The organism is Halopseudomonas sp. L-58, from assembly GCF_056859475.1.
This window is the reverse complement of sequence record NZ_JBSXON010000050.1, coordinates 1-55221: the sequence shown is the minus strand read 5'-3', so window position 1 is coordinate 55221 and position 55221 is coordinate 1. Positions and strand designations below refer to the sequence as shown.

General features: G+C 61.5%; 54 protein-coding genes and 3 tRNA genes (1 of these 57 only partly in view). 33 read left to right on the top strand and 24 right to left on the bottom strand.

Features of this window, described 5'->3' with window-relative positions; genetic code table 11:
- A protein-coding gene (gene mgtE, locus AC13EY_RS06390) for a magnesium transporter (RefSeq protein WP_228245436.1) crosses the window boundary here: on the top strand, positions 1-1540 show its 3' portion. It extends 83 nt beyond the left edge of the window; 1540 of the gene's 1623 nt are visible here — the last part of the coding sequence; its start codon lies off the left edge, out of view; the stop codon is at positions 1538-1540.
- Positions 1541-1554: 14 nt separating this feature from the next.
- On the opposite strand, the gene AC13EY_RS06385 is transcribed toward mgtE, so the two are convergent.
- Entirely contained in the window at positions 1555-1965 is a 411-nt protein-coding gene (locus AC13EY_RS06385) for a PH domain-containing protein (RefSeq protein WP_228245435.1), read from the bottom strand.
- 173 nt (positions 1966-2138) lie between these two features.
- Between AC13EY_RS06385 and AC13EY_RS06380 the strand changes: the two genes are divergently transcribed.
- The 5 genes from AC13EY_RS06380 to trkA all read left to right on the top strand — a co-directional run bounded on the left by AC13EY_RS06380 (position 2139) and on the right by trkA (position 7680).
- Positions 2139-2627, top strand: a complete 489-nt coding sequence (locus tag AC13EY_RS06380) for a MarR family winged helix-turn-helix transcriptional regulator (protein ID WP_228245434.1) — start codon at positions 2139-2141, stop codon at positions 2625-2627.
- Positions 2624-3688 carry an HlyD family secretion protein gene (locus AC13EY_RS06375; RefSeq protein WP_269688046.1) on the top strand — a complete coding sequence of 355 codons (1065 nt, stop codon included), beginning with the start codon at positions 2624-2626 and terminating at the stop codon, positions 3686-3688. The genes AC13EY_RS06380 and AC13EY_RS06375 overlap by 4 nt, the downstream gene beginning before the upstream one ends.
- Positions 3689-3696: 8 nt before the next feature.
- Positions 3697-4752: a DUF2955 domain-containing protein gene (locus tag AC13EY_RS06370; protein ID WP_285677440.1), complete on the top strand. Its 1056-nt coding sequence runs from the start codon at positions 3697-3699 to the stop codon at positions 4750-4752.
- Between the two features lie 63 nt (positions 4753-4815).
- The gene (locus AC13EY_RS06365; RefSeq protein WP_088274538.1) at positions 4816-6264 is read left to right on the top strand and encodes a TrkH family potassium uptake protein; all 1449 of its coding nucleotides are present in this window, start codon (positions 4816-4818) and stop codon (positions 6262-6264) included.
- Between the two features lie 27 nt (positions 6265-6291).
- Positions 6292-7680: a Trk system potassium transporter TrkA gene (trkA, locus tag AC13EY_RS06360; protein WP_088274886.1), complete on the top strand. Its 1389-nt coding sequence runs from the start codon at positions 6292-6294 to the stop codon at positions 7678-7680.
- A gap of 42 nt (positions 7681-7722) precedes the next feature.
- Here trkA and AC13EY_RS06355 read toward each other — a convergent pair whose 3' ends face one another.
- The gene (locus AC13EY_RS06355) at positions 7723-8238 is read right to left on the bottom strand and encodes a glycine cleavage system transcriptional repressor (RefSeq protein ID WP_482877669.1); all 516 of its coding nucleotides are present in this window, start codon (positions 8236-8238) and stop codon (positions 7723-7725) included.
- Between the two features lie 28 nt (positions 8239-8266).
- Positions 8267-9151, bottom strand: coding sequence for an HDOD domain-containing protein (locus tag AC13EY_RS06350; protein WP_088274542.1), 885 nt, complete (start codon positions 9149-9151; stop codon positions 8267-8269).
- A gap of 114 nt (positions 9152-9265) precedes the next feature.
- On the opposite strand from AC13EY_RS06350, the gene AC13EY_RS06345 reads away from it, so the two are divergent.
- Positions 9266-10459 carry a class I SAM-dependent rRNA methyltransferase gene (locus AC13EY_RS06345; protein WP_269688044.1) on the top strand — a complete coding sequence of 398 codons (1194 nt, stop codon included), beginning with the start codon at positions 9266-9268 and terminating at the stop codon, positions 10457-10459.
- A 193-nt stretch (positions 10460-10652) separates the two neighbouring features.
- Here the strand turns inward: AC13EY_RS06345 and AC13EY_RS06340 are convergent, their stop codons facing one another.
- Positions 10653-11306: a histidinol-phosphatase gene (locus tag AC13EY_RS06340; RefSeq protein WP_228245429.1), complete on the bottom strand. Its 654-nt coding sequence runs from the start codon at positions 11304-11306 to the stop codon at positions 10653-10655.
- 156 nt (positions 11307-11462) lie between these two features.
- Between AC13EY_RS06340 and rppH the strand changes: the two genes are divergently transcribed.
- Positions 11463-11951, top strand: coding sequence for an RNA pyrophosphohydrolase (gene rppH / locus AC13EY_RS06335; protein WP_088274547.1), 489 nt, complete (start codon positions 11463-11465; stop codon positions 11949-11951).
- 2 nt (positions 11952-11953) lie between these two features.
- On the top strand, positions 11954-14221 hold the full coding sequence (gene ptsP / locus AC13EY_RS06330) for a phosphoenolpyruvate--protein phosphotransferase (RefSeq protein ID WP_088274548.1): 2268 nt from the start codon (positions 11954-11956) through the stop codon (positions 14219-14221).
- Between the two features lie 3 nt (positions 14222-14224).
- On the opposite strand, the gene AC13EY_RS06325 is transcribed toward ptsP, so the two are convergent.
- Together AC13EY_RS06325 and AC13EY_RS06320 are read right to left on the bottom strand one after the other, a co-directional pair.
- A complete protein-coding gene (locus tag AC13EY_RS06325; protein ID WP_335600235.1) occupies positions 14225-14980 on the bottom strand; it encodes an NRDE family protein in 756 nt (251 codons plus the stop codon).
- 184 nt (positions 14981-15164) lie between these two features.
- A complete protein-coding gene (locus AC13EY_RS06320) occupies positions 15165-16469 on the bottom strand; it encodes a DUF4397 domain-containing protein (RefSeq protein ID WP_482877666.1) in 1305 nt (434 codons plus the stop codon).
- A gap of 225 nt (positions 16470-16694) precedes the next feature.
- On the opposite strand from AC13EY_RS06320, the gene AC13EY_RS06315 reads away from it, so the two are divergent.
- From AC13EY_RS06315 to AC13EY_RS06300, 4 genes are read left to right on the top strand one after another with little or no spacing between them, the layout of a single operon-like run.
- Positions 16695-17477 (top strand): sulfite exporter TauE/SafE family protein, encoded by a 783-nt coding sequence (locus AC13EY_RS06315; RefSeq protein WP_228245425.1) that lies wholly within the window; start codon positions 16695-16697, stop codon positions 17475-17477.
- A gap of 9 nt (positions 17478-17486) precedes the next feature.
- Positions 17487-18281, top strand: a complete 795-nt coding sequence (gene lgt / locus AC13EY_RS06310; RefSeq protein ID WP_088274555.1) for a prolipoprotein diacylglyceryl transferase — start codon at positions 17487-17489, stop codon at positions 18279-18281.
- Complete coding sequence (locus tag AC13EY_RS06305) at positions 18278-19072, top strand: thymidylate synthase (protein ID WP_233048993.1); 795 nt, start codon at positions 18278-18280, stop codon at positions 19070-19072. The genes lgt and AC13EY_RS06305 overlap by 4 nt, the downstream gene beginning before the upstream one ends.
- A complete protein-coding gene (locus AC13EY_RS06300; protein WP_269688040.1) occupies positions 19069-19581 on the top strand; it encodes a dihydrofolate reductase in 513 nt (170 codons plus the stop codon). The genes AC13EY_RS06305 and AC13EY_RS06300 overlap by 4 nt, the downstream gene beginning before the upstream one ends.
- Positions 19582-19584: 3 nt before the next feature.
- Here AC13EY_RS06300 and AC13EY_RS06295 read toward each other — a convergent pair whose 3' ends face one another.
- The 3 genes from AC13EY_RS06295 to AC13EY_RS06285 all read right to left on the bottom strand — a co-directional run bounded on the left by AC13EY_RS06295 (position 19585) and on the right by AC13EY_RS06285 (position 23750).
- Complete coding sequence (locus tag AC13EY_RS06295) at positions 19585-21264, bottom strand: putative bifunctional diguanylate cyclase/phosphodiesterase (RefSeq protein ID WP_482877664.1); 1680 nt, start codon at positions 21262-21264, stop codon at positions 19585-19587.
- Between the two features lie 237 nt (positions 21265-21501).
- Entirely contained in the window at positions 21502-23340 is a 1839-nt protein-coding gene (ilvD, locus tag AC13EY_RS06290) for a dihydroxy-acid dehydratase (RefSeq protein WP_482877662.1), read from the bottom strand.
- 44 nt (positions 23341-23384) lie between these two features.
- Positions 23385-23750: a hypothetical protein gene (locus AC13EY_RS06285; RefSeq protein ID WP_482877661.1), complete on the bottom strand. Its 366-nt coding sequence runs from the start codon at positions 23748-23750 to the stop codon at positions 23385-23387.
- On the opposite strand from AC13EY_RS06285, the gene AC13EY_RS06280 reads away from it, so the two are divergent.
- Positions 23711-24073 (top strand): carboxylesterase family protein, encoded by a 363-nt coding sequence (locus AC13EY_RS06280; RefSeq protein WP_482877659.1) that lies wholly within the window; start codon positions 23711-23713, stop codon positions 24071-24073. The two genes, AC13EY_RS06285 and AC13EY_RS06280, sit on opposite strands and share 40 nt — an antisense overlap.
- A 59-nt stretch (positions 24074-24132) precedes the next feature.
- On the opposite strand, the gene AC13EY_RS06275 is transcribed toward AC13EY_RS06280, so the two are convergent.
- From AC13EY_RS06275 to AC13EY_RS06255, 5 genes are all read right to left on the bottom strand, one after another.
- Positions 24133-25437: an OprD family porin gene (locus AC13EY_RS06275; RefSeq protein ID WP_482877657.1), complete on the bottom strand. Its 1305-nt coding sequence runs from the start codon at positions 25435-25437 to the stop codon at positions 24133-24135.
- Between the two features lie 168 nt (positions 25438-25605).
- Positions 25606-26889: an amino-acid N-acetyltransferase gene (gene argA, locus AC13EY_RS06270; protein WP_228245420.1), complete on the bottom strand. Its 1284-nt coding sequence runs from the start codon at positions 26887-26889 to the stop codon at positions 25606-25608.
- A 63-nt stretch (positions 26890-26952) separates the two neighbouring features.
- On the bottom strand, positions 26953-28101 hold the full coding sequence (gene argE / locus AC13EY_RS06265) for an acetylornithine deacetylase (RefSeq protein WP_482877655.1): 1149 nt from the start codon (positions 28099-28101) through the stop codon (positions 26953-26955).
- Positions 28102-28187: 86 nt separating this feature from the next.
- Entirely contained in the window at positions 28188-29447 is a 1260-nt protein-coding gene (locus AC13EY_RS06260) for an inorganic phosphate transporter (protein WP_228245418.1), read from the bottom strand.
- 91 nt (positions 29448-29538) lie between these two features.
- Positions 29539-30216, bottom strand: a complete 678-nt coding sequence (locus tag AC13EY_RS06255) for a TIGR00153 family protein (RefSeq protein ID WP_228245417.1) — start codon at positions 30214-30216, stop codon at positions 29539-29541.
- A 127-nt stretch (positions 30217-30343) separates the two neighbouring features.
- Between AC13EY_RS06255 and AC13EY_RS06250 the strand changes: the two genes are divergently transcribed.
- The 3 genes from AC13EY_RS06250 to AC13EY_RS06240 all read left to right on the top strand — a co-directional run bounded on the left by AC13EY_RS06250 (position 30344) and on the right by AC13EY_RS06240 (position 34548).
- Positions 30344-31747 carry a CYTH domain-containing protein gene (locus tag AC13EY_RS06250; RefSeq protein WP_464382735.1) on the top strand — a complete coding sequence of 468 codons (1404 nt, stop codon included), beginning with the start codon at positions 30344-30346 and terminating at the stop codon, positions 31745-31747.
- 70 nt (positions 31748-31817) lie between these two features.
- A complete protein-coding gene (gene tfpB, locus AC13EY_RS06245; RefSeq protein ID WP_482877652.1) occupies positions 31818-33617 on the top strand; it encodes a type IV pilus assembly ATPase TfpB in 1800 nt (599 codons plus the stop codon).
- A gap of 88 nt (positions 33618-33705) precedes the next feature.
- Positions 33706-34548, top strand: coding sequence for a 23S rRNA (adenine(2030)-N(6))-methyltransferase RlmJ (locus AC13EY_RS06240; protein ID WP_474121156.1), 843 nt, complete (start codon positions 33706-33708; stop codon positions 34546-34548).
- 69 nt (positions 34549-34617) lie between these two features.
- Here AC13EY_RS06240 and AC13EY_RS06235 read toward each other — a convergent pair whose 3' ends face one another.
- A complete protein-coding gene (locus AC13EY_RS06235) occupies positions 34618-35796 on the bottom strand; it encodes a saccharopine dehydrogenase family protein (RefSeq protein WP_482877651.1) in 1179 nt (392 codons plus the stop codon).
- 310 nt (positions 35797-36106) lie between these two features.
- Between AC13EY_RS06235 and AC13EY_RS06230 the strand changes: the two genes are divergently transcribed.
- Genes AC13EY_RS06230 through AC13EY_RS06215 form a run of 4 tightly spaced genes read left to right on the top strand, consistent with a single transcriptional unit; the run spans position 36107 to position 38298 of the window.
- On the top strand, positions 36107-36406 hold the full coding sequence (locus tag AC13EY_RS06230; RefSeq protein WP_140418569.1) for a glycine zipper domain-containing protein: 300 nt from the start codon (positions 36107-36109) through the stop codon (positions 36404-36406).
- Positions 36403-36882: a hypothetical protein gene (locus AC13EY_RS06225; protein WP_228245412.1), complete on the top strand. Its 480-nt coding sequence runs from the start codon at positions 36403-36405 to the stop codon at positions 36880-36882. Before AC13EY_RS06230 ends, AC13EY_RS06225 begins: the two co-directional genes overlap by 4 nt.
- A complete protein-coding gene (locus AC13EY_RS06220; RefSeq protein WP_228245411.1) occupies positions 36851-37123 on the top strand; it encodes a hypothetical protein in 273 nt (90 codons plus the stop codon). Before AC13EY_RS06225 ends, AC13EY_RS06220 begins: the two co-directional genes overlap by 32 nt.
- Positions 37120-38298, top strand: coding sequence for an AI-2E family transporter (locus AC13EY_RS06215; RefSeq protein ID WP_482877649.1), 1179 nt, complete (start codon positions 37120-37122; stop codon positions 38296-38298). Before AC13EY_RS06220 ends, AC13EY_RS06215 begins: the two co-directional genes overlap by 4 nt.
- 3 nt (positions 38299-38301) lie before the next feature.
- Here the strand turns inward: AC13EY_RS06215 and AC13EY_RS06210 are convergent, their stop codons facing one another.
- Positions 38302-39168: a DMT family transporter gene (locus AC13EY_RS06210; RefSeq protein WP_482877648.1), complete on the bottom strand. Its 867-nt coding sequence runs from the start codon at positions 39166-39168 to the stop codon at positions 38302-38304.
- A gap of 85 nt (positions 39169-39253) precedes the next feature.
- Positions 39254-39997 (bottom strand): helix-turn-helix domain-containing protein, encoded by a 744-nt coding sequence (locus AC13EY_RS06205; protein WP_228245409.1) that lies wholly within the window; start codon positions 39995-39997, stop codon positions 39254-39256.
- A gap of 125 nt (positions 39998-40122) precedes the next feature.
- Here AC13EY_RS06205 and AC13EY_RS06200 point away from each other — a divergent pair, with 125 nt between their 5' ends.
- The gene (locus AC13EY_RS06200; RefSeq protein ID WP_482877647.1) at positions 40123-41631 is read left to right on the top strand and encodes an HDOD domain-containing protein; all 1509 of its coding nucleotides are present in this window, start codon (positions 40123-40125) and stop codon (positions 41629-41631) included.
- A gap of 9 nt (positions 41632-41640) precedes the next feature.
- Here AC13EY_RS06200 and msrA read toward each other — a convergent pair whose 3' ends face one another.
- Together msrA and nudE are read right to left on the bottom strand one after the other, a co-directional pair.
- Positions 41641-42288, bottom strand: a complete 648-nt coding sequence (gene msrA, locus AC13EY_RS06195) for a peptide-methionine (S)-S-oxide reductase MsrA (RefSeq protein WP_228245407.1) — start codon at positions 42286-42288, stop codon at positions 41641-41643.
- Positions 42289-42300: 12 nt separating this feature from the next.
- Positions 42301-42867 carry an ADP compounds hydrolase NudE gene (nudE, locus tag AC13EY_RS06190; protein WP_088274592.1) on the bottom strand — a complete coding sequence of 189 codons (567 nt, stop codon included), beginning with the start codon at positions 42865-42867 and terminating at the stop codon, positions 42301-42303.
- Positions 42868-43005: 138 nt separating this feature from the next.
- On the opposite strand from nudE, the gene yrfG reads away from it, so the two are divergent.
- The gene (gene yrfG / locus AC13EY_RS06185; RefSeq protein WP_228245406.1) at positions 43006-43680 is read left to right on the top strand and encodes a GMP/IMP nucleotidase; all 675 of its coding nucleotides are present in this window, start codon (positions 43006-43008) and stop codon (positions 43678-43680) included.
- Positions 43681-43859: 179 nt separating this feature from the next.
- On the opposite strand, the gene rimK is transcribed toward yrfG, so the two are convergent.
- Together rimK and rimB are read right to left on the bottom strand one after the other, a co-directional pair.
- A complete protein-coding gene (gene rimK / locus AC13EY_RS06180) occupies positions 43860-44765 on the bottom strand; it encodes a 30S ribosomal protein S6--L-glutamate ligase (RefSeq protein ID WP_088274596.1) in 906 nt (301 codons plus the stop codon).
- 57 nt (positions 44766-44822) lie between these two features.
- Complete coding sequence (gene rimB, locus AC13EY_RS06175) at positions 44823-45284, bottom strand: retropepsin-like aspartic endopeptidase RimB (RefSeq protein WP_228245405.1); 462 nt, start codon at positions 45282-45284, stop codon at positions 44823-44825.
- 102 nt (positions 45285-45386) lie between these two features.
- On the opposite strand from rimB, the gene AC13EY_RS06170 reads away from it, so the two are divergent.
- The 6 genes from AC13EY_RS06170 to AC13EY_RS06145 all read left to right on the top strand — a co-directional run bounded on the left by AC13EY_RS06170 (position 45387) and on the right by AC13EY_RS06145 (position 49012).
- Complete coding sequence (locus tag AC13EY_RS06170) at positions 45387-45794, top strand: RNA-binding S4 domain-containing protein (protein ID WP_233049005.1); 408 nt, start codon at positions 45387-45389, stop codon at positions 45792-45794.
- Positions 45795-45826: 32 nt separating this feature from the next.
- Positions 45827-46708 carry an Hsp33 family molecular chaperone HslO gene (gene hslO, locus AC13EY_RS06165; protein WP_285677419.1) on the top strand — a complete coding sequence of 294 codons (882 nt, stop codon included), beginning with the start codon at positions 45827-45829 and terminating at the stop codon, positions 46706-46708.
- A 176-nt stretch (positions 46709-46884) separates the two neighbouring features.
- Positions 46885-48432 carry a phosphoenolpyruvate carboxykinase gene (locus AC13EY_RS06160; RefSeq protein ID WP_088274604.1) on the top strand — a complete coding sequence of 516 codons (1548 nt, stop codon included), beginning with the start codon at positions 46885-46887 and terminating at the stop codon, positions 48430-48432.
- A gap of 325 nt (positions 48433-48757) precedes the next feature.
- Positions 48758-48833: transfer RNA gene (locus AC13EY_RS06155), tRNA-Asn, on the top strand.
- Positions 48834-48845: 12 nt separating this feature from the next.
- Positions 48846-48922: transfer RNA gene (locus AC13EY_RS06150), tRNA-Pro, on the top strand.
- 14 nt (positions 48923-48936) lie between these two features.
- Positions 48937-49012 (top strand) — tRNA-Lys (locus AC13EY_RS06145).
- 572 nt (positions 49013-49584) lie between these two features.
- Here AC13EY_RS06145 and AC13EY_RS06140 read toward each other — a convergent pair.
- Both AC13EY_RS06140 and AC13EY_RS06135 read right to left on the bottom strand, forming a co-directional pair.
- Positions 49585-50910: an NAD(P)/FAD-dependent oxidoreductase gene (locus tag AC13EY_RS06140; protein ID WP_228245404.1), complete on the bottom strand. Its 1326-nt coding sequence runs from the start codon at positions 50908-50910 to the stop codon at positions 49585-49587.
- A gap of 105 nt (positions 50911-51015) precedes the next feature.
- Positions 51016-51192, bottom strand: a complete 177-nt coding sequence (locus AC13EY_RS06135; RefSeq protein ID WP_088274608.1) for a DUF3094 family protein — start codon at positions 51190-51192, stop codon at positions 51016-51018.
- Positions 51193-51339: 147 nt separating this feature from the next.
- On the opposite strand from AC13EY_RS06135, the gene AC13EY_RS06130 reads away from it, so the two are divergent.
- A complete protein-coding gene (locus AC13EY_RS06130) occupies positions 51340-52023 on the top strand; it encodes an energy-coupling factor ABC transporter permease (RefSeq protein WP_228245403.1) in 684 nt (227 codons plus the stop codon).
- 62 nt (positions 52024-52085) lie between these two features.
- Positions 52086-52301: a hypothetical protein gene (locus AC13EY_RS06125; RefSeq protein WP_088274611.1), complete on the top strand. Its 216-nt coding sequence runs from the start codon at positions 52086-52088 to the stop codon at positions 52299-52301.
- Between the two features lie 31 nt (positions 52302-52332).
- Here the strand turns inward: AC13EY_RS06125 and AC13EY_RS06120 are convergent, their stop codons facing one another.
- Positions 52333-53034, bottom strand: a complete 702-nt coding sequence (locus AC13EY_RS06120) for an SIMPL domain-containing protein (protein ID WP_228245402.1) — start codon at positions 53032-53034, stop codon at positions 52333-52335.
- A 152-nt stretch (positions 53035-53186) separates the two neighbouring features.
- Between AC13EY_RS06120 and AC13EY_RS06115 the strand changes: the two genes are divergently transcribed.
- Together AC13EY_RS06115 and AC13EY_RS06110 are read left to right on the top strand one after the other, a co-directional pair.
- Positions 53187-54455 (top strand): ATP-binding protein, encoded by a 1269-nt coding sequence (locus AC13EY_RS06115; RefSeq protein ID WP_228245563.1) that lies wholly within the window; start codon positions 53187-53189, stop codon positions 54453-54455.
- Positions 54455-55009, top strand: a complete 555-nt coding sequence (locus tag AC13EY_RS06110; RefSeq protein ID WP_088274616.1) for a response regulator transcription factor — start codon at positions 54455-54457, stop codon at positions 55007-55009. Before AC13EY_RS06115 ends, AC13EY_RS06110 begins: the two co-directional genes overlap by 1 nt.
- The last annotated feature ends 212 nt before the right edge of the window (positions 55010-55221 follow it).

The window sequence follows — 55221 nt, the reverse complement described above, 5'->3', positions numbered from 1 at the left end:
GCGCAAGCTGTTGCGTGGCATGCATCCCGGTAAGGTCGCCAGTCTGCTGGAGGCGCTTGATGGCGCCGAGCGCCTTGCCCTTTGGCAGCATATTGATGATGACCGCGAAGAGCAGGTGCTGAAGCATCTGACGCCACTGCTCGGCGCCCAGCTGCGCCGTGAGCCCGATACCTCCGACCTGACCGACGAAGATGAGGAAGGCGAGGGTGCTGCTACCCAGATCGCTCGGGTCCGTGACGCGCTGGAGGCCGGCAAGTTCAAACGGGTCGGCAAGGCGTTCCGGCAGATGCACCCGGCCAAGGCTGCCGGCCTGCTCGAAGCCTTGCCGCCGGCCGAGCGCAGCACCGTGTGGGAGATGCTCGATGCCGAGCGTGCTGGCAAGATCCTGGTCCACCTGCATGATGAGGTCCGCGCCCGGCTGGCGCTGGAAATGGACGAGGACGAGCTAGTCGCCGCCGCCCGCAAGCTCGACCTGGATGATCTGGTTGACCTGATTCAGGCGCTGCCCAGTGACAGCGGCCGGCAGCTGTTGCAGGCGATGGATGTGCGCAAGCGCCAGCAGTTGCTGTCGATGCTCTCCTACCCCGAGGACTCGGCCGGTGGCCTGATGAACACCGACCATATTTCGGTGCGCGCCGATGTGCGGGTGGGGTCGGTATTGCGTTATCTGCGTCTGCTTGAAGATCTGCCGGACCATACCGACAAAGTGATGGTGGTGGACCGCAAAAATCGTTACCAGGGCGTTCTGCGCCTGAGCCGACTGGTCACCAGCGCCCCCGAACTGGCTGTCAGCGAGGTGATGGACAGCGACTTTCAACCGCTGGATGTGATGTTGCCAAGCCACGATGTGGCTCGCCGGTTTGAGGACCTGGATATTCTCTCCGCCGCGGTGGTCGATGAAGACGGCCTGTTGCTCGGGCGCATCACCGTTGACGACGTAATGGACCTGATCCGCGAAGACTCCGAGCGCACCATGATGAACATGGCGGGTCTGGATGACGAAGCCGACATGTTTGCGCCGGTCCTGACCAGCAGCCGGCGCCGGGCGGTGTGGCTGGGGATCAATCTGGTTACCGCGTTTCTGGCGGCCTGGGTTATCGGCCTGTTCCAGGGCACGCTGGAGCAGCTGGTGGCGTTGGCGGTATTGATGCCGATTGTCGCCAGTATGGGTGGCATTGCCGGCAGTCAGACGCTGACGCTGGTGGTGCGCGGCATGGCGCTGGGTCAGGTTGAGGGTGGTAACGCGCGGCTGCTGCTGGGCAAGGAGATCGGCATTGCCTGCCTCAATGGGGTGCTCTGGGCGCTGGTGGTCGCCGCCTTGGCCGTGGCCTGGTTTGGCAGCTGGCAACTTGGAGCAGTGATTGCCGCCGCCATTTTGCTCAACCTGCTGTGCGCGGCGGTATCAGGACTGCTTATCCCGCTGCTGTTGCGCCGTGTTGGTGTCGACCCGGCGCTGGCCGGCAGTGTCATCCTGACCACGGTGACCGACGTGGTGGGCTTTCTGGCCTTCCTTGGCCTGGCAACGCTGTTTCTGCTCTGAGTCTGAGGTGGCGATCAGTCGATCGGGTTGCTGACGCTCTCGATCTCGCGTTTGACGTACATCGGATCATCAATGTTGCGAAACTTCACGTCGCTGATGCCGCGGCCGGTCAGCTTGACCGTGCCGTAGCCGAACATCCGCCCCCAGATGCTTTGCTCGATCTCGACGGTCTCGATCGAGCTGAGCTTCATCTCTTCGGTATGCCGGCTGATTATGCCGGTCTTGAGGATCACCCGCTTGTTGGTCACGCCCTGCTCGATGGAGCGCAAGCGAAAGTATTCATACAGCGCAAGCAGCCAGGTCAGGCCGAAGGTCACCAGACCGAGTACCAGCCAGCAGTACATCGGTACCTTGGCGAACCAGTGCAGTTGAAAAACCTTGTGAATGACCTCGCCGCTGGATAGCGACTCTTCGATGTATGACATCTGTGCATTTCCTTCAAATGTGTGCTGCCGGGCACTCTAGCGAATTAGCCGCTGCTGGGACAGTGCTGCGGGTTGGTGGTTTCGGTTAACGGTGTTGAATATATGTAGCTTGCTAAATAAGTTTATCGGAGTAAGCTTTATGGTTAGCAGGCTAACTATATTCGAGGTTATCCATGAGTCAGGATCAAGCGGCTTTGGCGTTGCACGAAACGTTGAAGCCTTCCATGGGCGCAGCGATGGGGCGAGTGCATCGGCTCTGGCGTGCCGCAATCAATCAGGCCGTTGGTGAACTGGGTATTACCGAGGCGCGCTGGAGTGTGATGCTGCATCTGGCCAAGGTGGGCGAGGGGTGTACCCAGCAGATGTTGGCAGATGAGCTGGCGATCGAGATGCCGTCATTGACGCGGACGCTTAATCAGTTGCAGGAGCAGGGTCTGATCGAGCGCCGGCGCGACCCCGGTGACCGCCGGGTTCACGCGCTCTGGTTTACCGAGGCAGGCCATCAGCGTATTGCCGACATGGGCGTGCATATCGAGAGGGTGCGCAAGCAGATTTATGCCGGTTTGAGTGACACCCAGCTGGATGCCTTTGCCGAAGTGCTGCTGGCGATGGAGGCGAATGTGCGCTCCCTGCTGGGCGGGGAGCGGGAGGCTGGCGAATGACGCCCGATCAGGTTTTTGCGCGCTGGGTGCGCGCGTCGCTATTGCTGTTTGCAGTGGTGTTTTGCTACTTCTTGGCGGCGGATCTGTGGATGCCGGTGACGCCGCAGTCGCGGGTCATCCACCCGGTTATTCGGGTTGCCCCGCAGGTGGCCGGCCAAGTGGTCGAGGTCGCGGTGGAAGATAACCAGCATGTCGTTGCCGGCGATCTTCTGCTGCGTATCGATCCACGGCCTTATGCGCTGGCTGTTCAGCAGGCCCAATTAGTACTGGAGGCCGCCGAGCGAGACAATTCGGGTATCGATGCCTCAATCGCGGCTGCGCAGGCGCGGGTGCGGTCGGCACAGGTGCGCAGCGCGGAGCTGGCCCGCGAGCGTGATCGGCTGCAGCGGCTGCTGGCCAGTCATAACGTGTCTCGGCAAAGCTACGAGCAGGTTGTTGCCAGCTCTCAGTCTGCTCAGGCGGAGCTGGCCAGCCTGCAGGCGCAGGTCCGGCAGTTGCAGGTGCAGCGTGGCGAAGGGGATCAGGGCAATCTGCGCCTGCGTCAGGCGCAAAATGCGCTGGAACAGGCCATGTTGAATCTGAGCTTTACCGAGGTGCGCGCCCAGAGCGACGGTGTGGTCTCCAACCTGCAGGTGCGCCCTGGTACCTATGCGGTCGCCGGGGCTGCGCTGATGGCTCTGGTTGCCGATGATGCCGATGTGGTAGCCGATTTTCGCGAGAAGTCGCTGTCGCACATGGACGTGGGCGAGTCCGCTGCGGTTGTATTTGATGCCATTCCCGGGCGGGTATTCGAGGCTCACGTAGCGGGTGTTGCAGCCGGTACTCGGGCCGGACAGTTGCTGCCTGACGGTTCGCTGGCTGCACCGGAAACATCCGATCGCTGGGTGCGTGACGCCCAGCGTCAGCGCGTCCATCTGGTGCTGGACGAAGAGCCCGGGCTGCTGTCGCAGTTGCCGACAGGCGCTCGCGCCACCGTGCAATTGTTTCCGGTCGGCGGCCCTGCCCGGTGGCTTGGCCGGGCACAGGTAGGTCTGCTCAGCCTGATGCACTACATCTACTGAGGTTACCGATGAAGCCCATCCTGCTTACCAGCAAACGGCATCTGGACGACAACGATGTGCGCCAGTGCCTGCGCATCGCCTTTGGCGGCATGCTCGGTTTTATCCTGTGCAAGCTGATGGGCTGGAACTATGGCGCCTTTTTCGTCGTGCAGCCGATTCTGTTGCTGGGCATTGTTCCGGTGATTAACGCCCATATGCTGCGCCAGTTTGTCGCCAACATGCTGGTGGTTTCGCTCGCCGTGCTGGTGGTGCAGGGGCTGTTTGGTGACAAACCGGTGCCAATGACATTGCTGGTCATGGGCATGTTCGCGCTGCTGTTCGGGCAGATGAGCGGTGGCGCCAACTTCCTGTTTGGTGCCATGTCAGTGGTCAACATGTCGATGCAGCTCCATTTTGCCAGCTATCCTCAGGCCGATATCGGCGACATTGTTGCCAGCAACATCGTCTCGGTTTTCAGCACCCTGTTCATCGCCCTGCTGATGCAGCAGCTATTCCCCGATGTTGCGCCACGCGCGCCGCGTCCATTGGTGCGCAAATCCGCCAGCACCCGACGTCACGAAGTGATACTGGCCACCACGGTCGCCACTGCCTCGTTCATTGTATTTCAGGTATTCAATTTACAGAGCGGGCTGTCGGCGCAGGTCGCCAGTATTCTGGTGCTGTTCCCGCTGAACTGGCGCGGGGCCGGGCCTGCGGGCTGGAACCGTGCGCTGGGAACGCTGGTGGGCTGCAATCTTGGGCTGGTTGTTCAATTGGTGCTGATGGACCACTTTGATGTGTTGCCGTTCGTGGCGGCCGGCCTGTGGATTTGCCTGATGCTGTTTGCCCGCATTCACATGCTGGAGGGTGGATCCGGCGCTGGCTTTGCTGCCTTGACCACCATGGCGATTCTGTTCGGTCAGTACCTCACGCCCCGTCAGGACCTGTTCTACAGTGATCTGTATCGATTCTGGTCACTGTCGCTGTCAGTGTTGTTGTCGCTGTCGGCGATTTATCTGTTGCATCTGCTGCTTGATCGATTTGCTGCCACGCGCTGGGCCGCGCCGAAGGCGGTTTCGGTCTGACCGTAGTGCCCGGCGCGGGCGACGAGTATGATGTGCCGATCTTCCTGTCTGGGGACCCTCTGCATGTTGCGGTTTTTGCGTCCGGTGCTGTTTGTTTGCGGCATTCTGGTACTGATCATGGCTGGTCTGATGCTCAGTGTCGCGGTGTTTGCCTGGTGGCGACAGGACCCGGAAATGCAGGTATTTCTGACATCGTTCGCGGTCACACTCGGCTGCGGCCTCGCGATGGTGCTGGGCTGCCGGGATAAGGGCTTTCATCTGGTTTCGCGTCAGCTCTATCTGCTCACCAGTCTGAGCTGGGTGCTGCTCTCGCTGTTTGGCGCATTGCCACTGTTCTTCAGTCATTTTCAGCTCAGCGCCGAAGATGCGGTGTTCGAGGCGGTGTCCGGGATCACCACCACAGGCTCGACCATTCTCAGCGGTATCGAGCACCTCGCGCCCAGTCTGCTGCTCTGGCGCTCGCTGCTGCAGTGGATTGGTGGTCTGGGGGTGATCGGTATGGCGGTATCGATTCTGCCGTTTCTGCGCGTCGGCGGCATGCGCCTGTTCCACACCGAGTCCTCCGACTGGTCGGACAAGTCCATCCCGCGGGTCCAGTCGCTTGCTCGCATGCTGGTGGCGACCTACCTGGGCCTGACCGTCAGCTGTGTGTTCAGTTACTGGTTGGCCGGCATGAACCTGTTTGATGCGATCAATCATGCCATGGCGACGGTATCGACCGGCGGGTTTGCGACCGATGATCGCTCCATGGGCCGCTTCCCGCTGGAGGTGCTGTGGGTGTCGATTCTGTTCATGACCCTCAGCGCGTTGCCGTTTACCTTGCTGATTGCCTTCTTTAGGCGACCCTCGCTGCATGTGCTCAACAACCAGCAGGTAATCGGCTTCCTCTGCATTATCGGCGCGGTATCGCTGTTACTGACGGCTGATCTGATCGATCTGCATCTGGCCGAGCCCTTCGTGGCCTTCACCCAGGCGACTTTCAACCTGGTCTCGGTTATTACGACCACCGGCTTCGCCTCGGCCGACTACACCCAGTGGGGCACTTTCAGCATCGCCCTGTTTTTTGTGGTGATGTTTATCGGTGGTTGCTCGGGGTCCACCAGCGGCGGCATGAAGGTGTTTCGCTTTCAGCTCAGTTATCTGTTTCTGCGTACCCAGGTTCGCAAGCTGATTCACCCCAACGGGGTATTTGTCACCCAGTACAACGGCAGGCCGGTGCAGGATGACATTATTCTCTCGGCCGTCGCGTTCTCCTTCCTGTTTTTCATGACGCTGGGCGTGGTGACGCTGCTGCTGGCGCTGATGGGCCTGGATTTGATCACCAGCCTGACCGCGGCGGCTACCGCGCTGACCAACGTCGGGCCCGGGCTGGGTGATGTCATTGGCCCGGCGGGTAATTTTGCTACCCTGCCAGTGGCGGCCAAATGGCTGTTGTCGTTCGCCATGTTGATGGGGCGGCTGGAGTTGCTGACCCTGATGGTGCTTTTTACGCCGGTGTTCTGGCGTGGCTAACGCGGAATTTAAAGGGGATAGGGCATGATGCGCATCATCGTGCTGGGGGCGGGCCAGGTTGGTCGCAGCCTGGTGGAGCAACTGGTCGGCGAGAAAAATCACATTACCGTGGTGGATCGTGATGCCGGGCGGCTGCAGCTGTTGCAGGAGCTGTATGGTGCGCAGGGCGTGCAGACGATCTGCGCCCATGGCGCCCATCCGGTGACCCTGTCCAAGGCGGGGGCGGAGGACGCCGACATGCTGGTGGCGGTTACCAACAGCGATGAAGTCAACATGATTGCCTGTCAGGTCGCTCAGTCACTGTTCAATGTGCCGAACAAGATCGCCCGGGTGCGCGAGCAGGGCTACCTGACCCAGAACCGCGCGCTGTTTGCCAAGAGTGCAGTACCGGTTGACGTGCTGATCAATCCCGAGGCGCTGGTCACCCAGCACCTTAAAAAGCTGATTCGCTATCCGGGCGCTTTGCAGGTCATCAATTTCGCCGATGGCCTGGCCCAGCTGGTTGCCGTGCGCGCCTCCAACGGTGGCGCGCTGGTCGGTCAGCGCATTGCCACATTGCGCGAGCGGCTGCCCGCGGTGGAGATTCGGGTGGCGGCCATTTTTCGCCGAAATCATTCCGTGATCCCCGACGGCGATACCCTGATCCAGGACGGAGACGAGGTTTTTTTCGTTGCGGCAAGACCGGATATCCGACTGGTGCTGAACGAACTGCGACGCCGGGCAAAGCCCTACAAGCGCATCGTCATTGCCGGCGGCGGCAATATCGGCGCGCGCCTGGCCAGCGTGCTGGAGAACGATTATCGGGTGAAGGTGATCGAGCAGGACATGGCGCGGTGCCAGTTTCTCTCCCAGTACCTGCGTCGAGCCACCGTACTCAATGGCAGCGCGTCGGACCGGGAGCTGCTGCTGGAGGAAAGTATCGAATCAGCAGATGTGTATCTGGCGCTGACCAATGATGACGAAGCCAACATCATGTCGTCGATGCTGGCCAAGCGCATGGGTGCCCGCACGGTTATCACGCTGATCAGTAATCCGGCCTATGCCGACCTGGTGCAGGGCGGCAGTATCGACATCGCCATCTCGCCGCAGCAGGCCACCATTGGCGCGTTGCTGACTCACGTGCGTCGCGGTGATGTGGTTGCCGTACACTCGCTGCGCCGGGGCACGGCCGAGGCCATGGAGGCGATTGCCCACGGCGATGCGCAGAGTTCGCAAGTGGTGGGCAAGCGGATTGACGAGCTGCCGTTGCCCCCCGGTGCGATGGTCGGCGCGCTGGTGCGTGGCGAGGATGTGATCATCGCGCATGACAGCACCCAGATCGAAGAGGGTGACCACGTCATTGTGATCGTGCCGGACAAGCGGGACATGCAGGCGGTAGAGCGGCTGTTCCAGGTCGGTCTTACCTTCCTGCTTTGAGGTGGACCGGGGCCGCGTGCAGCAACCCCGGGCACAGTCGGTTCAGTCTGCGTCCTGCAGCTCGACCATCAGGTCGTCGGTCAGATTTTCCAGAGCGTCACGCAGGGCATCGAGATCGGTCTGCGGGTACACACCCAGCAGCGCCCGCGCCTTGAACAGCAGGTCGGCACTCATCGGTGCCGGAGTGCATTCGGTTTCCAGCGATTCGACGTTGACGCCATGGCTGGCCAGTACGCGCGAGGCCTCGTGGACGATACCGGCGCGGTCGTTGGCCACCAGGGTCAGTTGCAGGGTGCGCTGCTGCGGCTCGTCTGCCTGGCCACTGATAGCCACCTGGACATTGATGCCCAGGGCGCTGAGCCCGTCCAGGTCAATACGCAGTGCTTCGAGCTGGCCGTTGGCGACATCTACCCGCAGAATGCCGGCAAATTGTCCGGCCATGCGGGCCATGCGGCTTTCCAGCCAATTGCCGCCGTGCCGGTTGATGACCTGAGCCAGGCTTTCCACCAGACCGGGCTTGTCGGCGGATATGACGGTAATTACGAGCGGGGTGGTCATGCGTGATCTCCTTGGGAGCTGGCCTTGGTCAGTCCTGATAGTAGCTGCCGCCGCCGGTCGCCGTCATCTCCTGGCAGTTGGCCTCCAGCGTCTCGAAGTCGTACTCGGACAGGCCCACATACTCCAGGATGGCGCTACCGACGGCGTTCCATTCGTGATCGACGTTGTGGTTGCCCAGCACCTTGTAGGCCCGGCAGATGTGTTCGGCCATCTTCAGAATGGCCAGCAGGTTCTTCTGCACCGGGTCATTGCCCAGCGGGGAAAGGAACACCTGCTCGGCATTATGGTGGCTGGCGATGGCGTCGCACAGGTGGCGCGGCAGCAGCCATGACTTGGCCGTGTAGTAGCCGATCACCGCGTGATTGGTGTTCATGCGCTGGTTTTCCACATCGACCAGTCGCATCTGGTCCTGCGCGTAGGACTCTTCCATGACTTCGATGTAGTAGGGGAAGCGACTGAGCATCAGCGGGATGCCGCAGTTGTGGAACAACCCCAGCGCATAGGCTTCATCCGGCTCGACGCAGCCAATGCGCTTGGCCAGCGTCATGCAGGTCATGGCGACGTCCTGCGCGCTGTCCCAGAAGCGGTTGAGATTGACGATGTTCTCGTCGGTCAGCTCGCCGCGAATCGATTGCGCATTGACGATGTTGACCACCCTGCTGACGCCCAGCAGGTTGACGGCTTGCTGGATGGAACTGATCCGGTTGGCCAGTCCAAAGAAGGGCGAATTGACGACCTTAAGCAGGCTGCCGGAGAGACCCGGGTCCTGGCTGATCAGCCGGGCAATGACCTTGGGATCCGGATCCGGCATCAACTGTTCCATCTGCAGGTCGACCATGATCTGCGGCTGCGGTGGTACGCTGATGCCTTGCAGGGCGCTGCTGATCTGTTGGTCGGTGAGCTCCGATGTCATGGCCTGGGTCCACTGATGACTTGAGCTGCCGAGTTTAGCCGGAGACCGGGGAGCTTGGCACCCTGTATAATGGCCAACTGCATACATTTTTCTTGCCTGCCTCAGGAGTTCCCCATGTCATTGCCCAGCCTGCGTCTCAACGCCAATGCCGACCGGCGTATTCGTGGAGGCCACCTGTGGGTCTTCAGTAACGAGGTGGATACCGCGCTGACGCCGCTGACGGCCTTTGAACCGGGTCAGCAGGCGCAGCTGGAAGCCGCTGGCGGCAAGCCTCTCGGGCTGGTCTGTGTCAGCCCCAATAACCTGATCTGTGCACGTTTGTTCAGCCGCGATACCCGTCATCCGCTGGACAAGTCACTGCTGGTGCATCGTTTCAAGGTGGCCCTGAGTTTGCGTGAGCGGCTGTTCGACAAACCCTTCTATCGTCTGGTCTACGGCGAGTCGGATTTTCTGCCGGGGCTGGTGATCGACCGTTTTGGCGACTACTTCGTGGTGCAGATCGCCAATCCCGGCATGGAGCAGGTGCGTGGCGACATCGTTGATGCGCTGGTGCAGGTGTTCAAGCCGCAGGCCGTGCTGTTCAAGAACGACAGTGGCGCGCGCAAGCTGGAAGGGCTGGAGTCCTACGTTGAGGATGCATTCGGCGAGATGCCTGACCTGGTGGCGCTGGAAGAGAACGGCGTGCGTTTTGAAGCCCCGGTGCGCGAGGGTCAGAAAACCGGCTGGTTCTACGACCACCGTGCCAACCGCGCCCGTCTGGCGCCTTACGTGGCCGGCAAGCGGGTGCTGGACCTGTACAGCTATGTCGGCGGCTGGGGTGTTCAGGCCGCCGCCTTTGGTGCCAGTGAAGTCATGTGTGTCGACAGTTCAGCGCCGGCGCTGGACCGGGTGGAAGCCAACGCAGAGCTCAATGGCGTCGCCGAAAAGATGCTGGTGGTCGAGGGCGATGTGATGGCGGCACTGAAGGAGCTGAAAAGCGCCGGCGAGCGCTTCGACGTGGTCATTGCCGATCCGCCGGCCTTTATCAAGAAGCGCAAGGATATTCGCAATGGTGAAGCCGCGTACCGACGCCTCAACGAGCAGGCCATGCGGCTGCTGAACAAGGACGGGATTCTGGTCTCGGCGTCCTGCTCCATGCATCTGGAAGAGGATCGTCTGCGTGACGCCCTGCTGGGTGCCAGCCGCCACCTGGATCGCAACCTGATCATCACCGAACGCGGCTTTCAGGGCGCCGACCACCCGCTGCATCCGGCGATTCCGGAAACCGGTTATATCAAGGCGTTGTTTTGTAGGGTTACGCCGGCCTGACGCCGGCTTCGTGCCGGCGAGCTGCAAGCCACAAGCTACAAGCTGCAAGAAAAAGCCGCGCGGAGTTGAATCGCGCGGTTTTTTTATGCTGACTCTAGATGCAGCTTCTTATTTAAACCCTTGAGGGTCTCGCTGCAGGTGCGAATCCGGTTTTGCTTGCCGCTTGCCGCTTGCCGCTTGCCGCTGCTGCGCCTCAGCGCAGGCTGATGACCGGCCAGCCCTGGGCTTCGGCGTGGGCGCGGAGGGTGTCGTCGGGATCGACGGCTACCGGGTTGTCGACCATGCCCAGCAGCGGCAGGTCGTTGTGCGAGTCGCTGTAGAAGTAGCTGCCTTCAAGGGTGCGGTTGTTCTCCAGCAGCCAGCGTTCCAGGCGAGTTACCTTGCCCTCACGGAAACACGGGATGTCCGTGGTTTGGCCCGTGTAGCGGCCATCCTGGCGTTCGCATTCGGTCGCCAGCAGCAGGTCGATGCCGAGATGGCGGGCTATCGGGCCGGTGATGAAGCGGTTGGTCGCGGTGATGATCATCAGGGTGTCGCCGGCCTGACGGTGACGCTCGATCAGGGCCAGCGCCTTGGGCAGCACGATGGGCAGGATTTTCTCCTGCATGAATTGCTGGTGCCAGGCGTCAAGCTGTTCGGTCGGATGCTCGCCGAGCAGTTGCAGGCAGAAATTCAGGTAGACCCGGATATCCAGTCGCCCGGCCAGATAGTCGTTGAAAAACTGGTCGTTACGCGCCTTGTACTCGTCCGGATCAACAATCCGATGGGCAACGATAAACTCGCCCCAGGCGTGATCGCTGTCCCCGCCCAGCAGGGTGTTGTCGAGGTCGAAGATGGCGAGTGACACGGGTGTTCTCCTGAGCGGGTTGACGGCCCGCTAGAATAATCGAGTCAGCCGGTAAATGCCCGTAATCACTGACATCAATCGGTGGCATTTCCGTAATTGCTGCTGCAGCGTGCTTTGTGGAACAATGCTGTGATTATTGATTAAGGGATAGTGGCTGTGATTGACCCCGATGGTTTCAGACCCAACGTCGGCATCATCCTGACCAATGAGTTGGGTCAGGTGCTCTGGGCCAGGCGCATCGGCCAGGACTCGTGGCAGTTCCCGCAGGGGGGGATTCAGCGTAACGAAAGCCCCGAGCAGGCGCTGTATCGCGAGTTGCATGAAGAAGTCGGTCTGCTGCCTGAAGATGTCGAAATTCTTGCCTGCACCCGTGGCTGGTTACGCTATCGTTTGCCGCAGCGGCTGATCCGCAGCCATTCGCAGCCGGTCTGCGTAGGTCAGAAGCAGAAGTGGTTTTTGCTGCGGCTGACCTCGGAAGACCAGCGGGTGTGCATGACGCGCAGCGCAAAGCCGGAATTTGATGGCTGGCGCTGGGTCAGTTACTGGTATCCTCTGGGGCAGGTTGTGCCCTTCAAACGCGATGTCTATCGGCGTGCCATGAAAGAACTAGCGCCGAGACTGCTCTCCAGTCTTCCGGGTAGTTGAATATGCTCAATACGCTGCGCCGCATTGTTCAGGAGGTCAACTCTGCCAGAGATCTGGCAGCGGCTCTGGACATCATCGTGCAGCGTGTGCGTGAGGCAATGGGCACAGAGGTGTGCTCGGTTTATCTGCTAAATCCCGAAATCGGTCGCTACGTGCTGATGGCGACCGAAGGTCTCAACAAGGATGCCGTCGGTGCCGTTACCCTGGGCACCAGCGAGGGTCTGATCGGTTACGTCGGTACCCGTGAGGAGCCTGTCAACCTCGAAGATGCGGCATCTCACCCCCGTTTCCGCTACTTTGCCGAGACTGGCGAAGAGCGCTATGCCTCCTTCCTGGGTGTGCCGATTATTCACCACCGCCGGGTGATGGGCGTACTGGTGGTCCAGCAGAAGGAGCGCCGCCAGTTCGATGAGGGCGAAGAGGCCTTCCTGGTTACCATGAGCGCGCAGCTTGCCGGAGTCATTGCCCACGCGGAAGCCACCGGTGCCATCGGCGGGCTGGGGTGGGGCGGCGAGGTGGTCCAGGACACCCGCTTTGATGGTGTGGCCGGCGCGCCGGGCATAGCCATCGGTCATGCCGTAGTGATTCTGCCTCCGGCTGATCTGAAATCGGTCCCGGACAAGCAGATTCAGGATATCGATGCCGAAATTGCGCTGTTCCGCCGTGCCAAGGACAGCGTGCGTGATGACATGCAGCAGCTGTCCAGCAAGCTGTCGACGCAGCTGAGGCCGGAAGAACTGGCGCTGTTTGATGTCTACCTGATGATGCTCGATGATGCCGCGCTGGGTAACGAGGTGACCAACATCATCCGCACTGGCCAGTGGGCTCAGGGGGCGTTGCGTGAGGTGGTCAGCTCGCATGTCACCCGCTTCGAGCTGATGGACGACCCTTACTTGCGTGAGCGGGCGGCAGATGTGAAGGATATTGGCCGCCGCATCCTGGCCTACCTGCAGGAGGTCGGTCGGCAGGAGCTGGTGTTCCCCGACAATACCATTCTGGTCAGCGAGGAACTGTCGCCGGTGATGCTGGGGCAGGTGCCGAAGGAGAAGCTGGCCGGTCTGGTCTCGGTCCTCGGTTCGGGCAGCTCGCATGTCGCCATTCTGGCCCGGGCGATGGGTATTCCGACGGTAATGGGGGCGCTGGATCTGCCCTATACCCGCCTCGACGGCATGGAGCTGATCGTCGACGGCAACCGTGGCGAAGTGTATTCCAACCCGTCGCAGGAGCTGCATCGCCAGTATCTTGATCTGGTTCGCGAAGAGCGTGAGCTGGTGCAGGGGCTGGAAAAGCTGCGCGATGTGCCCTGCGTGACGCTGGATGGCCATCGCATGCCGCTGCTGGTCAACACCGGTTTGCAGGCAGATGTGGCGCGCTCACTGGATCGCGGCGCCGAAGGCGTTGGTCTGTACCGCACTGAAGTGCCGTTCATGATCAAGGATCGCTTCCCCAGCGAAAAGGAGCAGCAGGCGATCTATCGCGAGCAGCTGGAAGCCTTTTACCCGCTGCCGGTTACCATGCGCTCGCTCGATATTGGCGGCGACAAGGCACTGACCTATTTTCCGATCAAGGAAGACAACCCCTTCCTTGGCTGGCGCGGTATTCGCGTTACCCTGGATCACCCGGAAATCTTCCTGGTGCAGACCCGGGCCATGCTCAAGGCCAGCCTGGGCTTGAACAACCTGCGTATCATGTTGCCCATGGTCAGCAGTGTGTTCGAGGTAGAAGAGGCGTTGCACCTTATTCACCGGGCCTACAGCGAGGTGCTGGACGAGGGCGTCGACGTGCCCATGCCGCCGGTCGGGGTGATGATCGAGGTGCCCGCTGCGGTCTATCAGGCGCGCGAACTGATTCAACTGGTCGATTTTCTTTCGGTTGGCACCAACGATCTGACCCAGTATCTGCTGGCGGTTGACCGCAACAATCCCCGGGTTGCGGATCTGTATCACTCGCTGCACCCGGCGGTGCTGCAGGCGTTGATCAAGATCGCCACGGCCTGCCGCGAAGCGGGCAAGCCGATGAGCGTGTGTGGTGAAATGGCCGGCGATCCGGCGGCGGCGGTATTATTGATGGCGATGGGGTGTGATGCGCTGTCGATGAACGCGACCAACCTGCCCAAGGTGAAGTGGTTGCTGCGTCAGATCAAACTGTCCGATGCCAAGGCTCTGCTGGATGAGGTAATCGAGCTGGATAACCCCCATCTGGTGCTCAGCACCCTGCATCTGGCGTTGCGTGGTATGGGCCTGGGCAAGGTCCTGTCACAACCCCGCTGAAGCTCAGCGCCATTCCCTGCAGGTTTCTCCCTGCGGCTCCCCAAGTGCTCCGAAGCGCCGCTCCGTCAGTCGGATGCGGTTGTTTGCCTGCAGGCGCAGAATGCTGCTGGCGCGGGTACCGTACTCCGGCAGTCCGACGATAAAGGTAGCCGAGAGCATGCGCTCCCACTCCAGGCTGATGCCGGTGTCGGGTAGCTGTGCGTCGGCATAGATGTGATCGTTGGCGAGCAGTGAAAACAGCGTCCCGTCGTCGGCATCCAGGTTGTTTGCCAGTGCGCTGCGCAGGCAGTCCGTTTTTGGCCATGGGCTGTCCAGATCGGCATTGGATACAGCGTAAATGCCGGGTTCAAGCTGTCGCGCCTGGCCATGCTCGCTATTGAGAAACCACAGTTGCTCGCGGTCCCCGACCAGCAGATTGAAGCCGGTATAGTTTGCCAACTGCCCCTGCAGTGCGTGCATGAAGGCCGACGGTGACCGGGTGCCCTGCAGATAGTCCAGCGGCAGCTGCCCGCGCGACAGCGGCGCTTTGGGAACGCCCGGGCGGCGAATATTGGTAACCGCGGCAAAACGGCCGTCGCGGGTGACTCCCAGCCAGGTGCCGCCCGCTTCCAGATCCTTGCCGGCCAGTAGCTCGGGATGACCTTCCCTGGTCCAGAGGTCAAGCGCCCGGGTGGGGCGGTGATGGAATTCGTCCCGGTTGCCGATCAGTAACAAGGGTTGCTGCAGGGATTGCTGCCAGGCAAAGGCAATCAGACACATAGAGGCTCCTTGGTTGCGGCCCAGTCTACCATCCGTAGCCTGGAATCGGGCCTGTGTGCGCTGCCGCAAGCGTTTTGCAAATGGGATTCGCGGTTTTCCGGGGGCATGCTGGCAGCGTATGCGGGACGGGTCAGAATCACAAAAAGGGCCAGACGATGCTGGCCCCTTTTCCGCCTGTATCCTGTCAGGGATCAACCACCAGCAGCGGCTCGATGGAAGCTACTTCATTGACTGCGATGGCGGTGTAGATAGAGCCGGCTGCCAGCGCGGTGGCGGGCAGGTCGATGACGGTCGTTGTGGTGTCGGCCACATTGATGCTGATGTCATAACTGCCCGCGGGGACCTCGACGTAGTCGGAGGCGGTGAAGTAGGGCACGTCGGCAAGCCCGGCGAAAATATCGCCGTTGACCAGAACGTCTACCGCGGGTGCATCCGGTGAGGCGTGAATAACCCGGATCTTGGCTCCAGCGGCTGGTGTCAGGTCGTCGACCAGCGGACGCAGGGTGAAGCCCTGAACACCGGTGACATTAACAAACCCGGTGGCCAGTACGCTGTAGGCCTGACCTGCTTCAACGGTAACGGGAAGGGTGGCCACTTCGTTTCCGCCGGCTTCCACGCCAATGGTGTAGTCACCGGCCAGTACCTGCAGGTAGTCACTCACATCCTTGAAAGACACGTCACTCAGAACGACGTCGCCGTCGACGGTGACATCCACTGCGGGTGCGTCAGGTGACAGGTGCAGGGCCCGGACTTGCGCGCGCTGGTCTTCCAGAACGACAAAGGGCGGCGAGTCCAGCAGCGCGATAACGGACGCGGGGGAGAAGCCTGATGCCCGGGGAATGGCTGCCAGGAAGTAGGATGGGCCGCTTTCCAGCTCGACGAATCCCGAGTCGTAGGCGATCGTTGCCGGGTCTCCTGCAGGGGTGATGCGGATGCGGTATTCCCCGGCGGGTACTTCCACGTAAGCGCCGCTGTCGGCAGCAGGTGCAAAGTCGGCAAGCAGCGGAGTGTCACCCAGTGCGTCTGTGGTGTCGACATAGACATCGACATTGCCGACCTGGGGCGCGGCATGCAGAACAAAGGCCCGCGCGGTTGCTGCTGCGGGTGTCTGGATGTCGTCGGTAATAACCAGCAGGTCAAAGCTGTCATCGCCCAGCAAGCCGTAGGCTACCAGGGTGTAGTCCTCGCCGCGAACGGGGGTTACCTCGGTGCTGAAGACGGGCTCGGAGTCGGCAGCAGCGCCTGCCGCTCGCACATCTATGGTGAGCGGTTCGGCCGGTACCCGGGTAAATGCGGTGGCGGTAAAGGTGTCCAGGGCCTCAATGGCGAGATCGCCATTGATGTAAATATCCACAGCCGGGGCGTCTGCTGCCGCATGTAAAACGCGTACTTCCGCCGACGGGCCGGCAGAAGAGCTGCCACCACCACCGCCGAGACAGCCGCTCAACGCGACGGATATGGCGACCAGAATAAGAGTCAGGGCTTTCACTGTCAGTTCCTCTTGATCAGGATGAAGGTTATTTACTGCCCTGTTAACCTAGATGCTTTTCTTGTACATGATGAAAAATAACTTATACAAAGATTATGCAAAATGGGTCCTGATAATGGCTTGATGCCGCTATTTGGGTGCCTTTGCAGGAAAATGATGGCGGAAGGAGTACACTATCGGGCTGTCTGGTTTCCGGCTGTTTGCCGCCGGTTTATCGAGGTGTCCGTGGAATTTTTGCTGTATCTGGTTTTGGGTGGTTTTGCCGGTACGCTGGCTGGCCTGTTCGGTGTTGGCGGCGGCATGATCATTGTGCCGGTGCTGGTCTACAGTTTTGCCCTGCAGGGCATTGCTCCGGACGTGCTGACCCATATGGCGGTCGGTACCTCGCTGGCAACCATCGTGTTCACTTCGATCAATGCGATTCGTGCGCACCATGCAAAGGGTGCTGTGCGCTGGCGTTTGTTTGTCTGGCTGACGGCCGGGATTGTGCTCGGCACCGTGCTGGGTGCGCTGACCGCGGCGCAGATCAGCGGACCCATGCTGCAGAAGATCATTGGTGTCTTTGCCATTTGTGTGGCCATTCAGATGGCCTTCAAGCTTCAGCCAAAGGCGGCGCTGACTGAGCCGGGCAAGCCGTCGCTGGGTATTGCTGGCGGTGTCATCGGCTGGGCATCGGCCATCTTTGGTATTGGCGGCGGGTCGCTGACAGTGCCGTTTCTGGTCTGGCGCAGCGTGCCGATGCAGCAGGCGGTGGCCACCTCATCGGCCTGCGGACTGCCGATTGCGCTGGCGGGCGCAATATCCTTTGTTTTTACCGGCTGGGATGAAACCGGGCTGCCGTCCTGGAGTCTGGGATATGTATATTTACCGGCGCTGATCGGTATTGCTTCTACCAGTATGCTGTTCGCGGGGTTCGGCGCGCGTCTGGCGCACCGGCTGTCCCAGGATCTGCTCAAGCGCCTGTTTGCCCTGCTGCTGCTTTGTGTTGGAATCAACTTTCTTGTCTAGGGATATCGCATGTTGACCTACCCTCAGATTGATCCGGTGGCATTGGCCATTGGTCCGCTGAAGATTCACTGGTATGGCCTGATGTACCTGATCGGTATCGGCGGTGCCTGGTGGCTGGCCCGCCGCAGGCTGGCCGATTTTGACCCGACCTGGAACAAGGAGACGCTGTCCGATCTGGTGTTCTGGGTGGCGCTGGGCGTGATTGCCGGCGGACGTCTGGGTTATGTGCTGTTTTACGATCTGGCGTCCTATATCAGCAACCCGCTGCTGGTGCTGGAGATCTGGAAGGGTGGCATGTCGTTCCACGGCGGCTTGCTCGGCGTGCTGCTGGCGCTGCTGTGGTTCTCGCGCAAGCACAACAAGCGCTTTTTCGAACTGGTCGATTTCGTTGCACCACTGGTGCCGATCGGTCTGGGGGCCGGCCGCATCGGCAACTTTATCAATGCCGAGTTGTGGGGCAAGGCGACCGACGTGCCATGGGCGATGGTCTTCCCGACCGATCCCGAGCAGTTGGCGCGCCATCCGTCGCAGCTGTATCAGTTTGCGCTGGAAGGCGTCGCGCTGTTTACCATCCTCTGGTTCTACTCGCGCAAGCCGCGCCCGACCATGGCCGTTAGCGGCCTGTTTGCCATCTGCTATGGCTGCTTCCGTTTTGCCGTCGAGTTTGTCCGTGTGCCGGACGCCCAACTCGGCTATCTTGCTTTCGGGTGGCTGACCATGGGCCAGCTGCTGTGTATTCCCATGATTTTACTTGGCGCCCTGTTGATGGGGCTGGCCTACCGGCGTGAGGGGCGCACCGCATGAAACAGTATCTCGACCTGATGCGCCACGTGCGCGAGAACGGCACCTTCAAGAGTGATCGTACCGGCACCGGCACCTACAGCGTGTTCGGCCACCAGATGCGCTTTGATCTGGCTGAGGGCTTTCCGCTGGTGACGACCAAAAAATGTCATCTCAAGTCCATCATCCATGAGCTGTTGTGGTTTCTGCAGGGTGACACCAATATCCGTTACCTGAAGGAAAACGGCGTCTCGATCTGGGATGAATGGGCTGACGAGAATGGCGATCTGGGGCCGGTGTACGGCTACCAGTGGCGCAGCTGGCCGGCGCCAAACGGCGAATCCATTGATCAGATCAGCAAGCTGATTGCGATGATCAAGAGCAATCCGGACTCGCGCCGCCTGATCGTGTCGGCCTGGAACCCGGCGCTGGTTGATCAGATGGCGCTGCCGCCGTGTCATGCGCTGTTCCAGTTCTATGTTGCCGACGGCAAGCTGAGTTGCCAGCTGTATCAGCGCTCGGCGGATATCTTCCTGGGTGTACCGTTCAATATCGCCAGCTACGCGCTGCTGACACTGATGGTGGCGCAGGTCTGTGATCTGCAGCCAGGCGAGTTCATCTGGACCGGCGGCGACTGTCACCTGTACGCCAACCATATCGAGCAGACCGATCTGCAGCTGACCCGCGAGCCGCTGCCGCTCCCGACCATGAAGTTGAACCCCGAGGTGACCGATCTGCTGGCGTTTCGTTTCGAGGATTTCGAGCTGGTGGGCTACCAGTCGCATCCGCACATCAAGGCGCCGGTGGCGGTATGAGTGATGTCAAAGTTGCCATGATTGCCGCCATGGCCAGTAACCGGGTGATCGGTCTGGATAACGCCATGCCCTGGCATCTGCCGGAGGACCTGCGTTACTTCAAGGCGACCACCCTGGGCAAGCCGATCATCATGGGCCGCAAGACCTTTGACTCGCTGGGTCGAGCGCTGCCGGGTCGCACCAATATTGTGGTTAGCCGCCAGTCGGGCCTGCAGCTGCCGGGTGCCGAGGTGTTCGACTCCATAGAAGCTGCACTCGACTTCGCCGAGCAGCAAGCGGCGATTGATGGCGTCGACGAGGTGATGGTGATTGGTGGCGAGACCTTGTATCGCCAGTGCCTGGAAGATGCCGACCGGTTGTATCTGACCCGTATTGAATCGGCGCCGGACGGGGATGCATGGTTCCCGGAACTGGATGCTGCCCAGTGGCTGTTGGTCAGTGAGCGGGCAGTGGCTGCCGGTGACGGCTACCCCGCCCACGCCTACCAGGTGCTTGAGCGCCGGCGCTGAGGGTCAGTTGAGGACAGGCGATGACGCGGCCTGCCCGATCAGTTCCTCGAGGGGCCGCGGTTTGCCGATCCAGTATCCCTGAAGCAGGTTGCCGCCCCAGCGCGAGAGCTGGTCGGCAACGCGCGCGTCCTCGACATAGTTGGCCGCGACTTGCTTGTTCATGCCCCGTGACAGGGTGATGAGGTTATGCAGGTACTCGCCCTGCTCGGGGGACGGGTTTTCACTGAGCGCGCGGCAGTCGACCTTTACGCCCTTGATTGGCAGACGGTTAAGGTAGCCCAGCGCACCGTATTCCGAGCCAAAGTGATCCAGCCAGATTTCTACGCCCAGGTCGTGCAGCGCAGTGCACAGTGCCGTTGCCTGGCTGGCGTGCTGCAGCAGCGTGTCTTCGCGCAGCTCCAGCTGAATCATGTGCGGCGGCACTTTGCTTCGCAGCAGGAGCTGGCGCAACTGGTCCACAAAGCGCGGCTGCTTGAGCTCGCGATCGCTGATGTTGATCGACAGTCGGCAATGTATGCCGGCATCCAGCCACTGTTTTACCGCCTGTAGCGCCTGGCCGATAACCCAGTGGCCCATCGGCAGGATCAGCCCGCTGTGCTCGGCCAGCTTGAGGAAGGCATCCGGTGTCAGCAAGCCGAGTTGCGGGTGCTGCCAGCGCAGCAGCGCCTCCCAGGCCACGGTATCGCCGTGGTTGGTATCGACGATGGGTTGATAGTGAAGGCGGAACTGGCCCTCGAGCAACCCGTGTCGCAGACCCTGCTCAATGTCCAGATTGTGGCGGGTTTCGGCATCGCGCTGCGGGTTGAAAAAGGCATATCCGTTACGACCGTTGGCTTTTGCGCGATACAGCGCCTGATCGGCGTGTTGCAGCAGTTCGGCAGCGGTGGCGCCGTGGCCGGGGAAGGTGGCAATGCCGACACTGGCTGACACCAGCAGATGATGACCGCTGAGGGTAATAGGCTCGCTCAGCGTATGAATGATCTTGCTGGCGATCAGGGCGGCATCGTTCGGGTCGTGCAGGTCGTTGAGCAGGGCAACAAACTCGTCGCCGCCTATCCGTGCGATCAGGTCATCCTGACGCATGGTTCGGCGCAGCCGGTTGGCGATCACGGCGAGCAGCAGATCACCCAGGCCATGGCCGAAGGTGTCGTTGATCTGCTTGAAGTAGTCCAAGTCGATATAGAGCAGGGCGAATCCGGTCGGGCTGCGTTGCCCGCGCAGGATCATGCGGTCCAGCTCGGACTCGAGCAGGGCCCGATTGCCAAGGCCGGTCAGCGGATCCTGGCGTGCCATCTGGTGCAGTTTCTCGCCACTGCTTCGACGACGCTCCGCGTTGATCAGTGCGCGCGTGAGTGCGTCGGCGTTGAGGCTTTCCCGCGGCAGGATGTCGTCCGCACCGCCGTCTATGGCGGCGCTATCACGCTCGGGGCTGTCGTCGTCGCTGATCAGCAGCAACAGGGTTTCGGTGCTGGCTCGGCGGGCGTCCTGCAGCAGGCTGGGTTCATTGGGCAGGAGGCAGGCGTCGTAGTCGCTGGCACTCAGACGGGTGGCTGCGTCGCGTACGCTGGTGCAGATATCGACATCAAATGGGCCGGCCGAAGGGGCGCGGCACAGATCGAGCAGGTGTGCCCGCTTTGCCGGATTTGATTCAACCACCAATATCTTGCGTGCTGCGCGTTCCATGAGTGCGGGCCCAGTCAGCTGGTGTTATTCGTCCATGCACGGTTTTGTCACTGCTGTATGTTAACGCCGTCACGCTTTGACAGCCCATTCATTCGTGTCAAACAGCGCAAAATCTCCGACAGGCGGTATGGCTAATGGCCTGTAATGCCGGATTTTTGTCTTTGCTTTTGCCTGTTTGTTTGCTATGGCGGGAAGTTGGCGCAGGGGCAGGGCCCCTGCGCGCGAGGGAGTGGTGTATCAGTTGTCGAGCAGCGCCTTGTTGCGTACTGCGCCCTTGTCGGCGCTGGTAGCCAGCAGGGCGTAAGCTTTCAGCGCGGTGCTGACCTTGCGCGGGCGTGGTGCGGCTGGTTTCCAGCCTTTGGCGTCCTGCGCGGCGCGGCGTTTGGCCAGTTCTTCATCCGACACCAGCAGGTTGATGCTGCGGTTGGGGATGTCGATCAGAATGCGATCGCCGTCCTCAACCAGGCCGATGGCACCCCCAGCGGCGGCCTCGGGTGAGGCGTGGCCGATTGACAGGCCACTGGTGCCGCCAGAGAAGCGACCATCTGTCAGCAGGGCGCAGTCTTTGCCCAGGCCCTTGGACTTAAGGTAGCTGGTGGGGTAGAGCATTTCCTGCATGCCCGGGCCGCCTTTCGGACCTTCGTAACGAATGATCACGATGTCACCCGGCTCCACTTCGTCGGCCAGGATGCCTTTGACGGCGCTGTCCTGGCTCTCGAAGATTTTGGCGTTGCCTTCAAACACGTGGATGGATTCGTCTACACCTGCGGTCTTGACCACACAGCCATCGAGCGCGATGTTGCCGTACAGCACAGCCAGGCCGCCTTCCTGCGAGTAGGCGTGCTCGACCGAGCGAATACAGCCCTCGGCGCGGTCATCGTCCAGGCTGTCCCAGCGGGTGCTCTGGCTGAACGCGGTTTGCGTCGGAATGCCAGCCGGGCCGGCGCGGAAGAAGGTGTGTACCGCTTCGTCATCGGTCTGCGTGATGTCCCACTGGGCGATGGCGTCGGCCATGCTCGGGCTGTGCACGGTCGGCACGTCGGTGTGCAGCAGGCCACCACGGGCCAGTTCGCCAAGGATTGAGAAGATGCCGCCAGCGCGGTGCACGTCTTCCATGTGGTATTTCTGAATGTTCGGCGCCACCTTGCACAACTGCGGTACCTTGCGCGACAGGCGGTCGATGTCGCGCAGGTCGAAGTCGATTTCGGCTTCCTGGGCGGCAGCCAGCAGGTGCAGGATAGTGTTGGTCGAACCGCCCATGGCGATGTCCAGCGTCATGGCGTTCTCGAACGCCTTGAAGCTGGCTACGTTGCGCGGCAGAACCGACTCGTCACCTTCGCCGTAGTAGCGCTGGCACAACTCGACCGCCAGACGACCTGCGCGCAGGAACAGCTGCTCGCGGTCAGAGTGGGTGGCCAGCGTCGAGCCGTTGCCCGGCAGTGACAGCCCCAGTGCTTCGGTCAGACAGTTCATCGAGTTGGCAGTAAACATGCCGGAGCAGCTGCCGCAGGTCGGGCAGGCGCTGCGCTCGTACTCTTCGACCTTCTCGTCGGAGCAGGAATCGTCGGCAGCGACGACCATGGCGTCAACCAGATCCAGACCGTGGCTGGCCAGTTTGGTCTTGCCGGCTTCCATCGGGCCGCCGGAGACGAACACCACCGGGATATTCAGGCGCAGGGCAGCCATCAGCATGCCGGGGGTGATCTTGTCGCAGTTGGAGATGCAGACAATGGCGTCGGCGCAGTGGGCATTGACCATGTACTCGACCGAGTCGGCGATGATTTCGCGGCTGGGCAGCGAATAGAGCATGCCGTCGTGACCCATGGCGATACCGTCGTCGACTGCGATGGTGTTGAATTCCTTGGCGACACCGCCGGCCTTCTCGATTTCCCGTGCGACCAGCTGGCCCAGATCCTTCAGGTGAACGTGTCCGGGCACGAACTGGGTGAAGGAGTTGGCGATGGCGATGATCGGCTTCTTGAAGTCTTCGTCCTTCATGCCGGTAGCGCGCCACAGGGCGCGGGCGCCGGCCATGTTGCGGCCGAAGGTGGATGTTTTCGAGCGGTAATCAGGCATGACGGAATTCTCGTGGTGTAGTGCAGTCGGGCAAGCATACCAATTCACGGGGCGGCATGCAGCCGTGTCGCGGGCGTCGGCATGTAGTCTTTTTGAGTTACAGAGCATTGCGGCGAGATGTTGTATTGATATCGAGCGCGCTTTTTCGGTCTCTGGATCGGCTTGGCGCTGCGGTAAACAGGAAGCGCTCCGGCAGCCCGGTTTAATCGTGGGCGGTTGCCGTCGGGCAGATAAAAAAAGTAAACGGAGACGACGCCTGTGCAGACATTGCTTTCGAGTTTTCCTGCCTTGCGGCTGGCGCTGACAGCGGTGGTGACAACGTCCTTTTCCCTGGCCGCCTGCCTGTCCGGTGTCGGTGGCTCATCTTCTGATGGTAGCGCGAAGGTGGAAGAACCAGCCGATTTGCGCACCACCCTCGCCGGCCATCGTTGCGCCGAGTTGGCTGACCTTGGGCGCTAGCCACACCTCGGAACTGGCCTATTTGTTCGGTACTGACGATTCCTTCAGGCTGCGCGGCGCAACCGATGACCAGGTTGCCCTGGCCGATATCATGAGCCGTGCCTGGACGACCTTCGCCCGTTCGGGTAGTCCAGGTCACGAAGACCTGAACTGGGTGGATTACGGTGATAGTGCCGGTGGCATGGTCTCGTTCGAGACGCCTGAGGTACAGCCTCTTTCCCGTTCGGTGTTTCGCAGCGTGCATCGCTGTGACTACTGGACTCCCGAGGTCTGATACGACCTGTCTTGTTCTCGGAGGTGGGCCGGAGACGGTGTTCCGGCCCACCTCTGGCGTTACCGCAGTACGAAGCTGTAGCTGAGGATGGCGCGTACCTCGTCGACATCGCGCTGGCCGGCGACTTCGCTGCGCAGGCTGGCGTGGCGCAGGGAGATGCCAAGGTCTTTCAGGTAGCCACTCTGCACCTTGTAATCCACACGCAGGTCGCGTTCCCATTCGCTGTCAGCCCCGGCAACGGCGCTGTCCACATCGGTGCCGCGCAGGTAGCTGGCGGTCGCCTTCAGGCCGGGCACGCCGGCGGCGGCAAAGTCGTAACCGTAGCGTGCCAGCCAGGTACGTTCACCGGCACGCTGGAACTTGCCGATCTGCGAGTCGGTGATCAGGTACGCAGTAGCGCCGTCACCGTTGTTGATGAACGGGAAGTTGCTGTTGCCGCTCAGGTGCTGGTAGCCCAGGCCCAGGCTGTGGCCGCTCTGGCTGAAAGTGAACAGCGCACTGGCCGCCTGGTTGTCAACTTCACCGTTGTTGTTGAAACCGCTGGCGCCGTAGCCCGCACGCCGGTCGTCGTTGGCGCCGTGGGCATTGCTGTCGAAGTAGCGCAGGTCGGTGGTCAGCTTGCCGTCGCCCAAGGCGAGGTTATGCACTGCTCCGAGGTAGTGCTGGCGATAGTAGTCCTTCAGCTCGGCGAAGTAGTAGGACGTGGTCAGGTTCTCGGTCAGGGCGTAGTCGCCGCCGGCGTAGCGGAAGCGGTCGACCCGTTCGCTACCGCCGGCAATGCGCAGGTCATCGTAGTCACTGGACGCGCGGCCGCTGGCCTGACGAATCTCGCCGACGGTCAGCTTGAGTTTGTCGATATCGCCGGAACTTATCTGTGCGCCGCGGAAGGTTTGCGGCAGCAGGCGACCGTCGTTGTACGTCAGAACCGGCAGCTTGGGCTGCAGTGCACCATAGCGCAGTTCAGTGTTGGCGATGCGCGCCTTGGCGGCAAAATCGATGCGGCTGAACTCGTCTGCGGCGCGGCCATTGCTGTCGAGCGGGAACAGATTGCCGGGGTTGCGGCTGCGGTCGGCCTTGCTGGTGCGTCCGCCCGAGTCCAGGCGAATGCCCAGCTGCGCTATCGCATCAAAGCCGAGGCCGACAGCCCCCTCGGTGTAGCCCGATTGGAAGTTGAGGACAAAACCCTGGCCCCATTCCTCACCATAGGACGGAGCGGCGTCGCCGCTGCGGTTGTCCTGGTTGAAATAGAAATTGCGGGTATCCAGGGTGGCCTTGCTGTTTTCGATCAGCGCGCTGGCGGCGGCAGGGTGGGACAGGCCGAAAAGGCTTGCGGCGATGGCGCTGGCAAGGGTGTGGTGTTTCATTGGAAGCTCCGAAGTAGAGTGGGCGTGCCGCGCTTGGGCTGTCGGCATTTGCACTCTGGAGGTAGGCTTCAGGGCTCGGGCGGAACAGAAGTTGCGGCATCGCTGTTCAGGCGACGCCGTAACATAAGTGAAATATTTAGGCTCTAGAAGGAATAAAAAGTTATTTTCTTATAGCTTTTTTTCAAATACCTTTGAGTTGCGCTGCAAGTTGTACAGTGCCGCCCGTTTGGCAGGCAGCCGCTCTACGCTGCTTGGTTCGAAGCCGCGTTCGCGGAACCAGTGAGCTGTACGGGTCGTCAGCACGAACAGGGTATCGATCTTCAGGCTGCGTGCCTGACGCTCAATGTGTTGCAGCAGCTGATCGCCCCGGCCGCCCTGGCGGTAGGCCGGGTCGATCGCGACACAGGCCAGTTCTGCAGCGCTGGAGCCTTCCAGCGGGTACAGCGCGGCGCAGCCGATAATGCGACCGTCCCGTTCGATCAGGGTGAACTGGCCGATTTCGGTCTCCAAGACTTCGCGTGAACGGCGCACCAGAATACCGGCCTCTTCCAGCGGGCGCAGCAGCTCCAGCAGCCCGCCGACATCGTCGATGCTGGCGCCGCGAATCTGTTCAAAGGCTTCCTGACTGACCAGTGTGCCGCCGCCGTCACGGGTGAACAGCTCGGTCAGCAGAGCGCCGTCCTCGGCAAAACTGACAATATGGCTACGCCGCAGACCGGCGTTACAGGCCTTGCAGGCCGCCTGCAGCAGGGTGCCGGGCTGGCTGTTGCCGAGCTTGGCCAGCAGTGGCGCTGCGCGGGTGGGCTTCAGTTCACGCAGCAGTTCGCCATCCTCGTCCCGGATGCCGGTATCCTCGCCAAACAGAATCAGCTTGTCGGCGCCCAAGGCAACGGCCACGCTGGTGGCGACATCTTCGCAGGCCAGATTGAATGCCTCGCCGGTTGGTGAGTAACCAAGGCTGGAGAGCAGCACGATATTTTGCTCGTCGAGATGGCGGGTGATGGCCTTGCGATCGATCCTGCGCACTTCGCCGGTATGGTGGAAGTCGACCCCGTCTACCACGCCAATGGGCTTGGCGGTAACCAGATTGCCGCTGACCACCCGCAACCGGCTACCCGATTGCTGGGCGCACAGGCGCGCTTCTATGGCGATGCGCAGACTGCCGACAGCATCAATCACGCAGCTGAGGGTATCAATGTCGGTAACACGCAGGTCATTGTGATACTGCGAGCGAATGCCGCGCAGGGCCAGTCGTTCCTCAATCTGCGGGCGTGAACCATGCACCAGCACCAGACGCACGCCAAGGCTGTTGAGCAGCATGATGTCGTGGATGATGTTGTTGAAGTTGGCGTGGATCATGGCTTCGCCCGGCAGCAGCAGCACGAAGGTGCAGTCCCGGTGCTGGTTGATGTAGGGCGTCGAGTGACGGAACCAGTTGACGTAGTCGAGCATGCGCGGTGTTCCAGACAAAAGAGCTATTAAAGGGGTTTGCGGGTGAGGCTTCAAGCAGCCCTGTTACTGCAGGCAAAAGCGTCGGATCAGCCCTTGCAGCAGATCGATGGTGGGCTGCAGGCGGTCCAGGGCGAGAAACTCGTCCGGCTGGTGCGCCTGATCGATATCCCCGGGCCCCAGAATCAGTGTCTGCATACCGAGCTGGTTGAGATATGGCCCCTCGGTGGCGAAGGCGACAGCACCGGCGCTTTGCCCGGTCAGCTCTTCGCAGGCCCGGACGATCGGCGCATCAGCGGGGGTTTCGAAGGCCGGCACGCCGGGAAACAGCGGCTTATAGTCGATCTGTACCTGGTGTTCGGTGGCGATCGGCAAAAGCCGTTCGCGGATCGCCGCGCGCAGTTCGTCGCCGTTCATGCCGGGTAGCGGGCGGATATCGAACTCCAGCGCGCACTTGGCACAGATCCGGTTCGGATTGTCACCGCCATGAATGCAGCCCAGATTCAGTGTCGGGGTGGGCACGCCGAACAGCGGGTTGCTCCAGCGTTTTTGCCAGCTACCGCGCAATTGCAGCAGGTCGCTGATGACGGCATGCATGGCCTCCATGGCATTGTGGCCAAGGCCCGGGTCGGACGAGTGACCAGCCTGCCCGATGATGTCGATGCGCTCCATCATGATGCCCTTGTGCAGGCGAATTGGCCGCATGCCGGTGGGCTCGCCGATGATCGCGTGGCGTGCCTGGCTAAAGTCGGCTGCCACCAGTGCCCGGGCGCCGCTCATCGAGCTTTCCTCGTCGGCAGTGGCGAGGATGATCAGCGGGTGTTTGAACGGCTGGTTCAGGTAGCTGCGCACCGCTTCGATGATCAGCGGGAAGAAGCCCTTCATGTCGCAGCTGCCCAGTCCATACCAGCGGTTGTTTGCTTCGGTCAGGGCGAAGGGATCGTGCTGCCAGCGCTCCGGATTGCAGGGAACGGTGTCGGTATGGCCGGCCATGACCAGGCCGCCGGGGCCGCTGCCAAAACTGGCGAGCAGGTTGGCCTTGCCGGGCTGATTGGCAATCGGCAGGATGCGGCATTCAAAACCCAGATCGTTCAGCCAACTGGCCAGCAGTTCTACTACGGGTAGATTGCTCTGATCCAGGTCTGCCTGGGTGCAGCTGATCGAAGGGAGCCTCAGCAGGGCGTCGAACTGATCCTTCAGTGGCGGCAAGGGCATGGGCAACTCCGGTTGAGGCGGGTGTTCTGCCTGTCAGAACACCCGACGCACGTGTTGCTTCAGCTTACGCCGCCGCTGGCGGATAGTCAGCTGAAAATCCCGGTGAGGATATAGAAATAGATGATGGAGAGAATGGCGCCGGCTGGCAGGGTAACGACCCAGGAGCTGAAGATGGTGCCGATCACGCGCAGGTTCAGCGCGCCAATGCCGCGGGCTAGGCCGACCCCGAGGACCGCCCCTACCAGGGTGTGGGTGGTAGAGATCGGCAGGCCGATGCTAGACGCTCCGACGACCGTGGTGGCAGTAGCGAGTTCGGCTGCAAAGCCGCGGCTCGGCGTCAGTTCAGTAATGTGTTTGCCGATGGTGGCGATGACGCGGTAGCCATAGGTAGCCAGACCAACAACGATACCGATTGCGCCAAGCAGCAGAACCCAGCCGGGTACCAGCGACTTGCTCGCCACTTCGCCGCCGGAGTGCAGTACTCCAACGATGGCGGCCAGCGGGCCGACGGCATTGGCGACGTCATTGGAACCGTGGGCGAAGGCCATGGCGCAGGCGGTGAAGATCATTAATACCGCAAACACCTTTTCCACACTGGCGAAGTGGAAGGTTTTGTCCGCTTCCGGGTCGGCCTTGATGCGGCTCAGCAGGGTCACACCCAGCCCGGCAACCAGTATGCCGGCAATCACGGCCAGCCCAAGGCTTTGCCAGCCGCTGAGGTTGAGGCCGATGTGCTTGAGGCCCTTGGTCAGGGTCAGGATGGTGACGACAAAGCCAACCGCAAACATATAGAAGGGAACGTAGCGCTTGGCGTTGCTGAAGGGGTTTTCGGTATCGAGAATCAGCCGGTGCACGCTGATGAAGATCATGAAGGCAACGATGCCTGACAGTAGCGGCGAGATTACCCAGCTGGCGACGATCGGAGTGACGCCTTCCCAGTGCACGGCTTCCATCGAGACGCCGACGGCACCAAAACCGATGACTGCGCCAATGATCGAGTGGGTGGTCGATACCGGCCAGCCCTTGATCGAGGCGACCAGCAGCCAGGTGCCGGCGGCCAGCAGTGAAGCCATCATGCCGAACACCATCTGATCGGGGCTGATCGCCTCTGCATCAATGATGCCGCTACGGATGGTTTGGGTTACCGATCCGCCGGCCAGGTAGGCGCCGAGAAACTCGAAGACGATGGCAATGAAGATTGCCTGCTTGATGGTCAGCGCGCGGGAGCCGACCGAAGTACCCATGGCATTGGCAACATCGTTGGCGCCGACACCCCAGGCCATGAAGAAGCCGAAAAGACAGGCAAGGATCAGCAGGATGGAGCCGTACTCTGCAATCAGGGTCATATCTCTAATACTCTAAAACGGGTGCATGGGCTGGCGGCTTTCCGTCAGGGCGGAAAGTCCGTCATGGTGCTGCTGGCCGTTCGGTCGCTTCCTAGCGGGCCATCAGCAGTTCCAGGCGGTTACCGACGCGCTGGGCGCGGTCGGCGACATCACCAATCCATTCAATGATCTGGTACAGAAACATCACATCAACCGGTGGCCAGTCCTTCTCGAGCTTGAACAGCTGCGCACGCAGACCGATCTGCATGTTGTCGGTGTCATGCTCGATGCGGTCCAGTTCCTCGATCAGACGCTCGACCAGGGTGACCTCGCGGCCGGCAAATCCGGTTTCCAGCAGCTCGTCCAGCTCGTTCATGGCCTTCAGTGCCTGAGCCGCGGCATCGATCGAGCGTTGTACAAACGCGCGGAAGTCGGGGAACAGGCTTGGCGGAATCACCATACGGCGGCCGAACATCAGGCCGGCGATATCCTTGGCACGGTTGGCGACTTTGTCCTGTACACTGAGCAGCTCCAGCAGATCGGAGCGCGGTACGGGCAGGAACAGGCTCTTGGGCAGGTGAACACGGACATCCTTCTTCAGTTTGTCCGCTTCGCGTTCAAGCTGGGCCACCTGCTTTTGCAGGCGCTCTGCTTCGGTCCAGTCCTCGGCCTGCAGTGCGTCGATGAAGGGCAGCAACTGGGCCGCGCATTCGTGGGCCTTGGCAATGTGCTGCTGCATTGGGCCGATCGGTGAACGACCGAACAGAGTGAGGAACGGATTGTGTGGCATGACGCCTCCCGCTGGAATTGAGGCCGCAAAGTATAGGTGTTGAGCTTGCAGCCGTCATCAAATTGAAAACAATTGAACACTTTTCATCGTTGGCATCGACTGCCGACGGTGTTGCCGAGAATGTCCCATGGTCAAAGAAACCGAAATCAAGCTGCGCGCCAGTGCCGATGTCCTGGCAGCGCTGCGCGCCCATCCGTTGCTCAATGAGCGCCGTCAGGGCGACTGGCAAAGCGGCCCGCTGTACAACCAGTACTTTGATACAGCCAACCGTGATCTCGCCGCCGCCAGGGTGGCGCTGCGGTTGCGCCGCGATGGCGACACCTTTATCCAGACGCTCAAGAGCCGGGGACAAAGTGTCGCAGGTCTTTCCGAGCGCAACGAGTGGGACTGGTATCTCAAGAAAGGTGAGCTGGATCTGGGTCTGCTGGACGACAGCTGCTGGCCGGCCGAGTTGGCCGAGCTGGACAAGACCAGCCTGCAGCCGGTGTTTACCACCGATTTTCAGCGTACCCGCGCGCAGCTTTGCTGGGAGCGCGATGGCGAGAGGGTCGAGGTCGAGGCGGCGCTGGACGAAGGCGAGGTGCGAACCGACAGCGGCAGCGAGCCGATCAGCGAGCTGGAGCTGGAGGTGCGTCAGGGGCCGGCGGTTGCACTGCTGGAGCTGGCACATGCGCTGGCCCGCGAACTGCCTCTGATGCCATGTGATATCAGCAAGGCCGAGCGTGGTTATCGGCTGTTTGACGCGCGCAGTTTCAGTCTGCGGCTGGAGCCGCCGCGCTGGCAGGCGGATACCGTCGTCGACGAGGTTATCGCCGAGCTTTTCAGTCAGTTGCTGGGCCGCGTTCAGCGTCTGGCGGAACAGTATCGCCATGCCCGTCAGTGGAAGCTGTTCCGTGAGCTGACCGATGCGCTGGCACAACTGCGTGCGGCCTTTGCCGTGTTCGATCTTGCGTTGCCGCGCTCTGCTGCAAGCCCCTTTGTCGGCCCGCTGGATGCCCTGTTGGCCCTGTTTCAGCCGCTGGTACTGGCGGGCTGGGCCGATGATGCCGAAGGTGAAGCGGCTCGCCGTGCGGCGGAAGCCGAGTTTGATCGTCAGCTCGAGCAACCGGGCTGGGGCGCCCTGTTCGTTGAGCTGGCGCTCTGGCTGCAGCAACGCAGCTGGACGCAGGATCGCCCGCCGCGCGGTGATCGGGTGGCAGGCCTGGCGCTGGAGCGTTGGCTGCTGGCAGCGGTCGGTAAGGAAATCCAGGAGCTGCGTGTGCCGCACAATAACGACTCCGAGCATATGGCTAGCGAGTGGCTGGATCAACTGCCTCGGCTGGGCCGTCTGCACATGTTGCTGGCCCAGTTTCGGCAGTGGCTCGATGTATCCGAACCGGACCGCCTGTTCGGTGAGCTGAACAAGCTGCAGGCGCTGCTTGAACAGTATCCGCAGGTCGCTGACGAGCAGCGTGACCTGCTGTTGGCCGCGCTGCGCAAACAGGGTGTGCGCCTGCGCAGACTCAACGCCTGGCGTGAACTGAACAACTGACAGCTGGCTGAAAGGCGGCTGCCGGATCGCAGCCGTGAAACAAGCGAACGGACGGGTAGGGGAGCAGGGTATGAATAGGTTGGCGGATCTGGCAATACCGGGTACTGATCGGCCGCTGGATCTGGGTGATTTTCTTAACGCGCTGGTCGCGCAGGGGCGTATCAGTCAGGACAGCGCCGACCACCTGGTTACGCTGCGCCGGGCGGCCGTAGGTGATACCGCTAAGTTGCATCCGCTGGAATTTATCGCCGGTCAGAACGTCGATGACCTGGCGCGACCCGGAAAAAAGCTGGACCTGGACAGCCTCAGTCGCTGGCTGGCCAGCGAGAGCGACCAGCCCTGGTATCGCATTGATCCGCTGAAGATCAACGTGTCGGCGGTGACACCACTGATGTCCTTTGCGTTCGCCCAGCGTCACCGGATTCTGGCGGTGGAAGTGAATGATCGGGAGGTCACCATTGCCAGTGCCCAGCCCTTTGTCCAGAGCTGGGAAGACAACCTGCGGCATGTGCTCAAGCGCGATATCCGCCGGGTCATTGCCAATCCGGAAGACCTGCAGCGCTATTCGGTGGAGTTCTATCGACTCGCTCGCTCCGTGACCGGCGCCAATGCGACCGATCAGAAGGCCAGCGGTGTCGGCAACTTCGAGCAGCTGCTTAACCTGGGCAGCATGAGTCAGGAGCCGGACGCCAACGATGCCCATGTGGTCAACATCGTCGACTGGCTGTTCCAGTACGCCTTCGAGCAGCGTGCCAGCGATATTCATATCGAGCCGCGGCGCGATTCCGGTTGCGTGCGTCTGCGTATCGATGGCGTGCTGCACACCGTTTATCAATTTCCGATTCAGGTCACCATGGCGGTGGTCAGCCGGCTGAAAACCCTTGGCCGGATGAATGTGGCGGAGAAGCGCAAGCCGCAGGACGGCCGGATCAAGACCCGGGCGCCGAAGGGCAATGAAGTCGAGCTGCGGCTCTCGACCCTGCCGACCGCCTTTGGCGAAAAAATGGTGATGCGGATCTTCGATCCGGATGTGCTGCTGCGCAGTTTTGATCAGCTGGGCTTTTCCGCTGAGGATCAGCGCCGCTGGCAGCAGATGGTCAGCCAGCCCAACGGTATTGTGCTGGTCACCGGGCCGACCGGCTCCGGCAAGACCACCACTCTGTACACCACGCTCAAACAGCTGGCCACGCCGCAGGTCAACGTCTGCACCATCGAAGATCCCATCGAGATGGTTGAAGACAGCTTTAACCAGATGCAGGTGCAGCACAACATCGACCTCAACTTTGCCAGCGGCGTGCGCGCGCTGATGCGGCAGGACCCGGACATCATCATGGTGGGCGAGATTCGAGACCTGGAGACCGCCGAGATGGCGATTCAGGCCGCGTTGACCGGCCACCTGGTGTTGTCGACCCTGCACACCAACGACGCCCCCAGCGCGGTTAGCCGCTTGATTGAACTGGGCGTTGCGCCCTATCTGATCAAGGCTACAGTGCTGGGCGTGATGGCCCAGCGGCTGGTGCGCACGCTGTGCCCGCACTGCAAGGCCCCGACATCGGTGGACGAGGAGGCCTGGGCGGATCTGACCCAGCCGTGGAATGCACCGCTGCCGACCCGTTCGCACGCCGCTGCGGGCTGCCTGGAATGCCGGGAGACCGGCTATCGCGGCCGCGCGGGTGTGTATGAGCTGATGATGCTGAGCGATGGCATCAAGGCGCTGATACATAACGACACCGACATCGCGCAGCTGCGGCGTCAGGCCTACAAGGAAGGGATGCACAGTTTGCGCCTGTCCGGCGCGCAGAAGGTCGGCGCCGGGCTGACTACGATCGAGGAAGTGTTACGGGTGACGCCGAACAGTCAGCAAAGCTGATCTGGCGTTGACAGCGGATGCTCGGCGCTGTGCTGGCGATGCCTGCTAGAATGCGCGCTTTCGCTCACGTATCTCCGCGGGACTGCCCATGAACTACCGCCACAGTTATCACGCCGGCAATCATGCCGATGTCCTGAAACATGCGCTGCTGCGCCGCCTACTGGAGCTGATGCAGCGCAAGGAGACGCCGCTGTGCTGTTTCGATAGCCATGCGGGTACGGCGCTGTACGATCTGCAGGGCGAGGCCGCGGGCAAGACCGGCGAGTACGTCGACGGCATTGGCCGGCTTTGGCAGCGTGACGATCTGCCGCTGTGGCTGGCTGATTACCGCGACGCAGTCGCCCGCCACAACCCCGATGGCGCGCTGCGCTGGTATCCGGGTTCACCGCAGATCATGGCCGAACTGCTGCGCGAGCAGGACCGTATGATCGTCAGCGAGCTGCACCCGGAGGACGCGGAAACCCTGCGTGCACACTTCGCCGGACAGCCGGATATCGCGGTACATCAGCGCAACGGGTACGAATTGCCCAAAGCCTTTTTGCCGGTGCCGGAGAAACGCGCGCTCTGGTTGCTGGACCCACCGTTCGAGAAGACCGACGACCTGGAGCGCTGCGTTGCCGGTGTCGCGCAGGCGATCAGTCGCATGCGGCAAACGGTCATTGCGATCTGGTATCCGATCAAGGATCAGCGTCTGCTCAAGGACTTCTATCAGGGTATCGCGGACAGCGGCGCGCCCAAGGCGTTGCGAGTCGAGTTGAATGTGCGTCCGGTCGACAACCAGCTGGGCCTGAACGGTTCCGGCATGATGCTGATCAATCCGCCGTGGCCGATCTGGGAGGAGCTGGAACAGGTGCTGCCGTGGCTCAGCCGCGAACTGGCGCAGGCCGGTGGCGGCAGCTGGCGGATGGATTGGCTCGCCGGTGCCCCCTGAGGTCAGGGCGCAGCGGGATCGAATTGGGCAAGGGCACGGCATGCCGTGCCCGCCTGGATTACCTTTCGCTCAGGACTCCAGTTTAAAGGTCAGCCCGGCGTGTTCCTGCAGGCGTTTGATCAGTTTGTTGCCCATCGCCGGGGCGGTGGTCCAGATGCCGCCCTGGGTGTCGGTGGCGTCGCGTACCAGGCAGATCGCGCTTTCGGCGATCATGCGTGAGGTGGAGCCGTAGCCCGGGTCACGCTTGCCGGCCACGCTGGCTTTCAGGCTGCGGCCGTCGGCAGCTTCGCCGATAAACAGCACATCGTAGAAGCCGGTTTCGCGCTCTTCCTTGCTGGGGCCTTCGCCCGGTTTCGGCGCATCATCGCTGGCCAGTGACTTGTCGCCGGCAACCGCCTTGGCGATGGCTTCGCCCTGCTCGCCGGGACCGGTCAGCAGCATTTCGTCGTAGACGAAATCTTCGCCGTAGGCGTGGCCCAACAGCGCATTGGAGCGATGGACGTTACGGGTGTTGATGGCAGCCATGATGAACGGGGCTGCCCAGCTGCCCAGTGACTCGTCGTACTCGGGCTTCATTGCCGGGGGCTGCGCCGGGCCAGTAAAGCCGGGTGTCAGGGCAAACGGGTTGGCCAACAGCTTGAATATCTCGGGGTTGGCCTTGGCCGCTGCCATGGTTGCCTTCAGGCTGGCGGCGGTACCGCCGGAGAAGGTGCCCTTCATCTTGCGTACCCGACCCTTGACGCGCGGCAGCGCACAGCCGAGTTGCTCCTTCGCGGCCTGCTGCAGGAAGTAGACCCCCAGATCAAAGGGAATGGAGTCGAAACCGCAGGAGAAGACGATACGTGCGCCGCTATGCTTCGCCGTCTCGCCGTGGGCGTCGATCATCTGTCGCATCCAGGCCGGCTCGCCGCACAGGTCCACGTAATCGGTGCCGGTTTCCGCGCAGATGCGTACCAGTTCCGGACCATAGAGCTGGTACGGGCCAACGGTGGTCAGCACGACTTTGGTGCGCTCAACCATCGCTTTCAGGCTCGCCAGGTCCTCGGTATCGGCAACGACCAGCGGCGTGCTGGACGGCGCGCCGATTTCATCGCGTACGGCTTCCAGCTTGCTCTGGCTGCGGCCGGCCATGGCCCAGCGCAGGTTGCTGTCGTTGCCGTACTCCTGGCACAGATACTCGGCTACCAGGCGGCCGGTATAGCCGGTCGCGCCGTAAACGATGACGTCGAACTCACGGGTGTTGCTCATCAAAGGGTCCTCATGGTTTGCAGGGTCGGGTGCGCAGTCGATCTGAACTTGCCGTGTCTGAGCCAGTCCCAAATGCTGAGGGCTCTGCCGACGCTGGCATTGAGTCTGGCACAGATCGGGCGTTCGTCGAGCGTTGTTGCTGCTCAGCGTCGCCTGCCTGCCAGGCAGAGTAAATGCGCCGAAGCGGATTTCGGCAGGGCGAATGATCACGAATAAACCGGACCGATGACGCGACTGGCCCCCGGCGCCTATAGTAGTGGAGCCGTTGGCGACGCCGAGCGGTACCAGCAAACAGGTCAAGGAGATCGAAATGGCAGCAGAAAAGACAACCCAACCCGCAGCCAAAGACGCCGAACTTGCGGCCAGCAAAGCGGCTGTCGGGGAGGCCTACGAGAAGCTGCTGGAGGCGCGAGATCACTTCAAGGCGGCGGCCCAGGCAGCCGGCATGGATGTCAGGCAGGATGCGCTCGAGCAATTGCTCAAGGGCCGGGAAAAGGCCGAGGCGCTCGGTGATCAGGCAACCAGCTATGTGCGTGAAAAGCCGCTGGCGACCCTGGGTATCGCATTCGCAGCCGGATTCGTGCTGGCTCAGCTGTTTTCGCGCAAATGAGCGACGAGCGTGAATCGCCGCAGGAATCTGATGAGCAACAAGCCGACTCCCGTTCAGCCGCGCAGGATGCCGACACGCTCAAGGCGGTAAGCGAGCTGGTAGACCACACTGCGGCCTGGTTGCGCCAGTTGAGTGCTGCGGGTGGTGAACTGGCTACCCTGCTGCGCCTTGAGTGGCAGCTGACGCTGGGCGATGCCCGGCGGATGCTGCTGCTCTCGCTGCTGCTTGTGCCGCTAGTGCTGTTCACCTGGCTGCTGTTCAGTCTGCTGCTGGGCTGGCTGATCTGGCAGTCGAGTGGCCAGGTTGCCGTCGCGCTGCTGTGCGTGCTGGCGCTGCATGTGCTCGGAATCGCGCTGTTGCTGCGGCAACTTAAGCGTTACCGGGAGTCGCTCGGCTTTCGCCGCACCCAAGCCCACCTGAAACGCCTGATGCAGGGAGACGCACATGAAGCGAGCACAGCTGATAGCCGAGATTGAGCAACTGGACCACCAGCTGGCGTTGCGCATCGATATTGTTCACTTGAGCGGTGCGCTGGTGCAGCATCAGCTGGGCAGGATTCCCCCGGCGCTGCTGGTTGGCAGCGGTGCGCTGGCCGGGGCACTGAGCCAGCGTCTGGGTGCCGGGCGTTCACGCTCGCTCGGGATGCTCGGTGTTCGCTTGTTGCCGATGGCCGAGAGCCTGTTGCGCATGGTTCGGCAGTTGTGGAGCCCGCTGTGAGCGATCACAGCGAGATATCCGGGCAGGGCGAATCCGGTCAGTCCAGTGAGCTGCCACGCGGTGATCAGTCCAGCCGGCAGGTATTGATCTGGCTGCTGGCACTGGCCTGTCTCTATACCCTGTATTTTGCCAAGACGTTGTTGCTGCCGGTGGTGGTGGCCGCGCTGTTTGCATTGCTGCTGAGTCCGCTGGTTGCCCTGTTCAAGCGCTTCCATGTGCCGCGTACCTTTTCTGCCCTGCTGTTGCTGACGGCGATCGGCGGGCCTTTTACCCTGCTGGGTACGCAGCTGGCCGAGCCGGCGGAGAAATGGATCAAGCGCCTGCCCGAGCTGTCGGCGCAGTTGTCGCAGGAGCTGGACGCCTTTGGTCGGCGGCTGGCGCCGACGCAGGCACCAGCGCCTCAGGAAGCGGAGGAATCTGATGGGCTCCGCCTGTTTGGCTGGTTCCGGGAGGAGAAGGCTGCTCCTGCGCCGGCTTCTGCGTCCGCTTCCGGTAACGATCCGGCATTGTCGGACCGGGTAATGCAGGGCGGTATGGAGGTGATGGTCAAGGCGCTGGGGGCCACGCCTGCGGTCCTTGCGCAGTTTTTCACCTTTCTGGTGCTGGTGCTGTTCATGCTGATCTTCGGTCCGTCACTCTACAGCACCTTTATCCGGGTGCTGCCGCAGGTCCGTGACAAGCACGCGGCTACCGAGTTGCTGGAGCAGGTTCAGCGTGAGCTGTCGCGCTACATCCTGACCGTCAGTCTGATCAACACACTGCTGGGAGCTGTTACCGCCGGGGTCCTCATGCTGATGGGTGTAGAGGACGCGCTGCTTTGGGGGGTGATGGTCGGCTTGCTCAATTTTGCGCCCTATGTCGGCCCGGTCATCGGCATGCTGGTGCTCTGTCTGGCCGGTGTGTTGCAGTACGGCCCAAGCCTGGGGGCGTTGTTGCCCGCGCTGGTGTTCTTCTGCATCAATTTGGTTGAGGCGCAGTTTATTACCCCAACCGTGCTGGGGCAGCGGATGCGGCTGCATCCGCTGGTGCTGATGCTGTGGCTCATTCTGTGGGGCTGGTTGTGGGGTGTAGTCGGCGTGCTTATCGCTGTGCCGTTGCTGGTCTGCCTGAAGCTGGCCGCCGACCGCCTTAACCTGCTGCCGCATTGGGTGAAACTGATCGAAAGCCCGATCTGAGGTTCAGGCGGGCGTGGGTGCGCGGCGTACCATCAGTACCGCGCTGATGATCAGCAGCCCGCCAATCAGCATGCGCAGGGTGGGCTGCTCGGCGAACAGCCACCAGGCAATCAGAATGCCGTATACCGGTTCCAGCGCGAAGAACAGCGAGGCAGTGCGCGCGTTCAGCACGCGCAGGCTGGAGACAAACAGCACCTGCGCCAGCCCGGTGCAGAATACGCCCAGCAAGCCGATCCACAGCCAGTCCAGTGCCGGCATCTGCGCCAGTGCCAGGGTGCCGGTGGGCAGTGCGATCAGCGCTACTACCAGACTTTGCCAGCAGGCAATCTGTACCGGGTGCAGGCGCCCGCTGGTCAACCGGTTGCCGACCGATACGGCGGCGAAGCAGAAGCCGGAGAGGATCGCCCACAGCAAGCCTTCGGTGTTGTCGGCCTGCAGGCTGAACTCGGCGGGGATCAGCAGCAGCCCGGCGCAGACCAGTCCTACCTTGACCAGATCCTGTCGGCTTGGGTGTTCGCGCCAGAACACCGCCTCCAGCAGCACCACGAACGCCGGGAAGCTGGCAAAGCCGAGTGTGGCGATGCCGACGCCGGACAGCTTGATGGCATGAAAGAAGGTCAGCCAGTGGATCGCCAGAAATACACCGCACAGCACCAGGCTGGCCAGGTGACGGCGTGTCAGCTGGCGGACCAGCGGCAAACTGCCCAGTTGAGCGAAGATCACCAGCGCAACCACAGCAAACAGCGCTCTGCCAAGCACGATTGCGTCCGGAGTGGTACTGGCCAGCTTGCCGAACACCCCGGTCAGGCCGAACAGCAAGGCGGCAACGTGCATGAAAAGCAGGGCGCGATTGTGTGTCAGGTTGGTCATGGCGGTCTCAAACACGGGTAACAGGGCGCGATGGTAGCGTGCCCGCCCATACGCTGCTGTTGCGGGGCTGTTGAAATTTGTCGTGCTAGTGCTGCTTGCGCAGGCTGCTGGGTGACTGCTGCCAGTGTTTGCGGAAGGCCTGGGTAAAGGCGCTCTGGCTGCCATAGCCGCAACGCGCAGCAATTTCACTGACGGGCAGGCGGCTGTGCTCAAGCAACTGGCGTGCGCGTAGCAGGCGTCGACGACGCAGGTACTCCAGCGGTGTGCAGCCCAGATCCTGCAGGCACCAGTGATTGAAGCGCGAGGACGACAGGCCACTCAGACGTGCCAGGTCGGCCACCTCAAGCGGATACGCCATGTGAGCCTCGATGAACGCATTGAGCTTTTCCAGTGGCAGGCGCCGGGCTGGTGCCGGCTGGCCCAGCAGGGAACCGAGCAACAGGGCGGCACTTTGCTCGGCCAGCCAGGGTTGCTGGTCAATCAGGCCGGCCAGGCTGCTGACCAGCCGGGTCTGGGCTGGCGTCAACGGGCTCAGGCGGCTGTGCTCGAGCAGCTGAAGCTGGCTGTCACGTTGCGGTTCCAGCCCGGGTAGCGGCGCATCAGGATCGACGTCGAGGACCAGGCAGCGGCCCTGATCAGGGCTGAAGAACGCGTGACGGTCGCTGGCGGCGATGATCGCTACGCGGCCGGCCTGCACCGGACCACCATCGTTGTTGAAGGCCAACTCAAGGGTGCCTTGCAGCCCAAACACCAGTTGTGCCTGTTCTTCATGGGTGTGCGCGGCAGCGTCACCGGAGTAGTGATGAATATCAAGGCGGGTCGTCGACATCGGGCTATTCTATGCAAGCGTGGGCTGCTTGCACAGCGGTCGGCGACAGGGGCACGGAAGCTGCCATGGTTGATATCACAATGGTATCATTTGAGTTCGCTTCACTCTTTGCCCGGATGACCGATTTGAATAACGAGACTCATGGCCTGCGTTCCTGGCTGGAGCGTCTGAACCGCGCCGAGCTGCCGGCCATGGCCGTGGTAGTTCACGATCTGCTGCGGTTGTCGCAGTCTGAAACCGCCTCGGTCGCCCAATTGACCGAGGTGCTGATGCGCGATGCAGCGTTGGCCTCCAAGGTGCTGCGTGTCAGCAACAGTGTCTATTGCAACCCCGGCCGCGAGGTGATCAAGACGCTCTCACGCGCGGTTGTGGTGGTGGGCTTTGATCAGGTGCGGATGATCGGTCTGTCGGTCAGCCTGCTGGATGGTCTGTTGAAAAACTCCCCACGTGAACAGCTACAGGCGTTGCTTGCTCGCTCCTTCCACGGAGCTGTGCAGGCGCGCAACATGGCGCAGTATCTGAACCAGCGCCAGCAGGAAGAGGTGTTTATCGCCACCTTGCTGAGCCATATCGGTGAACTGGCGTTCTGGAGCCATGCGGGCAAGACCGCCGACCGTCTGGTTGCCAGCCTCAATGAGCCGGGAGTAGACCCGGACAAGGTGCTCAAGCGTGAAATCGGCGTGACCTTCGACCAGTTGACCGTCGGCCTGCTGAAGACCTGGAATATGGGTGAGATCGGTCAGCTGATCCAGGCCAGTCGCAACAGCGACGGACCCGCCGCCCGCGCGGTGGCTCTGGGCAGCACACTGGCCGAGCGGGTAGCCGGCAAGGGCTGGACCCATGAGTCGGTTCAGGCGCTGATTGAGCCGGTTGCCGAGTTGATCGGTACCGATGCCGAGCATGCCTGGCAGCAACTGGTGGGCAGTGGGCAGGAGGCGGTGCGCATCGCCGGCAACTGCTCCAACGCCGATCTGCAGCAATGGATTCCGCGCGCGGATGATCTGCCTCTAGATCTGTCCGCCTTGTTGCAGATGGAGGTGGTACCCGGGCGGCCTTCGGTCGATGAAGTACCGGCAGAGCGCAAACCCGAGGTGGAGGCGGACCCGCTGCTGCAGCCCAATCTGGAAATGCTCAAGCTGTCGGTTGACCATCTCAAGCTGATGGCCCGTGCGCCGATGGATGTGGACACCATTTTGCACACCGTCATGCAGGGTTTGCATCGTGGCGCCGGGATTGAGCGTATTGCCCTGATGGTGCTGGCGGAGCAGCAGACCCAGTTCAGGGTACGTACGGCCATCGGCAAGGGCACGCAGCGCTGGCGGGAAACCTTTGTTCTGCCCTGTAGCGATGGGTCGAAGCATATTTTCGGTCATGCACTGGCACAGCGCGACTGCCTCTGGCTCGGCGGTCCGAAGAGTCAGGAGCTGCAATCACTGGTAACCCCGGCGGTGGTCGAACTGGTGGGTAGCGGTCCGTTTGCGATCGCGCCCGTTATCGCCGGCAGCCGCCGGGTGGGTGTGCTCTATGGCGATATGCGGCTGTCGGGTCGAGAGCTGAGTGCCAGTCAGCTGGCGGCCTTCAAGCGCGTCGCCGAGCTGACCGGGCTTTGCCTGCAGCGGCTCAGTCAGCGCTGAGCCGTTTGTTCAACCCGGAAGACACACTCCGGTGCCGCCCAGACCGCAGTAGCCGCCGGGGTTCTTGGCCAGATACTGCTGGTGGTAGTCCTCGGCGTAGTAGAAGGTTGGCGCGGGCAGGATCTCGGTAGTGATCTCGCCCAGGCCGGCCTCCTGCAGCGCATTGGCATAGTTGGCCTTGCTGGCCTCGGCGATGGCGCGCTGGGCCATGTCGCTGACGTAGATACCGGATCGGTATTGGGTGCCCTGGTCATTGCCCTGGCGCATGCCCTGGGTCGGGTTGTGCGATTCCCAGAACACCTTGAGCAGGTGCTGCAGTGACACCGCCTCCGGATCGAACACCACCAGCACCACCTCGTTATGGCCGGTCATGCCGGAGCAGACTTCCTCGTAGGTCGGGTTGGGCGTCAGGCCGCCGGCGTAGCCGACTGCAGTGCTGTATACGCCGGGCACCTGCCAGAAGCGTCGCTCGGCACCCCAGAAGCAGCCAAGGCCGACGATCAGCGTCTGCATCTGCTCGGGGAAGGGGGGATGCAGTGGCGTACCCAGGACGCTATGGGTGGTCTGGCTGGTCTGAATCGGAGTGTCGCGACCGGGTAAGGCCTCTTCGGCCGTGGGCAGACGCAGCTTGTGTTCAGGTAGGCGTTGGAAGAACATTTTTCGGCTCCTTCAGCGCTGCAGTTCGCCGCGCTGTTCCAGCAGGTCACGCACCAGATACAGGGCAGCCAGAGCGCGGCCTTCGGTAAAGTTGCTGCGGGCATTCAGTTCGCTAAGTTCGTACAGATCGACCTGGTCCACCCGGATCGGCTCCGGCTCGTCGCCCGGCAGGCGTTTTTCGTACAGGTTGCGGGCCAGCACTACCGCGATCTTCTGGCTCATGTAACCCGGCGAGAGCGACAAATGGGTCAGAAATTCCAGTTGTTCTGCACCAAAACCGGCCTCTTCCATCAGTTCGCGGTTGGCGGCCTCCAGCACGTCCTCGCCCGGTTCAACCAGCCCCTTTGGTAGTGACAGCTGATAGTCGTCCGTGCCGCCGCAATATTCCTCGATCAGCACCGCGGTGCGGTTGTCGCGCAGGGCAACCACCATGACGGCACCGTAACCCTGACCCTTGTTGACCAGCCGTTCATAGGTCCGCTCCACCCCGTTGCTGAAGCGCAACTGGACTTGCTCAACGGTAAACAGGCGGCTCTTGGCGACAATCTTTGCTTCCAGCGTTTCCGGCTTCTGCGGCATGGGGGCTCCGTGGTGATCGACCGATTGCGTGGGACGTGCTGAGCATCGCCGCCTGAGCTCTGGTGTTCAGGGTGGGTTGAGTCAACCAGCGCGTCCGCTGGTATCATAGCCGCACCTCAAGCCCAAGCCCAACCGCCAATGCTCAACTGGAATGCAATTGATACCGTGCTGCTCGATATGGACGGCACACTGCTCGATCTGCACTTTGATAACCACTTCTGGCTGGAGCACATGCCGGCCTGCTATGCCCGTCATCACGGCCAGTCGATTGAATGGGCCAAGACGGAATTGTACGCCATGATGAATGCCATTCAGGGCCAGCTGGACTGGTACTGTCTGGACTACTGGACCCGTGAGCTGGGGCTGCCGATTGTCGAATTGAAGCGCGAGATTGCGCATCTCATCAGCCTGCGTCCGGACGCCGACACCTTCCTGCGGGCACTGCAACGCAGTGGCCGGCAGGTGGTGCTGATCACCAACGCTCATCGGGATTCACTGTCGCTGAAGATGGAGCGGGTGGAGTTGCGTACCTGGTTTCAGCGGCTGATCAGCTCCCACGATTACGGCTACCCCAAGGAAACTCAGGCGTTCTGGCACGCCCTGCAGGCCGACCTGCCGTTCGACCCCGAGCGTACGCTGTTTATCGACGACAGCCTCAGTGTGCTGCGTTCAGCGCGCGAATATGGCATTGCCCACCTGCTGGCCGTGCGCGAGCCCGACAGCCGAGGCGCACGACGCTATACCGAGGAGTTTGAGGCGGTGGAGGATTACGCGGAGCTGGCTGCCGCCATCACCCGCGCCAGCGCGGGCTGAGTCGGCAGCTCCAAGCCGCAAGCTTCAAGACGACCCTGTGAGGCGTCGTGTCGCGCGGGTTTTCTTTTGACTGCGCATTGCAGCAAATAGCGCTTGGAGACAGTTGATGGCCGCGGCGCCGAACCCATCCTAATTTGGCTTGTGGCTTGTGGCTTGTGGCTTGTGGCTTGTGTCTTGCCCTAGCCCTTCCCCTTGGTGCGCGTCTGGTTGGGTCGGGCGGTTTTCTCGATGTAGTCAATGATCAGGCCGGCGACGTCCTTGCCGGTGGTGGTCTCGATGCCTTCCAGACCTGGGGAGGAGTTCACTTCCATGACTACAGGGCCGTGGTTGGAACGCAGGATGTCGACCCCGGCCACGCTCAGGCCCATGACCTTGGCGGCCCGTACGGCGGTCATCCGCTCTTCCGGGGTGATCTTGATCAGGCTGGCGCTGCCACCGCGGTGCAGGTTGGAACGGAATTCGCCGGGCTTGGCCTGGCGCTTCATGGCGGCGATCACCTTGTCGCCTACTACCAGGCAGCGAATGTCGGCGCCGCCGGCTTCGCGAATGTATTCCTGCACCATGATGTTGGCTTTCAGGCCCATAAAGGCTTCGAGCACCGACTCGGCGGCCTTTTCGGTTTCACACAGCACCACACCGATACCCTGGGTGCCTTCCAGCAGTTTGATTACCAGCGGCGCGCCGCCAACCATGCTGATCAGGTCCGGAATGTCGTCTGGGGAGTGGGCGAAGCCGGTTACCGGCAGGCCCACGCCCTTGCGGGCCAGCAGTTGCAGCGAGCGCAGTTTGTCGCGCGAGCGGCTGATGGCTACCGACTCGTTGAGCGGGAACACGCCCATCATCTCGAACTGGCGCAGTACTGCAGTGCCGTAGAAGGTGATAGAGGCGCCGATACGCGGAATCACCGCGTCGAAGCCTTCCAGCTCTTCGCCCTTGTAGTGAATCGACGGCTTGTGGCTGGCGATGTTCATGTAGGCGCGCAGGGTGTCGATTACCCGCACCTCGTGGCCACGTTCTGTCGCCGCCTCGATTAACCGGCGGGTGGAGTACAAATTGGCGTTACGCGACAGAATCGCAATCTTCATTCTGGGTCCCTTGACGCTGCAATGCGCTGTAGTGGGGGTATGTAAGGGTATGGTCTATCAGCGAGGCGTTTCGAGCAGGGGCTTTTCCTGCACGAAACGGAGTCCCGGATTGATTACCAGCTGGGCATCCTGCATCGCCGTGCAGCCGATCAGCATGCGATAGCGCATGGCTTTTCGGCAGGTCAGGGTTATCTCAACGTCCCAGCGTCGATCACCCAGTACCATCGGTGTGCGGATGACGTGACGCTCCTGCATCTGACCGTTGGAACTCTTGATTCGTTTCAAGTCGACCAGGCGGGCTTCACAGCTCCGGGTGTATTGACGGGTACGGCTACCAATGTGCGCATCAAAGCGAACCCAGGTCTGGTCGTCACGCTCGAAGGTGCGGATGTTACTGGCATGCAGGGCAGAGGTTTTGGCGCCGCTGTCGATCTTGGCGATCATCTGGCTTATGCCGAGTTCGGGCAGCGCGACCCACTCTCGCAGGCCGATCACGCTCAGATGATCAAAGGTTTTCACAGCGGTATCTCCAGGCCCGGGGCCATTGGGCGCGCATCATGCTGCAAGTCTCCGGTTTCGACAAGCCTGTTATAGTGCGCCTGCGAGAGGAGTACAAACCCGATGCAGCAAGAAGGCAAAGTCCGCCTGGATAAATGGCTCTGGGCGGCCCGTTTTTTCAAGACCCGTTCGCTGGCCAAGGCGGCCATCGAAGGCGGGAAGGTGCAGTGCGCAGGCGAGCGCTGCAAGGCCAGCAAGGAGATCCGTGTCGGCGATGTGTTGAGCATTCGTCAGGGGCTGGATCAGAAGACGGTAGAGGTGCTGGTGCTGTCCGAGCAGCGCCGTGGCGCGCCTGAAGCGCAGTTGCTCTATCGCGAGAGCGAGGGCAGCATTGCCGCACGCGAGGCGGCAGCGGCGCAACGCAAGGCGCTGGGCGCCGGCGGGCAGATCAGTGACGGCCGGCCGAGCAAGAAGCAGCGCCGGCAGATCTTCCGTTTTCGCGATGAACGTAATACACCGGCCGAGGACTGATTGGGTATAATCGCGCCTTTTGAAGGTGCATCATGGCCGCTCAGGACATTACCCAACGCTTTCTGTTTGAAAACGCCGACGTGCGCGGCGAGCTGGTGTCCGCCGATCAGAGCTACCGCGAAATCCTCGCCAAGCACCCCTATCCGCAGCCGGTTCAGGCGCTGCTGGGTGAAATGCTGGCAGCTGCGGTGCTGCTCTCGACCACCATCAAATTCGACGGGCTGCTGATTCTGCAGGCCCGTTCCAGCGGTCCGCTGTCGACCCTGATGGTCGAGTGTTCCAGCAAACAGGGGGTGCGCGGCATCGCCCGGTATGCCGACGATCTCAGCGGTGAAACCCTCGGTGAGTTGATGCCCGACGGCGTGCTGGCGATCACCATCGATCCGGACAGGGGGCAGCGCTACCAGGGCATCGTGTCGCTGGAAGGCGGCTCGCTGGCCGAATCGCTGGGCAGCTACTTCGCCAACTCCGAGCAGCTGCCGACCCGTTTCCGGCTGCATGCCGATGGTCGCGTAGCCCGCGGCTTCCTGCTGCAGGCGCTGCCGGCCGACCGTCAGAAGGACGAGCAGGAGCGCGCCGATACCTGGGCACACCTGAACGTGCTGGCCGATACCATTACCGCCGAAGAGCTGATTGGTCTGGATAACGAAACCCTGCTGCATCGCCTCTATCACCAGGAAGAGGTGCGACTGTTTGACGCGCAGCCGGTGCATTTCGAATGCAGCTGCTCGATGGAGCGTTCCGGCAATGCGCTGGTCAGCCTCGGGCAGGACGATGTCCTCGCGCTGCTAGAAGAACAGGGCGGTGAGATCACGGTCGACTGTCAGTTCTGCAATAGCCGTTACCGTTTTGATGAGCCCGCGGTGCAGGCGCTTTTTGCCGCTGCAGCCGAGCACGCGAAGGGTTTGCATTAAACGACAACGGCGCGGGCTTAGCGACTTTGTCTTTTTTTTGGCATAATGGCGCGCCTGCGCGCTGAGTCCGCGCTGAGTCAATGGACGAAAACCAACCTGAACCCCCACGGACTTAGGCCGAATCGGTCGGTCTTTAGATAGATACATTCGGTCAAAGTCGAAGAGGACCCTGTTTGATGACGCAAGCTACCAATACCGTGTACACCGACCTGAGCGTGGCACACCTGATCGAGCTGGCCATTCAGCGCAACGAAGGCCAACTGGCAGATACTGGCGCTCTGGTAGTCAAGACCGGTGCACGTACCGGCCGCTCGCCGATGGACCGTTTTATCGTTGACGAGCCGTCCACCAGCTCTGCGATTGCCTGGGGCGCGGTAAACCGTCCGTTCCCGGCTGACAAGTTTGACGCCCTGTGGGCCCGCGTTGCCGACTATCTGGGCGCGCGCGAAAGCTTCGTATCCCACGTCCACGTTGGTGCCGATCCGGCCCACTACCTGCCGGTCGTGATGGAAACCGAGACGGCATGGCACAACGTGTTCGGTCGCACCCTGTTCATCAATCCGGAAGCCTACAACCCGGCTTCTCGCGACGAGTGGCAGATCATGAACGCCCCGTACTTCGTCTGCGAGCCTGAGCGTGACGGTACCAACAGCGAAGGCTGCGTGATCATCAACTTCGCCCAGCGCAAGGTCCTGCTGGCCGGCATGCAATACGCCGGTGAAATGAAGAAAGCCATGTTCTCCGTGCAGAACTTCCTGTTGCCGGCCAAGGACGTGCTGCCGATGCACTGTGCCGCCAACGTCGGCGACAACGGTGACACCACCCTGTTCTTCGGTCTGTCCGGCACCGGCAAGACCACCCTGTCTGCCGACGAGTCCCGTAACCTGATCGGTGACGACGAGCACGGCTGGGCAGAAGGCTCCGTGTTCAACATCGAAGGTGGCTGCTACGCCAAGTGCATCGACCTGTCGCAGAAGAACGAGCCGGTCATCTGGAATGCCATCAAGTTCGGCTCCATCGTCGAGAACGTGGTTATCGACCCGGTTACCCGTCATGCCGACTACACCGATGTCAGTCTGACCCAGAACACCCGTGCCGCCTACCCGCTGGAGCACGTCGAGAAGCGCGTTGTTGCCAATATGGCCGGTGAGCCGAACGCGATCATCTTCCTGACCTGTGACCTGACTGGTGTGCTGCCGCCGGTGTCCATCCTGAACAACGAGCAGGCCGCCTACCACTTCCTGTCCGGTTACACCGCGCTGGTCGGTTCGACCGAAATGGGTTCGGGCGGCGGTATCAAGTCGACCTTCTCTACCTGCTTCGGTGCGCCGTTCTTCCCGCGTCCTGCCGGCGAGTACGCCGAGCTGCTGATCAAGCGCATCAATGCGTTCGGCAGCAAGGTCTACCTGGTCAACACCGGCTGGACCGGTGGCCCGTACGGTACCGGCAGCCGCTTCAGTATCCCGACTACCCGCGCGATCATTGCGGCAATTCAGTCTGGCGCGCTGGTCGGTGTCGAGACCGAGCACCTGCCGGTTATCAATCTGGACGTTCCGGTTGCTGTGCCTGGCGTTGAAACCAAGCTCTTGAACCCGCGTAACACCTGGGCGAGCAGTGCAGACTACGACAAGGCGGCGCAGGATCTGGCCAAGCTGTTCGTCGACAACTTCACCAAGTTCGATGTGTCTGACGCCATCGTCGCTGCGGGTCCACAGCTGGGCTAAGCCGCAGACAAGCCGCGTTAACGAAACCCGCCCGATGGCGGGTTTCGTGTTTTCAGGGTTGCCGTTTGGCGATGTGCGATGCAGGTTCGCCAATGTCGCGTCTGCGTCCGGGCCGGTGCCTTTGCGGCGCGAAAACATGGCAGATGTACACCCCTCCCGGTGGTGACCATACGGAAGGGGGATCGATTGCCACGGCTTTCGATAGAACATTGAAATAAAAGAGATAAAAAGGGTTGACACTCCTGCGCTGGTCGGTAAAATGGCGCGCCTCAGCAGGGGATATGTGTTACCAACCACTGCCGCTGTTGAGATGTTTCAAGGCCGGTCCGCGATAGCTCAGTCGGTAGAGCAAATGACTGTTAATCATTGGGTCCCTGGTTCGAGTCCAGGTCGCGGAGCCAACTTGAGATAAACGGGGTATAGCGCAGCCTGGTAGCGCGCCTGCTTTGGGAGCAGGATGTCGAGAGTTCGAATCCCTCTACCCCGACCAGTTTTTTTGAGCATGGGTCGTTAGCTCAGTTGGTAGAGCAGTTGGCTTTTAACCAATTGGTCGTAGGTTCGAATCCTACACGACCCACCACTCAAAACCTTCCTCGTAGTATCTTTCCTTTCTATCTGAATCAGTTCTCCTGGCCTGCCTTGTGCGGGTTTTTTGCGTTTCTGGCTGGCGTCTGGGTATGCCATGGCTGCGTCTGTAGTCTCGTTTGTTAACAAGCGTGTGCCCCGGCATCCACCTCGAGCGCGCCGTTTAAGCATGGAAAGACAAGTAGCGCGGTTAGTTCCTGCATTGCGCTGCCACTGAATCCGCTTTTCGCCTTCGCGGCGAGCCAAGGGGGGCCGCTTGCCCGGCCCCCCTTGGCGATCCCCCCGGGCACCCGGCTACGCGGCCCTTCGGGTTCGCTGCGTTGCTCTGGCCGACGGGGAGTCGCAGAACTCGGGGCTGCGCCCCTCAAACATGCTGCGACTCTTTTTCCCGCCGGCCCTGCGCTACTCGCCCGCGTAAACGGGACGAACCCCGGTGCCCACTCCATCATTCGGCTATTTGGTTAACGGCTTTGGTCTCTTGCCTGTCGCGCCACCCAGTCGATAGTTCGCGACGCACCAAAACAAAACCCCGCACGTGGCGGGGTTTGTTGGTGGCCTCAGAGGCGCTCAGTGCAGCTTCAGGCGCGGTTCGGTCGATCGGCCGAACTGGTCGCTCAACATCAGCATCAACGTGCGTGGAACGCCGTAGAGGGCCATCTGGTGCATGCGATAGAGCGACACGTAGAAGATCCTTGCCAGGCGCCCCTCCAGCATCACGTTACCGGTCAGGTTGCCCATCAGGTTGCCGACGGCGCTGAAGCTCGACAGCGAGATCAGCGAGCCGTAGTCGCGGTAGGTGTATTCGCTCTGCGGCTTGCCTTCCAGCAGGCGGCAGAGGTTTTTTGCCAGCAGGCTGGCCTGCTGGTGGGCTGCCTGCGCGCGTGGTGGAACAAACTTGCCGGGCTCGTCAGTGGGGCAGGCCGCGCAGTCGCCGAAGGCATAGATGCGCTCTTCGCCGTTGACCTTGAGGGTGCGGTCCACTTCCAGCTGGTTGATCCGGTTGGTCGGCATGCCGAGGGTTGCCAGAAATGCCGGCGCACGAATGCCGGCAGCCCAGACCTTCAGGCTGGCGGGAATCTCTTCGCCGTTACCGAGTACCAGTCGGTCTGCCTTGACCTCCTTGACCGGTGAGCCGGTGTGCAGGTGCACGCCGAGGTCGCGCAGGATTTCGGTCACCGGGCCGCTGATGCGTTCCGGCAGTGCCGGCAGCAGGCGCGGGCTGGCCTCGATGATGTTGATATTGAGGTCTTCCGGGCTGATCCGGTTGAAGCCGTAGGCCCGCAGCATCTGCGCTGCGTGGTGCAGTTCCGCAGACAGTTCAACCCCGGTGGCCCCGGCGCCAATGATGGCAACGTTGATGGGCTCTCGGGTGGTGCCACGTTCGCTTGCCTGCGCTTTCATGTACTGATTGAGCAGGCTGCGATGAAAGCGCTCGGCCTGGGCGCGGGTGTCGAGGAACAGGCAGTGCTCGGCTGCACCCGGGGTATTGAAGTCATTGGTGGTGCTGCCGACGGAGATCACCAGGTAGTCGTAGTCCAGCTCGCGTGGGGCGATCAGCTCGTCGCCGTTCTCGTCATGGATGGCGGCCAGCTGGATGGTCCGACGCTCGCGATCCAGACTCGTCATGGCGCCCAACTGAAAGTTGAAGTGGTTCCACTTGCCCTGGGCGACGTAATTCAGCTCATCTTCGGTCGAATTGAGCGAGCCGGCGGCGACTTCGTGCAGCAGCGGCTTCCAGATGTGGGTCATGTTGGCGTCGACCAGGGTAATTCTGGCCTTGCCCTTGCGGCCCAGTTTGCGCCCCAGTCGGGTGGCTAGCTCAAGCCCGCCGGCGCCGCCGCCGACAACGACAATGCGCGGTGGTACTGCGGGAGATGCGTTGGAGTCTGACATCTTGGTTTCTCACGGATAATGGAAACGGGCGTCAGTCAACGGCCGAAAGCGGGCACGCTGGGCGTCAGGGCTGGAGTGGCGGGCAGTGACCGGTTGGCCGAATGATCAGGCAACCGCAAACTGGGCCAGCAGGCGTGACAGCAGGCCCAGACCAATGACCGAGCCCGCCACCAGGGCGATCAGGATCCATACGCGAAAAGGGCGGCGCTCGACCCGGTGAACCGGGGAGGACAGGTATTCGTCAACGCGCTTCTGGTCTTCGGGGTGGAGTCGGCTGGGCATTGGGATGGCCTTCTTGTGTCGTTGCAGTACGTTGCTGCGGCTAAGGCTTGACTGACTTTGCGGTCATTCTAGACCCTTGCCGGGGTGATTGCATTACTCCTTTGGATCAGCCTGCTATCATCGCTGCCACCGGCTCTGGAGGTCGCCATGCTGTCCGATGCACTACTGACACCCCTGCAGTTGACGCTTTGTCTGCTGATTTACGGCGCGGCCACGCTGTGGGCGCTGGCGCGGGTCAGCTGGGTTGAGCTGATCGCCGACAGCCGTCGTCAGCATCTGTTTTACGGCAGCGCGTTTGCGTTGGCCGTACTCTGGCTGGTTCGCCGCGAGTTCGATAGCGGTCTGACCATGCATTTCATCGGTGTAACCGCAGTGACCCTGATCCTCGACTGGCCGCTGGCACTGGTGGCCGGTGCGCTGGCGCAATTGGCGCTGGTACTGCTGGGGCAGGACGACGTTGCTGCTCTGGGAGCCAACGGTGTGCTGCGGTTGCTGGTGCCGGTGCTGATCACGGTGGCGATAGCCCGGGCGCTGGAGTCGAGGCAGCCACGAAATCTGTTCCTGTATATCTTCATCAGTGGCTTCTTTGCAGCCGGTCTCAGCGCGGTGGGTACGGTGCTCAGTGGCATGGGGTTGCTGCATTGGTCCGGCCAGTTGCAGGCGCCGGACAGCCTGGTCGAGCTGTTTGGGTATCTGCTGCTGGTCATGTTTCCCGAGGCCTTTATCAATGGCACGGTAATCGCCGCGCTGATTGTCTTTCATCCGGACTGGGTTGAGACGTTCAATACCGATCGTTACCTGCAGGCGCCATTGGACGATGACAAATCCTGAGGCAGATCAATGTCGTGCGCCGTGCCGGGTGTTCAAATGAGCTACCACAGAGGAGAGAAGACATGTCTGCCTACACAATTGCCAAACAGGTCATGGCTGAGGCCATCGAAAAGGCCGCCGCTGCCGGCCATGACGAGCAGGCGCTGGCCCGCGCGCTGATGAGTGAAGTCATTGCGGTCTACAAAAAGGCGCGCACGCAGCAGGATATTGCCAGTGAACTGAACTTTCTCGCCAACAACCTGGATGACGATGAAGAGTACGCCTTCATGCGCCCCTGAGCAGGGCGCATGAACGGTTGTTGCTGACAGGTCAGTCGCGCACTTCGATCACGCCGTCGGCGCTGACAGTGACGTCGGATTGGCCGCCTTCCACCTCAGGCGCGCTGCCTGACATGTCGGCAGCCATCATGACCTTTTCGGCGCGGTAGCGCATTGGCTGCATGTACTGGGTATTGAGGTTCAGGTTGACAATCTTGTAGTCGCTGCCGCCAAGGCTGCGGGTAGCGATATCGGCGCGGGCCTTGAACGCCTCGATGGCCTTGGCGATAAGCTGGTCCTCGGTCTGTCTGCGGCTGTCGGCCGACAGGCTGAACTGCATGCTGCCGAGGCTGAGTTCGCCGAGCATTTGGCCGGTCAGCGCCGAGATGGCCGCGAAGTCACTGCCCTCGATGCTGATCTCACCGCGCTCACGCCAGCCCACGATATTCTCGCCCTTTTCGTCATAGACCGGGTGGCTGCTGCGGTTACCGCTGCTGACGCGGATGCCGCTGGCCTTGCGTGCGGTTTCCAGACCGGCATTGAGGCGGCGGGTAATAGTTTCGGCCAGCTTGGCCGGGTCGCGGTCCTGGGCTTCGGTGTAGAAGGTCACCTGCATGGTGTCATGATTGACCGCCTGCTCGACCTGGGTGCGCAGCGATATCTGGTTGTAGCGGATGTCATCCGCCTGGGCGCCGCCGGCAAGCAGCGATCCGGCGAGCAGCAGGCCAGTCATTGGCAGAAGTGGTTTACCCATGGTGTTCTCCTTGTTCAGTGCACAGTCAGACCCATGCAAACGCAGCTGGTTCCCGATTCCCGGCTGCGCCTGATTGTGCGACCCTGTGTCACCTCGGCGCCATTCGTCGAGCTTCCTATACTGGAGTTTTTTGCGTGCCGCACCGAACCCTTATGAGCCTCAATACGCTGGCCCTCTCGCCGTCGAGTCAGAATCTCTGGCGGGTAGTACTGATTCGTCTGCTGGTCCTGCTGGCCCAAAGCATATCGGTGATGGCGGCCTATCTCTGCGGCTGGTTTCCATTACCCTGGACGCCGCTGCTGATCACCCTGAGTGTCTCGGCGGGAGTAAGCATTCTGACGCTGCTGCGGCTGCGCAGCAGCTGGCCGGTCACCAGTGTCGAGTACGCCCTGCAGCTGCTGTTCGATATGGCGATCCACAGCGTCCTGCTTTATTACTCGGGCGGCCCGACCAACCCTTTCGTGTCTTATTATCTTGTACCGCTGACCATTGCCGCCGCGACGCTCCCCTGGTTCTTTACCGCCATCCTGGCGATCGTTGCGGTGACCTCCTACAGTGCGCTGCTGGTCTGGTATATGCCGCTCAACGCCTTCGATATTCCACTCGCCGGCGGCCTGATCAATCTGCACGTCATCGGCATGTGGCTCAACTTTGCCATGAGTGCCGGCCTGATCAGCCTCTTTGTCGTGCGGATGGCCGACGCGCTGCGTCTGCACGCCGATCGGCTGGCCGAGCGCCGCGAGCAGAGCGCGCGAGATGCTCAACTCCTGGGGATTGCGAGCGTCGCCGCTGGCGCCGCCCATGAACTGTCTACGCCGCTGTCGACCATGAGTGTGCTGCTCAAGGAAATCAGCAAGGATTACAGTGATCCGCAGTTGCAGGAGGACCTTACCGTTCTGCAGGAGCAGGTTAAGCTGTGCAAGGAGAGCCTGCAGCACATGGTGCGCAGTGCGGAAGACAGTCGCCGTCAACCGGAGAAGGTACAGGCGGGTGACGAGTGGCTGCGTGCGATGCTGGCGCGCTGGCAACTGATGCGCCCCGAGGCGTCCTGGCAACTGCAACCCTTGCCGCAGGAGCCTGCGCCTCTGTTGCGGGCGACGCCTGAGCTGGGTCAGGGTATTCTCAACTTGTTGAATAATGCCGCTGATGCCTGTCCGGACAACATCCAGATCAGCCTGCACTGGAACAGCGGCCAGATTATTCTGCGTATCCGGGATCATGGTCCGGGTGTGCCGTTGCATATTGCCGAACAGCTGGGTACCGCGTTTGTCACGACCAAGGGCAAGAAGGGGTTCGGGCTTGGGCTGTTCCTCAGTCAGGCCGCCGTTTCGCGATTGGGCGGCAGTGTAAAGCTGTTTAATCAGGATGGTGGTGGTACCCTCACCGAAGTACGGTTGCCGGTGGTGACAGGAGAAAATTGATGACTGAAGAGACGATTCAGGAAGATCAGCCGCTGCTGCTGATGGTGGATGACGATCCGACCTTTACCCGGGTCATGGCGCGGGCATTGAGTCGCCGTGGCTTGCAGGTAGAAACCGCAGGCGGAGCAGACGAAGCCATGCGCATCGCGCGTGAGCGTCGGCCCGATTACGCGGTGCTGGACCTGAAGATGGAAGGAGACTCCGGGCTGGTGCTGATGCCGAAGCTGCTGGAGCTGTACCCTGATCTGCGTATCGTGATCCTGACCGGTTACTCAAGCATTGCCACCGCCGTAGAGGCGATCAAGCGCGGCGCCTGCAACTACCTGTGCAAACCCGCCGATGCCGACGACGTTCTGACTGCCCTGCTGTCGGAACAGGCCGATCCCGAGTCGCTGGTGCCCGAACACCCGATGTCGGTCGACCGGCTGCAGTGGGAGCATATCCAGCGCGTACTGGCCGAACATGACGGCAATATCTCTGCCACCGCCCGGGCGCTGGGCATGCACCGCCGGACCCTGCAGCGCAAACTGCAGAAGAGGCCGGTGCGCCGCTAGCGCTTCGCGCCAGCTGCAAGCTACAAGCTACAAGCTACAAGCTACAAGAAAAAACCGCGCTGATGCTAATCGCGCGGTTCAGACTGCTGACAAAGCCCCTAGCCGAAAGGCGGGGGCTTTTGTTTAATGGGTTGTCGTTTACTGCAGGCCAACCCGATGCTCAAACCCCCTTCACCCAAACAGCACGCGCTGGAGATGGTCACCCTCGAAGA

Excerpts from the sequence above, each read along its gene's own strand:
- AC13EY_RS06385 (WP_228245435.1), bottom strand. The coding sequence starts at position 1,965 with ATGTCATACATCGAAGAGTCGCTATCCAGCGGCGAGGTCATTCACAAG.
- AC13EY_RS06380 (WP_228245434.1), top strand. The coding sequence starts at position 2,139 with ATGAGTCAGGATCAAGCGGCTTTGGCGTTGCACGAAACGTTGAAGCCT.
- AC13EY_RS06375 (WP_269688046.1), top strand. The coding sequence starts at position 2,624 with ATGACGCCCGATCAGGTTTTTGCGCGCTGGGTGCGCGCGTCGCTATTG.
- AC13EY_RS06370 (WP_285677440.1), top strand. The coding sequence starts at position 3,697 with ATGAAGCCCATCCTGCTTACCAGCAAACGGCATCTGGACGACAACGAT.
- AC13EY_RS06365 (WP_088274538.1), top strand. The coding sequence starts at position 4,816 with ATGTTGCGGTTTTTGCGTCCGGTGCTGTTTGTTTGCGGCATTCTGGTA.
- trkA (WP_088274886.1), top strand. The coding sequence starts at position 6,292 with ATGCGCATCATCGTGCTGGGGGCGGGCCAGGTTGGTCGCAGCCTGGTG.
- AC13EY_RS06355 (WP_482877669.1), bottom strand. The coding sequence starts at position 8,238 with ATGACCACCCCGCTCGTAATTACCGTCATATCCGCCGACAAGCCCGGT.
- AC13EY_RS06350 (WP_088274542.1), bottom strand. The coding sequence starts at position 9,151 with ATGACATCGGAGCTCACCGACCAACAGATCAGCAGCGCCCTGCAAGGC.
- AC13EY_RS06345 (WP_269688044.1), top strand. The coding sequence starts at position 9,266 with ATGTCATTGCCCAGCCTGCGTCTCAACGCCAATGCCGACCGGCGTATT.
- ptsP (WP_088274548.1), top strand. The coding sequence starts at position 11,954 with ATGCTCAATACGCTGCGCCGCATTGTTCAGGAGGTCAACTCTGCCAGA.
- AC13EY_RS06325 (WP_335600235.1), bottom strand. The coding sequence starts at position 14,980 with ATGTGTCTGATTGCCTTTGCCTGGCAGCAATCCCTGCAGCAACCCTTG.
- lgt (WP_088274555.1), top strand. The coding sequence starts at position 17,487 with ATGTTGACCTACCCTCAGATTGATCCGGTGGCATTGGCCATTGGTCCG.
- AC13EY_RS06305 (WP_233048993.1), top strand. The coding sequence starts at position 18,278 with ATGAAACAGTATCTCGACCTGATGCGCCACGTGCGCGAGAACGGCACC.
- AC13EY_RS06300 (WP_269688040.1), top strand. The coding sequence starts at position 19,069 with ATGAGTGATGTCAAAGTTGCCATGATTGCCGCCATGGCCAGTAACCGG.
- AC13EY_RS06295 (WP_482877664.1), bottom strand. The coding sequence starts at position 21,264 with ATGGAACGCGCAGCACGCAAGATATTGGTGGTTGAATCAAATCCGGCA.
- ilvD (WP_482877662.1), bottom strand. The coding sequence starts at position 23,340 with ATGCCTGATTACCGCTCGAAAACATCCACCTTCGGCCGCAACATGGCC.
- AC13EY_RS06280 (WP_482877659.1), top strand. The coding sequence starts at position 23,711 with ATGGTAGCGCGAAGGTGGAAGAACCAGCCGATTTGCGCACCACCCTCG.
- AC13EY_RS06275 (WP_482877657.1), bottom strand. The coding sequence starts at position 25,437 with ATGAAACACCACACCCTTGCCAGCGCCATCGCCGCAAGCCTTTTCGGC.
- argA (WP_228245420.1), bottom strand. The coding sequence starts at position 26,889 with ATGCTCGACTACGTCAACTGGTTCCGTCACTCGACGCCCTACATCAAC.
- argE (WP_482877655.1), bottom strand. The coding sequence starts at position 28,101 with ATGCCCTTGCCGCCACTGAAGGATCAGTTCGACGCCCTGCTGAGGCTC.
- AC13EY_RS06260 (WP_228245418.1), bottom strand. The coding sequence starts at position 29,447 with ATGACCCTGATTGCAGAGTACGGCTCCATCCTGCTGATCCTTGCCTGT.
- AC13EY_RS06255 (WP_228245417.1), bottom strand. The coding sequence starts at position 30,216 with ATGCCACACAATCCGTTCCTCACTCTGTTCGGTCGTTCACCGATCGGC.
- AC13EY_RS06250 (WP_464382735.1), top strand. The coding sequence starts at position 30,344 with ATGGTCAAAGAAACCGAAATCAAGCTGCGCGCCAGTGCCGATGTCCTG.
- tfpB (WP_482877652.1), top strand. The coding sequence starts at position 31,818 with ATGAATAGGTTGGCGGATCTGGCAATACCGGGTACTGATCGGCCGCTG.
- AC13EY_RS06240 (WP_474121156.1), top strand. The coding sequence starts at position 33,706 with ATGAACTACCGCCACAGTTATCACGCCGGCAATCATGCCGATGTCCTG.
- AC13EY_RS06235 (WP_482877651.1), bottom strand. The coding sequence starts at position 35,796 with ATGAGCAACACCCGTGAGTTCGACGTCATCGTTTACGGCGCGACCGGC.
- AC13EY_RS06230 (WP_140418569.1), top strand. The coding sequence starts at position 36,107 with ATGGCAGCAGAAAAGACAACCCAACCCGCAGCCAAAGACGCCGAACTT.
- AC13EY_RS06225 (WP_228245412.1), top strand. The coding sequence starts at position 36,403 with ATGAGCGACGAGCGTGAATCGCCGCAGGAATCTGATGAGCAACAAGCC.
- AC13EY_RS06220 (WP_228245411.1), top strand. The coding sequence starts at position 36,851 with ATGAAGCGAGCACAGCTGATAGCCGAGATTGAGCAACTGGACCACCAG.
- AC13EY_RS06210 (WP_482877648.1), bottom strand. The coding sequence starts at position 39,168 with ATGACCAACCTGACACACAATCGCGCCCTGCTTTTCATGCACGTTGCC.
- AC13EY_RS06205 (WP_228245409.1), bottom strand. The coding sequence starts at position 39,997 with ATGTCGACGACCCGCCTTGATATTCATCACTACTCCGGTGACGCTGCC.
- msrA (WP_228245407.1), bottom strand. The coding sequence starts at position 42,288 with ATGTTCTTCCAACGCCTACCTGAACACAAGCTGCGTCTGCCCACGGCC.
- nudE (WP_088274592.1), bottom strand. The coding sequence starts at position 42,867 with ATGCCGCAGAAGCCGGAAACGCTGGAAGCAAAGATTGTCGCCAAGAGC.
- yrfG (WP_228245406.1), top strand. The coding sequence starts at position 43,006 with ATGCTCAACTGGAATGCAATTGATACCGTGCTGCTCGATATGGACGGC.
- rimK (WP_088274596.1), bottom strand. The coding sequence starts at position 44,765 with ATGAAGATTGCGATTCTGTCGCGTAACGCCAATTTGTACTCCACCCGC.
- AC13EY_RS06170 (WP_233049005.1), top strand. The coding sequence starts at position 45,387 with ATGCAGCAAGAAGGCAAAGTCCGCCTGGATAAATGGCTCTGGGCGGCC.
- hslO (WP_285677419.1), top strand. The coding sequence starts at position 45,827 with ATGGCCGCTCAGGACATTACCCAACGCTTTCTGTTTGAAAACGCCGAC.
- AC13EY_RS06160 (WP_088274604.1), top strand. The coding sequence starts at position 46,885 with ATGACGCAAGCTACCAATACCGTGTACACCGACCTGAGCGTGGCACAC.
- AC13EY_RS06140 (WP_228245404.1), bottom strand. The coding sequence starts at position 50,910 with ATGTCAGACTCCAACGCATCTCCCGCAGTACCACCGCGCATTGTCGTT.
- AC13EY_RS06135 (WP_088274608.1), bottom strand. The coding sequence starts at position 51,192 with ATGCCCAGCCGACTCCACCCCGAAGACCAGAAGCGCGTTGACGAATAC.
- AC13EY_RS06130 (WP_228245403.1), top strand. The coding sequence starts at position 51,340 with ATGCTGTCCGATGCACTACTGACACCCCTGCAGTTGACGCTTTGTCTG.
- AC13EY_RS06125 (WP_088274611.1), top strand. The coding sequence starts at position 52,086 with ATGTCTGCCTACACAATTGCCAAACAGGTCATGGCTGAGGCCATCGAA.
- AC13EY_RS06120 (WP_228245402.1), bottom strand. The coding sequence starts at position 53,034 with ATGGGTAAACCACTTCTGCCAATGACTGGCCTGCTGCTCGCCGGATCG.
- AC13EY_RS06115 (WP_228245563.1), top strand. The coding sequence starts at position 53,187 with ATGAGCCTCAATACGCTGGCCCTCTCGCCGTCGAGTCAGAATCTCTGG.
- AC13EY_RS06110 (WP_088274616.1), top strand. The coding sequence starts at position 54,455 with ATGACTGAAGAGACGATTCAGGAAGATCAGCCGCTGCTGCTGATGGTG.